The 57671-nt window shown below is 40.1% G+C and carries 55 protein-coding genes, 1 pseudogene and 1 riboswitch (2 of these 57 only partly in view); of the genes and pseudogenes, 32 read left to right on the forward strand and 24 right to left on the reverse strand.

Translation table 11 applies throughout. The annotated features are described in order from the left end of the window. From EGS71_RS14250 to EGS71_RS14270, 5 genes and pseudogenes are all read right to left on the reverse strand, one after another. Positions 1-606, reverse strand: the 5' portion of a protein-coding gene (locus EGS71_RS14250) for a universal stress protein (protein ID WP_000034564.1). 246 nt of this gene lie to the left of the window's left edge; the window shows 606 of its 852 coding nt (coding positions 1-606); it begins with the start codon at positions 604-606; the stop codon falls past the left edge of the window. Between the two features lie 12 nt (positions 607-618). Further along, on the reverse strand, positions 619-2106 hold the full coding sequence (locus tag EGS71_RS14255; protein ID WP_000953322.1) for a SulP family inorganic anion transporter: 1488 nt from the start codon (positions 2104-2106) through the stop codon (positions 619-621). A 294-nt stretch (positions 2107-2400) separates the two neighbouring features. Continuing rightward, entirely contained in the window at positions 2401-4197 is a 1797-nt protein-coding gene (locus EGS71_RS14260) for a hypothetical protein (RefSeq protein ID WP_001144964.1), read from the reverse strand. A 100-nt stretch (positions 4198-4297) separates the two neighbouring features. Next, positions 4298-5137: pseudogene (locus EGS71_RS14265) on the reverse strand (YifB family Mg chelatase-like AAA ATPase); the annotation flags it as partial. Positions 5138-5202: 65 nt separating this feature from the next. Continuing rightward, positions 5203-5430 (reverse strand): accessory factor UbiK family protein, encoded by a 228-nt coding sequence (locus tag EGS71_RS14270; RefSeq protein ID WP_000894500.1) that lies wholly within the window; start codon positions 5428-5430, stop codon positions 5203-5205. A 279-nt stretch (positions 5431-5709) separates the two neighbouring features. Here EGS71_RS14270 and glnK point away from each other — a divergent pair, with 279 nt between their 5' ends. The 6 genes from glnK (at position 5710) to EGS71_RS14300 (ending at position 11212) form a co-directional block, all read left to right on the forward strand. Then, positions 5710-6048, forward strand: a complete 339-nt coding sequence (gene glnK, locus EGS71_RS14275; RefSeq protein ID WP_000780327.1) for a P-II family nitrogen regulator — start codon at positions 5710-5712, stop codon at positions 6046-6048. A gap of 57 nt (positions 6049-6105) precedes the next feature. Beyond that, positions 6106-7503 (forward strand): ammonium transporter, encoded by a 1398-nt coding sequence (locus tag EGS71_RS14280; protein WP_000738520.1) that lies wholly within the window; start codon positions 6106-6108, stop codon positions 7501-7503. A 158-nt stretch (positions 7504-7661) separates the two neighbouring features. Continuing rightward, positions 7662-8120: a transcriptional regulator NrdR gene (gene nrdR, locus EGS71_RS14285; protein WP_000543541.1), complete on the forward strand. Its 459-nt coding sequence runs from the start codon at positions 7662-7664 to the stop codon at positions 8118-8120. Positions 8121-8135: 15 nt separating this feature from the next. Continuing rightward, positions 8136-9221 (forward strand): bifunctional diaminohydroxyphosphoribosylaminopyrimidine deaminase/5-amino-6-(5-phosphoribosylamino)uracil reductase RibD, encoded by a 1086-nt coding sequence (ribD, locus tag EGS71_RS14290; protein WP_001292499.1) that lies wholly within the window; start codon positions 8136-8138, stop codon positions 9219-9221. Beyond that, on the forward strand, positions 9218-10510 hold the full coding sequence (locus EGS71_RS14295) for a DNA adenine methylase (RefSeq protein WP_001083669.1): 1293 nt from the start codon (positions 9218-9220) through the stop codon (positions 10508-10510). The genes ribD and EGS71_RS14295 overlap by 4 nt, the downstream gene beginning before the upstream one ends. A 42-nt stretch (positions 10511-10552) precedes the next feature. Then, a complete protein-coding gene (locus EGS71_RS14300; RefSeq protein WP_000493866.1) occupies positions 10553-11212 on the forward strand; it encodes a riboflavin synthase in 660 nt (219 codons plus the stop codon). Between the two features lie 58 nt (positions 11213-11270). On the opposite strand, the gene EGS71_RS14305 is transcribed toward EGS71_RS14300, so the two are convergent. The 4 genes from EGS71_RS14305 to EGS71_RS14320 all read right to left on the reverse strand — a co-directional run bounded on the left by EGS71_RS14305 (position 11271) and on the right by EGS71_RS14320 (position 14145). Next, entirely contained in the window at positions 11271-11489 is a 219-nt protein-coding gene (locus EGS71_RS14305; RefSeq protein ID WP_000354154.1) for a hypothetical protein, read from the reverse strand. Between the two features lie 130 nt (positions 11490-11619). After that, complete coding sequence (locus tag EGS71_RS14310; RefSeq protein WP_001988710.1) at positions 11620-12258, reverse strand: hypothetical protein; 639 nt, start codon at positions 12256-12258, stop codon at positions 11620-11622. Between the two features lie 38 nt (positions 12259-12296). After that, positions 12297-12704 carry a DNA polymerase III subunit chi gene (locus EGS71_RS14315; protein ID WP_001151591.1) on the reverse strand — a complete coding sequence of 136 codons (408 nt, stop codon included), beginning with the start codon at positions 12702-12704 and terminating at the stop codon, positions 12297-12299. After that, entirely contained in the window at positions 12697-14145 is a 1449-nt protein-coding gene (locus EGS71_RS14320; protein ID WP_000673449.1) for a leucyl aminopeptidase, read from the reverse strand. The genes EGS71_RS14315 and EGS71_RS14320 overlap by 8 nt, the downstream gene beginning before the upstream one ends. 143 nt (positions 14146-14288) lie before the next feature. Between EGS71_RS14320 and lptF the strand changes: the two genes are divergently transcribed. From lptF to EGS71_RS14340, 4 genes are all read left to right on the forward strand, one after another. Then, a complete protein-coding gene (gene lptF / locus EGS71_RS14325) occupies positions 14289-15389 on the forward strand; it encodes an LPS export ABC transporter permease LptF (RefSeq protein WP_000586912.1) in 1101 nt (366 codons plus the stop codon). Continuing rightward, the gene (gene lptG, locus EGS71_RS14330) at positions 15389-16459 is read left to right on the forward strand and encodes an LPS export ABC transporter permease LptG (protein ID WP_000881091.1); all 1071 of its coding nucleotides are present in this window, start codon (positions 15389-15391) and stop codon (positions 16457-16459) included. The genes lptF and lptG overlap by 1 nt, the downstream gene beginning before the upstream one ends. A gap of 125 nt (positions 16460-16584) precedes the next feature. After that, positions 16585-18132 (forward strand): 2,3-bisphosphoglycerate-independent phosphoglycerate mutase, encoded by a 1548-nt coding sequence (gene gpmI, locus EGS71_RS14335; RefSeq protein ID WP_000128745.1) that lies wholly within the window; start codon positions 16585-16587, stop codon positions 18130-18132. 15 nt (positions 18133-18147) lie between these two features. Next, positions 18148-19332: a S41 family peptidase gene (locus tag EGS71_RS14340; RefSeq protein ID WP_000939107.1), complete on the forward strand. Its 1185-nt coding sequence runs from the start codon at positions 18148-18150 to the stop codon at positions 19330-19332. A gap of 3 nt (positions 19333-19335) precedes the next feature. Here EGS71_RS14340 and EGS71_RS14345 read toward each other — a convergent pair whose 3' ends face one another. Genes EGS71_RS14345 through EGS71_RS14355 form a run of 3 tightly spaced genes read right to left on the reverse strand, consistent with a single transcriptional unit; the run spans position 19336 to position 22996 of the window. Further along, positions 19336-20757 carry a sigma-54-dependent transcriptional regulator gene (locus EGS71_RS14345; protein WP_000840547.1) on the reverse strand — a complete coding sequence of 474 codons (1422 nt, stop codon included), beginning with the start codon at positions 20755-20757 and terminating at the stop codon, positions 19336-19338. 24 nt (positions 20758-20781) lie between these two features. After that, a complete protein-coding gene (locus tag EGS71_RS14350; RefSeq protein WP_001160341.1) occupies positions 20782-22350 on the reverse strand; it encodes a sensor histidine kinase in 1569 nt (522 codons plus the stop codon). Between the two features lie 10 nt (positions 22351-22360). Continuing rightward, the gene (locus EGS71_RS14355) at positions 22361-22996 is read right to left on the reverse strand and encodes a response regulator (RefSeq protein WP_000633799.1); all 636 of its coding nucleotides are present in this window, start codon (positions 22994-22996) and stop codon (positions 22361-22363) included. Between the two features lie 212 nt (positions 22997-23208). Here EGS71_RS14355 and pbpG point away from each other — a divergent pair, with 212 nt between their 5' ends. Next, complete coding sequence (pbpG, locus tag EGS71_RS14360; RefSeq protein WP_001984577.1) at positions 23209-24255, forward strand: D-alanyl-D-alanine endopeptidase PBP7/8; 1047 nt, start codon at positions 23209-23211, stop codon at positions 24253-24255. Positions 24256-24362: 107 nt separating this feature from the next. On the opposite strand, the gene thrC is transcribed toward pbpG, so the two are convergent. The 4 genes from thrC to xerD form a co-directional block, all read right to left on the reverse strand. Further along, a complete protein-coding gene (thrC, locus tag EGS71_RS14365; protein ID WP_000063593.1) occupies positions 24363-25502 on the reverse strand; it encodes a threonine synthase in 1140 nt (379 codons plus the stop codon). Positions 25503-25557: 55 nt separating this feature from the next. After that, on the reverse strand, positions 25558-26859 hold the full coding sequence (locus EGS71_RS14370) for a homoserine dehydrogenase (protein WP_000805827.1): 1302 nt from the start codon (positions 26857-26859) through the stop codon (positions 25558-25560). 244 nt (positions 26860-27103) lie between these two features. Further along, complete coding sequence (locus EGS71_RS14375) at positions 27104-27919, reverse strand: DsbC family protein (protein ID WP_000011157.1); 816 nt, start codon at positions 27917-27919, stop codon at positions 27104-27106. Between the two features lie 146 nt (positions 27920-28065). Next, a complete protein-coding gene (gene xerD / locus EGS71_RS14380; protein ID WP_000608735.1) occupies positions 28066-28986 on the reverse strand; it encodes a site-specific tyrosine recombinase XerD in 921 nt (306 codons plus the stop codon). Positions 28987-29129: 143 nt separating this feature from the next. On the opposite strand from xerD, the gene EGS71_RS14385 reads away from it, so the two are divergent. The 5 genes from EGS71_RS14385 (at position 29130) to ftsW (ending at position 34243) form a co-directional block, all read left to right on the forward strand. Continuing rightward, positions 29130-29393 (forward strand): FeoA family protein, encoded by a 264-nt coding sequence (locus EGS71_RS14385; RefSeq protein ID WP_001991212.1) that lies wholly within the window; start codon positions 29130-29132, stop codon positions 29391-29393. Next, positions 29390-31243 carry a ferrous iron transporter B gene (gene feoB, locus EGS71_RS14390; protein WP_001278229.1) on the forward strand — a complete coding sequence of 618 codons (1854 nt, stop codon included), beginning with the start codon at positions 29390-29392 and terminating at the stop codon, positions 31241-31243. The genes EGS71_RS14385 and feoB overlap by 4 nt, the downstream gene beginning before the upstream one ends. 20 nt (positions 31244-31263) lie before the next feature. Next, entirely contained in the window at positions 31264-31515 is a 252-nt protein-coding gene (locus EGS71_RS14395) for a DUF6587 family protein (RefSeq protein ID WP_000942500.1), read from the forward strand. A 160-nt stretch (positions 31516-31675) separates the two neighbouring features. Further along, on the forward strand, positions 31676-33022 hold the full coding sequence (murD, locus tag EGS71_RS14400) for a UDP-N-acetylmuramoyl-L-alanine--D-glutamate ligase (RefSeq protein WP_000908235.1): 1347 nt from the start codon (positions 31676-31678) through the stop codon (positions 33020-33022). 24 nt (positions 33023-33046) lie between these two features. Beyond that, complete coding sequence (gene ftsW, locus EGS71_RS14405) at positions 33047-34243, forward strand: putative lipid II flippase FtsW (RefSeq protein ID WP_000907680.1); 1197 nt, start codon at positions 33047-33049, stop codon at positions 34241-34243. Between the two features lie 49 nt (positions 34244-34292). Here the strand turns inward: ftsW and gluQRS are convergent, their stop codons facing one another. The 6 genes from gluQRS to EGS71_RS14435 form a co-directional block, all read right to left on the reverse strand. Continuing rightward, positions 34293-35225, reverse strand: a complete 933-nt coding sequence (gene gluQRS, locus EGS71_RS14410) for a tRNA glutamyl-Q(34) synthetase GluQRS (protein WP_000216744.1) — start codon at positions 35223-35225, stop codon at positions 34293-34295. A 2-nt stretch (positions 35226-35227) separates the two neighbouring features. Then, entirely contained in the window at positions 35228-35764 is a 537-nt protein-coding gene (dksA, locus tag EGS71_RS14415) for an RNA polymerase-binding protein DksA (RefSeq protein WP_001262524.1), read from the reverse strand. A gap of 210 nt (positions 35765-35974) precedes the next feature. Further along, the gene (gene cpdA, locus EGS71_RS14420) at positions 35975-36787 is read right to left on the reverse strand and encodes a 3',5'-cyclic-AMP phosphodiesterase (protein ID WP_000143915.1); all 813 of its coding nucleotides are present in this window, start codon (positions 36785-36787) and stop codon (positions 35975-35977) included. 4 nt (positions 36788-36791) lie between these two features. Then, a complete protein-coding gene (locus tag EGS71_RS14425) occupies positions 36792-37418 on the reverse strand; it encodes an NUDIX domain-containing protein (RefSeq protein WP_000029221.1) in 627 nt (208 codons plus the stop codon). A 75-nt stretch (positions 37419-37493) separates the two neighbouring features. After that, entirely contained in the window at positions 37494-39401 is a 1908-nt protein-coding gene (thiC, locus tag EGS71_RS14430; protein ID WP_001072853.1) for a phosphomethylpyrimidine synthase ThiC, read from the reverse strand. Between the two features lie 89 nt (positions 39402-39490). Next, positions 39491-39625, reverse strand: a riboswitch (TPP riboswitch). 34 nt (positions 39626-39659) lie between these two features. Continuing rightward, entirely contained in the window at positions 39660-40739 is a 1080-nt protein-coding gene (locus EGS71_RS14435; protein ID WP_000722632.1) for a hypothetical protein, read from the reverse strand. A gap of 110 nt (positions 40740-40849) precedes the next feature. Here EGS71_RS14435 and EGS71_RS14440 point away from each other — a divergent pair, with 110 nt between their 5' ends. The 4 genes from EGS71_RS14440 to phoU all read left to right on the forward strand — a co-directional run bounded on the left by EGS71_RS14440 (position 40850) and on the right by phoU (position 44587). After that, positions 40850-41431 (forward strand): TetR/AcrR family transcriptional regulator, encoded by a 582-nt coding sequence (locus EGS71_RS14440; protein ID WP_000998523.1) that lies wholly within the window; start codon positions 40850-40852, stop codon positions 41429-41431. Continuing rightward, on the forward strand, positions 41424-42329 hold the full coding sequence (locus EGS71_RS14445; RefSeq protein WP_000624461.1) for a DMT family transporter: 906 nt from the start codon (positions 41424-41426) through the stop codon (positions 42327-42329). The genes EGS71_RS14440 and EGS71_RS14445 overlap by 8 nt, the downstream gene beginning before the upstream one ends. Positions 42330-42424: 95 nt before the next feature. Further along, entirely contained in the window at positions 42425-43756 is a 1332-nt protein-coding gene (locus tag EGS71_RS14450) for a TolC family outer membrane protein (protein ID WP_000959183.1), read from the forward strand. A gap of 108 nt (positions 43757-43864) precedes the next feature. Beyond that, a complete protein-coding gene (phoU, locus tag EGS71_RS14455; protein ID WP_000075183.1) occupies positions 43865-44587 on the forward strand; it encodes a phosphate signaling complex protein PhoU in 723 nt (240 codons plus the stop codon). A gap of 315 nt (positions 44588-44902) precedes the next feature. Here phoU and EGS71_RS14460 read toward each other — a convergent pair whose 3' ends face one another. Beyond that, complete coding sequence (locus EGS71_RS14460; protein ID WP_000089996.1) at positions 44903-45172, reverse strand: oxidative damage protection protein; 270 nt, start codon at positions 45170-45172, stop codon at positions 44903-44905. A 9-nt stretch (positions 45173-45181) separates the two neighbouring features. Beyond that, a complete protein-coding gene (gene argH / locus EGS71_RS14465; protein ID WP_000213740.1) occupies positions 45182-46615 on the reverse strand; it encodes an argininosuccinate lyase in 1434 nt (477 codons plus the stop codon). Here argH and EGS71_RS14470 point away from each other — a divergent pair. The 12 genes from EGS71_RS14470 to EGS71_RS14525 form a co-directional block, all read left to right on the forward strand. After that, positions 46606-47745, forward strand: coding sequence for a sensor histidine kinase (locus EGS71_RS14470; protein WP_000269799.1), 1140 nt, complete (start codon positions 46606-46608; stop codon positions 47743-47745). The genes argH and EGS71_RS14470 overlap by 10 nt on opposite strands. A 60-nt stretch (positions 47746-47805) precedes the next feature. Further along, complete coding sequence (locus EGS71_RS14475; protein WP_000865993.1) at positions 47806-48546, forward strand: LytR/AlgR family response regulator transcription factor; 741 nt, start codon at positions 47806-47808, stop codon at positions 48544-48546. A gap of 100 nt (positions 48547-48646) precedes the next feature. Next, positions 48647-49564, forward strand: a complete 918-nt coding sequence (gene hemC / locus EGS71_RS14480) for a hydroxymethylbilane synthase (protein ID WP_031946090.1) — start codon at positions 48647-48649, stop codon at positions 49562-49564. A gap of 4 nt (positions 49565-49568) precedes the next feature. Continuing rightward, the gene (locus EGS71_RS14485) at positions 49569-50336 is read left to right on the forward strand and encodes a uroporphyrinogen-III synthase (RefSeq protein ID WP_000897425.1); all 768 of its coding nucleotides are present in this window, start codon (positions 49569-49571) and stop codon (positions 50334-50336) included. A gap of 8 nt (positions 50337-50344) precedes the next feature. Next, the gene (locus tag EGS71_RS14490; RefSeq protein ID WP_001230196.1) at positions 50345-51184 is read left to right on the forward strand and encodes a hypothetical protein; all 840 of its coding nucleotides are present in this window, start codon (positions 50345-50347) and stop codon (positions 51182-51184) included. A 9-nt stretch (positions 51185-51193) separates the two neighbouring features. Beyond that, positions 51194-52387, forward strand: a complete 1194-nt coding sequence (locus tag EGS71_RS14495) for a hypothetical protein (protein ID WP_000681773.1) — start codon at positions 51194-51196, stop codon at positions 52385-52387. Positions 52388-52394: 7 nt separating this feature from the next. Beyond that, positions 52395-52835: an acyl-CoA thioesterase gene (locus EGS71_RS14500; RefSeq protein WP_000661569.1), complete on the forward strand. Its 441-nt coding sequence runs from the start codon at positions 52395-52397 to the stop codon at positions 52833-52835. A gap of 194 nt (positions 52836-53029) precedes the next feature. Next, positions 53030-53356 (forward strand): H-NS family nucleoid-associated regulatory protein, encoded by a 327-nt coding sequence (locus EGS71_RS14505; RefSeq protein WP_000801427.1) that lies wholly within the window; start codon positions 53030-53032, stop codon positions 53354-53356. Between the two features lie 331 nt (positions 53357-53687). Beyond that, positions 53688-54431 (forward strand): type II secretion system protein N, encoded by a 744-nt coding sequence (gspN, locus tag EGS71_RS14510; protein ID WP_000730343.1) that lies wholly within the window; start codon positions 53688-53690, stop codon positions 54429-54431. Next, a complete protein-coding gene (locus tag EGS71_RS14515) occupies positions 54431-55267 on the forward strand; it encodes a type II secretion system protein N (protein WP_000870031.1) in 837 nt (278 codons plus the stop codon). Before gspN ends, EGS71_RS14515 begins: the two co-directional genes overlap by 1 nt. A gap of 41 nt (positions 55268-55308) precedes the next feature. Further along, entirely contained in the window at positions 55309-57585 is a 2277-nt protein-coding gene (gene gspD / locus EGS71_RS14520; RefSeq protein WP_001196426.1) for a type II secretion system secretin GspD, read from the forward strand. A gap of 40 nt (positions 57586-57625) precedes the next feature. Beyond that, positions 57626-57671, forward strand: the 5' portion of a protein-coding gene (locus EGS71_RS14525; protein WP_000219964.1) for an FHA domain-containing protein. 584 nt of this gene lie beyond the right edge of the window; the window shows 46 of its 630 coding nt (coding positions 1-46); it begins with the start codon at positions 57626-57628; the stop codon falls past the right edge of the window.

Genomic DNA, 57671 nt, shown 5'->3' on the forward strand with positions numbered 1-57671 from the left:
CGGATTTCCGACATAAACCAAATGTACTGCAAGACCTTTAAGTAATGGACTTGACGCAATGCGTTCAACACATTTTCTTGCAGTCTGACTTCCATCAAAAGCAATTAAAAAAGACTTAGGTGGACTAAATGGTGCAGACGTTATTAATACGGGTTTATGAAGGGCACGAACAACATTTTCAATATGGGTTCCAATTTTACTGGAATCATGCTCGGTTTCATTCCCATGCTTACCCATAACAAGAACTCTAATGTCGTCTTCCATTCCCATGATTGTTTCTAAAACACTGCCATGGCGTTGAAAACTTTGAGCATCAATAGAGAACTTCTCCAATAAATAGTTCTTTGCTTCCCGAAGAAGAATCTGGCCATGCTCTAGCTCGATTTTTCCCTTACGTTCTTCGAGTTCAACCAATTCTTTGAGCAAGGTTTCTCGACTTCCTAGACCAATTGCACCACTTAAATCTTGTGGTGCTTTTGCTTTTGGCTTATCAATGACATGCAATAGTTTAATAGGTGAATTAAGTTTATCGCTAAACCAAGCTGCATAATCACACACAGTATTTGTTACTAATGATCCATCAATACATGCAATAATTTTTGACATAACTAATCCCTCTTAGTGGCTATTTAAGCGATCTAAAGCATCTGGCTTATCATGGATACCAAACTTATCGACTAATGTTTTACTAGCTTCATTCATTCCAATAAGTTCGACTTCTGTTCCTTCACGTCTAAACTTAATGACCACTTTATCTACGGCAGCAACCGCAGAAACATCCCAGAAGTGTGCCTGACTGACATCAATCACCACTTTTGAAAGTGCCTCTTTGAAATCAAATGCAGAAGTAAATTTATCTGCTGAACTGAAGAACACTTGACCTGTTACCGTATAAGTACGTGTGCTTTCTGATTCATCAAATACAGATTGAATCGCCATATAGCGTTCAATTTTATTGGCAAAAAATAATGCAGAAAGAAGAACACCGACTAATACACCATAAGCCAGGTTATGTGTGGCAACAACTACGACGACTGTAACGATCATCACGATATTGCTAGAGAGAGGATATTGGCGGATATTGCGTAGAGAATCCCAGTTAAATGTTCCAATTGATACCATAATCATGACAGCAACCAGTGCAGCCATTGGAATGGCTTTAAGCCAGTCACTGATAAACACCACCATAATTAACAGAAAGACCCCTGCACTAAATGATGATAAACGGGTACGTCCACCAGATTTCACATTAATAATGGATTGACCAATCATGGCACAGCCTGCCATTCCGCCTAAGAAGCCTGAAGCGACATTGGCAACACCTTGCCCTTTACATTCTCGGTTTTTATCACTGGTGGTATCTGTTAAATCGTCGACAATTGTTGCGGTCATCATGGACTCAAGTAAACCCACGGCTGCCAAACCTAGTGAATAGGGTAAAATAATAGCTAAAGTTTCAAGATTTAAAGGAATATCAGGAAGCAAGAAAATTGGAAGCGTATCCGGCAATTGCCCCATATCACCGACAGTTCTTACATCTAAACCAATGAATAAGGCAAAGAGCGTAAGTAGGACAATACAGATGAGGGGAGAGGGTAAAAGTTTCCCTATCACTGGGATATAGGGAAATAGATAAATAACCGCTAAACCACCGATTGTCATCGCATAAACATGCCAAGTGACGTTGGTAAGTTCAGGCAATTGAGCCATAAAAATTAGAATAGCCAAGGCATTTACAAAGCCAATAACGACTGACTTTGATACAAAACGCATCAAGGCTCCTAATTTTAGATAGCCTGCTAGGATTTGAATAAATCCTGTCAAAATTGTGGCTGCTAATAAATATTGCAGACCATGCTCTTTAACCAGTGTGACCATTAATAAAGCCATAGCACCAGTTGCAGCAGAAATCATACCAGGACGACCGCCCACAAAAGCAATCACAACAGCAATACAGAATGAAGCATATAGCCCCACTTTAGGATCAACGCCTGCAATAATGGAGAAAGCAATTGCTTCAGGAATTAGAGCCAAAGCAACAACAATACCCGCAAGAACATCCCCGCGAATATTGGAGAACCATTGTTCTCGAATAGTGGATAACATGAAAATAGCCTATTTTTTTAAATTTTAGGAAAGGCTAGTGATGTGATATATACAACACACAAGCGACTACACCACATCACTAGACAGTGATGAGTTATTTACAAAAAGATGGGTAAATAAACTAGGGTGGAGTCAAAAGCATAAGTGTGTGAATACGAATAGAAATTTAAATTGAACTGTTAGTATAGGCGAACTGAACGAAAATTTCACTCTTTTTTATTTCGCAAATTTATAGAAAACATGAAATACCAAGTAATTTCATGAACATATGATTGTATAAAAAATATTCTTTAATTAGGATTTGTCCTTCTGTAAGCTTATGAATAAATTTTTAAAGCGATTTTTCCATTCATCTGGTGTTGCGTATAAATGTTTTATTGCAATCATTTTATGAATGAAACTATCACAGTAGAGTGCCCATTTTTTTATTCCCTTGGCATTTTCTAGTTCAATACAGATTTTTTTAATTTGTTCGCTTGTTAACTTATTCTGAGTAAAAATAAGAAAGGCACAAAATGCTTCATGATTTTTATTTTTATGTATATCGATGAGATAGGAAAATCCATTTTGATCTTTTAAGTCTAATTTTAAGAACAATAATTTTCGCCCTTTATCATAATCAATCCATGAGGGATGCTTGGGTTCAGGCACAAGTTTTTTGATTTGAAGCAAATTAATACTCGCTATCATTTCACCATGTTCATTAATTGCAGACAGATGTTCCAGAGGAGAACCCATTTCAGAAGCAAGTTCTTGGAGAGATTGGATAATGTATTGAATGTCAAAACGTTCATCTCTGCTAGGTGGTGTATCTGTCGTTTCAGATTTTTTGATCTTAGTATTTTGATTACCATAGGGTTCATCAGAAGATGTTTCAACCTCTTCTGATTTATCTGAATAAGGTTGATTAGATGCTCCGACTTCAATTGGATCATCGGTTGGTTCATTAAAAGAATACTTCAGAATACCTTGTGTATTTCCAGTTTCCACCTCAGAACGCTTACGATATTCACCGCTTGTTCTTGATGGTGGTTTTTGAGTATTGATGTGCTCATTCTTATTTTGACTTTTTTCACGAGGTCTAGGATTTTTCTCATCAGGCTTTGAAATTGTATTGGTCAGGTCTTTGTTGACATCAATCATGTGATCGTTAATAGGATCAAATTTTTTCACTCTAGTGATAAAAAAACGAGTCTTATTGTCATCTAGCCAAATTCCTTCTGCTTCAAGGAAAAGCTTTGTGGGATGTGGTGGAAACACAATGGGATACCTTTTGCCTGTACCCTGCTGAAGATGATTAAACTCGGTAATTTCCATACTTCGTTGAATTTTATCAACTATCGTTTGCACATATGGGTTTAAGGCAAGATTAGCAAGAAAAATAATTGCAGTCTCGCCTATATCTTCATATGGCTTTCTGATTTTAATTTTATATTCAACATTATCGTCCACAATTTCTGTTGTATAAGATTCTAAAAAACGATTAATGATGGATTGACTCGAAGTTCCTAATAAAAGTCCCCTAATATCCTTCCGATTGACGAATAAGCTATGCAATACATGAATTGATGATGTGATGACTTGAGTTCCATCATTGGAATGCATTAGGCAATGATTCACTTTGCGATATGAATCATTGGTATATTTGGTAAATGGATAGCCTTGAAGAACATAATCAACTTTATTTGGGAGGAAATAGTTTTTTAAAGGAATGTAGTAGTCAGAAGTATTGGGGATTCTGTCCGTAAGTTTTATATTCTTAGGTTTATTATTGGTGAAGTCGAAAGAAAATCGTTTTGTAATGAGTTTTCCTGAAAACCGATAGGATTGATCGGTTAAAACATTTCCATCCCAAATACTGCCATGTTGAACAGCATCAAGATCAAGTACGGGAACAAGGAATGTTGAGCACTTATCTAAAAATAACCATTGATCACTTTTTCTAATCTCAATTAATAACACTTCAACAAAAGGATTAGTTGAATCGTTATCTTCGTTTCTAACAAGTCCACCATATCTATAAACCACTCGACTAATATTATCGTTTGGGAAGCAATCAATAGTCGTTATTTTGTCATTATTAACAGGCATATATTTTTACAAAATGAAAAATTAAAGCATATAGATAATATACTTTTTATTCTTGCTCTAGTTTATTTGTGTAAACTCTGATTTATTTGTGGAACTGACAACCGCCCCCAACCAGTGCAATTGCTGATGCTGTATGGTGGGGCGCGCGAAATGGACGCTGCCCAAAAGTATGTGGTGTATTTGAAATAGAATAAATACTTGCAACTTCAAGAGTTTCTTGAGTAGAAAGTGGCGGTAAAATGGAAGGCAGGCGTGAGGCCAATAAAGTTTTACCTGTGCCTGGTGGTCCTTTAAAGAGCAGGGAATGTCCCCCAGCGGCAGCAATTTCTAGTGCACGCCGTGGGCGTAGCTGACCTTTAACATCTGCAAGATCAAATTTATAGGGCATTTCATTTGAATAGGCACTTTGCTGCGCATGAGCTAGCTTTTGTGTGCCTAAAAAGTGCTCGCACACCTCTTTTAAATGGTTAACCGGATAACACTCAAGATTAGGTAAATGGCTAATATCTTGGCTATTATCGACTGGTAAAACGATTTTATGCTGAGCTTGCTGGCATGCCATTGCTAAAGTTAAGGCGCCTGACACAGGTCTTACATGACCGTCTAGAGCTAACTCTCCAATAAATTCAAAGTCTTCTGTGCAGTTTTCCGGAAGTTGACCAGAGGCAATTAAGATGCCTAAAGCAATTGGTAAATCTAGCCGTGAACCATCTTTGGGCAAATCTGCAGGAGCAAGGTTAATGGTCAGCCGCTTAGTTGGAAATTGAAATCCACTGTTAATAATAGCTGAGCGAACCCTATCCTTACTTTCCCTAACGGCTGCTTCAGCTAAGCCTACAATAGTCAGAGAGGGTAAGCCTTGACTCACATGCACCTCAACCTCAATGAGAGGCGCATGTAATCCTAAAAGTCCCCGAGTATAAATTTTAGAAAAAGACATCTTATTGTTCCATTATGGTGCTTCATTTTTAATCGTTGTAAAGTATAAGTGCGCTACGTTGGTGCTTATTTTTTATTCTTTAAAGCTTCTTCTAATAGACTGACTTGTTTTTGTAGCGCTTCTAAACGTTGATTGGCTAAATGAAGGGCTGTTTTTTGTCTTTCGATTTCTTGTTTAGAGACAAGATCTAATTTCTCGACAGTTTCATTTAATAATGCACGTAAGTTTTTTTCTAAATCTTTTTTAGGCTCGTCAATTTGTTCCAAAATGGCCTGTAATAGAGTTTCTAGCATGAGATATCCAAACTGTTGTATTACCTTATGCTCGCCAGTTTAACACTGCTTGAATCTAGGATATAGGCTTCTTGGCTTTTAGCCATGTCATAACGATAAATTGAAATAAAAACAGCACTGAAAATTCATTTTATTTTTAGTTGCTCATCTACATCTTGATAACTAAATAGGTTATAAAGAAAGCTCATGCAAAAGATTCATATCCTCCAACCTTTGAAATATTGGCATGAAAATTGAACATAAAACCTTACTGGTGAAAAGAAGCCGAAGGAAACAAACATGAAGCTTGTAACTGCAATTGTAAAACCGTTTAAATTGGATGATGTGCGTGAAGCACTCTCTGACATTGGTGTACAAGGGATTACCGTAACTGAAGTTAAAGGTTTTGGTCGTCAAAAAGGACATACAGAACTTTACCGCGGCGCTGAGTATGTGGTTGATTTCTTACCTAAAGTAAAAATCGAAATTGCGATTAGTGATGAAATGGTCGAAGCGGTAATTGAGTCAATTACACGTGTGGCAAGCACTGGAAAAATCGGCGACGGTAAGATTTTTGTGACTAATCTGGAACAAGTCATCCGTATCCGTACAGGTGAAACAGGACCAGATGCTGTCTAAATTGGCACAAAGCTTGCTGAGCAATAAATAGCTCGCAAATGAGGTTGGGGGACACGAATGAAAAAAATGCTTATGGCGCTGAGTTTAACCGGCGCACTTTTGGGTGGTACTGCCGCTTGGGCAGAAGAGACTGTAACAACACCAACATCTGAGGTTACAGCAACATCAACGTCTGAAGCTCCTGCAACAATTGCAGCGGCACCAGCAGCTGAGGAAACTCCGGCTGCTCCGACACCGACTGCAAAACTCGATACCGGTGATACATCTTGGATTTTAATTTCAACAGCTTTGGTTCTGTTGATGACAATTCCAGGCTTGGCGTTATTTTACGGTGGTATGGTCCGTAAGAAAAATGTCTTAAGCACTATGATGTTTAGCCTTTCTGCTGCAATTTTAGTAAGTTTGCTCTGGGTGATTGCAGGTTATTCAATCGCGTTCTCTGGCACAGGTGCATACTTTGGTGATTTGTCTAAAGCAATGCTCAATGGTGTCGCTTTTGATGCATTAAGTGGAACAATTCCTGAAAGCCTCTTTGTTATTTTCCAAATGACTTTCGCCATCATTACTGTCGCAATTTTGAGTGGCTCGATTGCTGACCGTATGAAATATTCAGCTTTCATGGCATTCATTGCAATTTGGGTACTTGTGGTTTATGCGCCAATTACTCACTGGGTATGGGCGGCAGATGGCTGGTTATTTAAAGCAGGTGCATTAGATTTCGCTGGCGGTACGGTTGTACACATTAACTCCGGTGTTGCAGGCCTAGTTGCTGCTTATATGCTTGGTAAACGTATTGGTCTTGGCCGTGAATCTATGGCGCCACATAACTTAACTTTAACTGTAATCGGTGCAAGTTTACTTTGGGTGGGTTGGTTTGGTTTTAACGGTGGTAGTGCTTTAGGTGCTGGTGCTCGTGCAAGTATGGCAATTTTAGTGACTCAAGTTGCTGCCGCTGCTGCTGCGTTCTCTTGGTTGGTAGTAGAACGTATGATCCGTGGTAAAGCTTCTGTATTGGGCGGTGCATCTGGAGCTGTTGCTGGTTTAGTTGTGATTACGCCTGCAGCTGGTTTTGTTGGTGTAGGCGGAGCTTTAGTAATGGGCCTTATTGGTGGTGTAGTCTGCTTCTGGGGTATTACGGCACTTAAACGCTTACTTAAAGCCGATGATGCTTTGGATGCGTTTGGTTTACACGCTGTAGGTGGTATTGTCGGTGCGATTTTAACTGGCGTATTTTATAGTGATGAAATCATTAAGGCAGCCAACGTAGCATTAGCACCAACATTCGCTGGTCAGTTGTGGGTACAAGTCGAAGGTGTGCTTGCAACAATGGTTTACAGTGGTATCGCAACTTTCATTATCCTTAAAGTGATTGACCTTATTATTGGACTTCGTGTTAATTCGGATGATGAACGTATGGGTCTGGACTTAAGCCAACATGGCGAACGTATTGAATAATCACTAATAATTCTTATATCAAAAACAGTCTTGTGCTGTGATCAAAGCGATGCTTTGATCTCGGACAGGGCTGTTTTTTTGTCTCATAGAATGCTGGTTCTGTAAGTGTAGAAATTTTGCTACACTAGGTCAAAGTAATTGACCCTATTAAGTCCGCTATGCATTGTCCATTTTGCAACGCCGCAGATAGTAAAGTCATCGATTCGCGTCTAGCCGCAGAAGGCTGTCAGATTCGTCGACGTCGTGAGTGTGTAAGTTGCGGTGAACGTTTTACCACTTTTGAAAGCTATGAAGTGGTGATGCCCCGTGTGATCAAATCGAATGGAAAAAATGAACCGTTTGATGAGGCGAAGCTACGTCGTTCGCTTATGCATGCCTTACAAAAACGTCCAGTGACACAAGAGCAGATCGAGACGGTTCTAAGCGATATTCAGTTGCAAATTCGCCGTTTGGGTGAGCGTGATGTGAAATCCAGAACGATTGGTGAGATTGTCATGCAATCTTTATTTGCACTTGATCACGTTGCCTATGTTCGTTTTGCTTCGGTTTATCAAGATTTTCAGGATGTTGAAGCGTTTCGCCGCCAAATTGAGCAAATGCAACAACGTGAGCACTAATCATTTGAGATTTTTATGTCTGAGTTAAAACAAGATCAATACTGGATGCAGCAAGCCATTGAACTTGCCAAACGAGGACTCTATTCGACAAAACCAAATCCAAATGTCGGTTGTGTCATTGTCAAAGATGATCAGTTAATTGGTGAAGGCTTTCATCCTAAAGCAGGTCAGCCACACGCTGAAGTTTTTGCCTTACGTGAGGCGGGTGAACATGCACAAGGTGCAACGGCTTATGTGACGCTTGAACCATGTGCACATTATGGACGAACCCCTCCTTGTGCCGAAGCATTGGTGAAAGCCCAAGTTAAAAAAGTGGTAGTGGCATGTCCCGATCCAAACCCGCTTGTTGCAGGTAAAGGTGTTCAGATATTAAAAAATGCCGGTATTGAAGTAGAAATCGGTATTTGTGAGGATTTGGCAGCTCAACTTAATCAAGGCTTTTTAAAAGCGATGTCTACCGGCATGCCATATGTACGACTAAAAGTTGCTTCTAGTCTTGATGGGCGTACTGCAATGGCATCAGGTGAGTCGAAGTGGATTACAGGTTCTGCGGCCCGTCAAGATGTACAACATTGGCGTGCGATTTCAGGCGCCGTGATTACAGGTATTGAAACTGTAATTGCCGATGACTGCCAACTTAATGTACGTTCACTTCATAATGTTGATATCGAGACAGTTGCTCAGCCAAAACGTGTAATTCTAGATCGGAGAGGGCGTTTACCGCTCACCGCTAAAATTTTAGAAAATCCTGAAACTGTCATGGTGATGGGGCCATATCGTCAGGAACTCGCTGACTTAGGCGTGATACAATTAGAAATTCAACCTTTAAAAACACTATTACAGACCTTATCTAAGCAATACCAAATTTATGATGTGTTGGTTGAAGCTGGCGCAACTTTGTCTACCGCCTTTTTACAAGAAGGTTTAGTGGATGAAATGATCAGTTATGTGGCTCCAACTTTATTGGGGCAAAGTGCAAGAGCCATGTTCAATGCAGATTTTGAATATATGGCACAGCAACTTCGTTTTAAACTTCTTGATGTAACACAACTTGATCAAGATATACGCTTAAGGTTAATCCCTACGCAAGAGAAAGTATGAATTCAGAGCCTTCGGTATACCACAAACGTCGTCATGCAGCCCGCACGACAGACGAATATCTTTTCCATCAGCTTGTCCCGTATTTGGGCAACAAGCGCCGATTGCTCCACTTGATTTTAGAAGCTCTGGAAATCACAGGGACGCTGAATAGCAAGAAAAAGAACCCCCCGATTTTTGCTGACTTTTTTGCAGGCAGTGGAGTGGTTTCTCGTTTAGCACGTCAAAATGGATACCGTGTCATTGCAAATGACTGGGAACCTTATAGTCATGCTTTAAATCATGCAATTTTAGCGTGTGTCGATGCACCTGCTTTTAAAGAGTTGGGTGGCTATCAGAAAGCGATTGATTATTTAAACCGCTTACCCGAGGTTAAAGGCTGGGTAACGCATAACCTTTGCCCTCGTAATGATGATGTCTATGATCCATCTCGTGATCGTTTATTCTTTAAACGTCGCAATGGTATGCGCATCGATGCGATTCGCCAGCAAATTGCCACATGGCAAGCGCAGGGTGCAATTAATGATGTAGAAATGAGTGCTTTGCTTGCGCCATTACTCTATTCAGCAAGTTTTGTGAGTAATACCAGTGGTGTATTTAAAAGCTTCCACCAAGGGTGGGGCGGACGTACACAAACAGCGTTAGAGCGGATTGAATCACTACTTTGGTTAACACCGAGCCGTTTCTGTGAGATTGGTGACCGTAAACGCCCCGCTGCTGAAATGTGGTGTGTAGATGCTCAGCATCTAGCAAATCAGATGAGCGGTTTTGAAGTAGATGTAGCCTATCTTGACCCACCTTATAATCAGCATGCTTACAGTAGTAACTATCACGTTTTAAATGCATTGACGTTATGGGATCAAGTCGACCTACCTCCACCAGACACTAAAGGTTATAAGAGTGGTATTGACCGTGCATGGCGTAAAGAGCGTCCAAGCCCATACAACTCTTCTAAACATGCAAAAGATGCGTATGAAAAATTACTTTCAACCATCAATGCACGTTATATTCTGACCAGTTATTCGACCGATGGTAACATTGAGCCGAAAGATTTACTGATGGCCAATCTGGAACGTGGAAAAGTGACTTTACTTACTCAAGATGTTCCACGTTATCGCGTAAGTAAACAACGTCAGTCAGAGCGTGCACGTGTGCTTGAGTTTATTGTGATTACAGATACTCATGCCAAACCAGGGCCACCGTTACGTCAATTGTTAGGCCAGCTTTACCACTTCGCCGAGCTAGGTGGTGTAGATACATCAGGTAATAGTACACAGCTCGCACTTTGGTAAGCGCTGCAATTTAAGCAGTGTAAAAGATTTGGAGATTGAGCCATGTTTACAGGCATTATTGAAAGTTTAGGTAAAGTAGAAAGCCTGCAAAGTGTAGGTGGCGATGTACGTTTACGTATTCAAACCGATTTGGATATGTCTGACGTACATTTGGGTGACTCAATTGCAACTAACGGGATCTGTCTCACAGTGATTGAGTGGGGTGATAACTGGTATGCGGCTGATGTGTCCCGTGAAAGTTTAAACCGCACGACTTTGGGTAATTGGAAAGTTGGTCAACGTGTCAATGTGGAAAAAGCCATGTTACCGACTACCCGCTTTGGTGGACACATTGTAAGTGGTCACGTTGATGGTGTAGGTGAAATTACCCTAGTACGTGAAGATGCTCGCTCAATTTATTTTGAAGTGACTGCGCCTGTAGAACTTGCTAAATATCTGGCAGAGAAGGGTTCAGTAACTGTAGATGGTATTAGCTTAACGATTAATCATTTACGCGGTAATATTTTAAGTTTAAACCTAATCCCACACACAGCAGAGCGTACTAATATTGGAACGTGGCAAGTGGGTAGCAAGGTCAACCTTGAAGTTGATGTGTTAGCACGTTATATCGAACGCTTATTACTAGGTGATAAAGCTGCTGAACAGAAAACCGAATCAAATATTAGTATGGCTTTCTTAGCTGAAAATGGTTTTTTAAAATAAACTTTTAAATTACCAAAATGAAAAACCGGACATACGTTCCGGTTTTTTATTTTAAAAATTAATGCTTGGTGAGAGTAACTGAGTGTGTGCCGACCCAAGGTTTATTATGCTGAGTGCGAGTAATTGAAAATTCGCCTTTTTCCGATGCTCGTGTGAGTAAGATTGAAAGCGAATTAAAGTCGTTATGACTCATATAAAGTTCTTGTGCTGAGAAGGTCCATTGCTCGCCTTGATTAAGTTGCTCAATTTGCGTTGAAATCTGATGCGGAATGTCCATTTCTTACCCTCATTAATTTTCATAAATAATTATGACTTATTCTTATAATTGCTTGAACCATAAGAATATTATGCATGACCATTTTGTGACAATTAAATGTCATTTTTATGACAGGAAGAATATTAAAACTTTACTTTTCTATTTTTTCATCAGAAAAGTTAGAATTCTTTAAAATATATTCAATTTCTTCTTGAGCCGCAGCGTGCAGTTTGGCACGGAAAACTGTTACCGCCTGTTCAATTAAGCTTTCAGCTTCAAGTTCTAGGCGAACACGCACACTTTCAAGCTCAGATAAGATTTGATCGTCAGTAATGCTAAGTTTTGCACCAGAAGAATAGTCAATTGCTGGCGTTTCAGGGTTTTTCTGATAACGTGCAGTATGTTCAGCAACTTCTTGTTCTAAATGACTGCGTAAAGCCTGCAAAGCTTCCGTTTGTTCACTAAATTTACGAACTTCGTCAGCTTGTAATTCAGCAGCATAAGCTGCTTCCTTTGCGCGCTTATCTGCAAGAGCTTTTTCTAAAGCAAGTTGGCGACGAATTCGCGCTTGCTCGATTAACTCTGCCTTTAAGTCAGCATATGCCTTTTCAATATTTTGTTGTGATTCTAATTGTGCTTTTTCGTCATTTAAAACCCACAGTTGAATAGGGGTCTGAGGCTCTAATAAATCACAAATACGAGCCAAATCCTGTTGATAAGCATGACGGACAGCTTCAGGCGCATTTAACCATCTTTTTTTAAAATCTTGCCCGACATTTAATGCCACCACAGTTCTCCTTTGCTCAACAGTATTTACATTTTAGCGCGTTATAATTTAAAGGTTCGAGGTTCTATACCTAAACGACGATACATTTTAAATTTTTCTCGGCCAATTTGTTTGGCTGCTTCATTATTTTCAACAATTTCTATAATGTGGCTAAAATGATCCACTTGTTCAAGTGCATGATTGTTAAAATTAAATACCAGCCAACCTTGTTCAGAAGGTTGTTTAGCCGAAATACATACTGCTGCATCTACCTGATCAACGCCATGGGCAATAAAGCTGGTCGGATCAAAGCTCCACAATTTTTCATCAAGTGTTTGTTGTAACTGCACATCTGGGCAATACCACCAGATTTGTGAATGCTTCAGTAAAATTTTTCGACATAAACGGCAAGCACTATCGACTTGCCGTTCTTCACTGGTTTCAAACAGATAAAAGCTAACTTTAGCCATTCGTACTTACACGGTTAGCCAAGAATTGCATAAGTAGCGGTACTGGACGACCAGTTGCGCCTTTTGCTGAGCCTGATAACCATGCTGTTCCGGCAACATCCAAATGAGCCCAGCGATAGTCACGAGTAAAACGCTCAAGGAAGCAGGCTGCTGTAATTGCGCCGCCATGTGGTCCACCAATGTTAGCGATGTCTGCAAAAGGAGAGTCCAATAGTTCTTGATAATCATCAATCACTGGCATGCGCCATACACGGTCAAATGACTGCTCACCAGCTTGTTGGAGTTCAGCTGCCAAAGTATCGTCCGGAGAGAATAAACCACTCAGTACTTTACCTAACGCAACTACGCAGGCACCAGTTAATGTTGCGATATCAATCACAACTGCTGGATTGAAACGTTTGATATACGTTAAGGTGTCGCAAAGGACCAAACGGCCTTCAGCGTCAGTATTTAAAATTTCAACGGTCTGACCACTCATAGTTGTTACAATATCGCCTGGGCGAGTTGCTTTACCTGAAGGCATATTTTCTGCTGCTGCAATCGCACCCACAACATGGATTGGAAGACGTGCCTCACATAAAGCACGGATTGTGCCGAGTACAGAAGCTGCACCACACATATCAAACTTCATTTCATCCATGCCAAGTCCTGGTTTTAAAGAAATACCGCCTGTATCAAAGGTTACGCCTTTACCGACAAGTACGACAGGAGCTTGTTCAAGCTGCGCTTGGTATTCAAGAGTCACTATACGGCCCGGACGCTCAGACCCTTTGCTGACTGCAAGAAATGCATACATGCCTAAATCAGCCATTTGTTGCTCATTTAAGACAGTGACTTTAAGTAAGTCTGGAAATTCTGCCGCTAAAGCTAACGCCTGTTCTGCCAGATATTCAGGGAAACAGATGTTACCTGGTCGGTTTCCTAAGTCACGAGCATAAGACTGACCAGATTGTACAGCATGTACTAAAGCGAGTTGATTTTCATCAAGGCTGGTTTGTGAGCTAATTAAATCAACTTGTTGTAACACAAATTCATTTTTTTTCGATTTAAACTCATCATAACCATAAGCTGCTTGAGTTAAGCTTAATGCAAATAAATAATGGTATTCGACAGGTAACGCAGCAATATCAATTGCGATATGCTTAAATTTATTTTGCGCCGACTTGATAATGGTTTGCGCCAATTTTGCTAACTTAGCTGCTTGAAGTTCAGCTGCTTTTCCTAAACCAAGTAATTGGCTATGGGGCTGAGTGCTAAGTTGACCAAATAATGGCAACGTTTCATTGAAGTTGGCTTTAAATTGAGTTGCTGTAAGAATACTTTCTAGATTATTGATTTGATATGTATTGAGATTGCTTTGTAGCTGTTCTGAATCAACTAAAATCCACAAAGATTCATTAGAAGTTTGTTCAGGAAAAGTTGTATAAGTTGTAAATTTCATGGCTGCCGTGATTGCCTATAGAAAGTTATGTTGGATTAAAACATTGAAACACTTTCAAGCATAGCGTTGCAATGTGCGGTTTTATATTTTTAACATTCGGGTAAACTAGCGTTCGTCCCGATTAGCCTTTTGGAAGTATTAATTTGATTATTCGGCGTTATCTCGTCAAGCAAGTTGTCTCTACCTCATTGGTGGTCATTGCATTATTGACCTTAATCATGATGGGTGGTCGTCTGATCAAATACTTTGGTGTGGCGGCACAGGGGCGACTAGATGCCAGTATCTTGTTTAGCATCATTGGATATCGTTTACCTGAATTTCTAACCCTCATTTTACCACTTGGGTTTTTTATTGGTTTAATGTTGGTGTTTGGTCGTTTATATGTTGATCATGAAATGGCCGTATTGAATGGTAGTGGGGTAAGTCGTCATCAGTTAGCGCGCTTACTTATTCCAATGACACTGGTTTACATGGTGTGTCAGTCCGTACTTATGCTTTGGATGACGCCGTGGGGACTTCGTGAATTCGAAAAATTAACTACAACTCAAGCAGTGCGTACAGGGTTTGACTTGGTGCGACCAAGAGAGTTTATTTCTTCTGGACCTTATACGATTTATGCGGGTTCATTGTCGGAAGATCGAAAAAACCTTAAAGATATTTTCTTTTATCAGCGTGCAGCCAAAGAAGGCAAGCCAGATGTCATGATTTTGGCAAAAGAGGCGACTCGTGTAGAAGTTGCAAATGACACCGCCAATGTGGTTGATCTCGTTCAAGGTCGTCGCTATGAAATATTCCCGGGACAACCAAAATATACACAAGCAGAGTTCCAGTCTTATCGTCTACGTTTAGAAAATGACAAAGATGTTAAGTTTGAGAGTGGCGATGTAGAAGCACTTTCCACATCAAAACTATTTTCTAAAGCAAATGATCCGGTCGTAAGAAGTGAGTTGGGCTGGCGCTTATTTGGTCCGTTTACCATTATTATTGCCTTGATGCTATCTGTGGCATTGTCGGAAGTAAGCCCGCGACAAGGTCGTTATTATCGCCTTATTCCATCTATCTTTATTTTCGCGAGTTTGATCGTACTCATGATTGCAATTAAAACTCGTATAAGTAAAGGAGAACTGGATATTTGGGCTTATCCAGTGGCTTTATTGGTTTATGCAATCGCAGCTGCCTTATTTTCACGTAAGCAGAAATTAGGGCCGAAAATCAAGAAACAGATTAAGCGAGTGAAATTATAATGTTAGCACGTCGAATAGTCGCCAAATATGTGACGAAAACCACTGCGCTCGCAATGTTTGGTACCACCATTGTTTTGTCTGTTTTGCAAATCCTGTTTACTTATCTGGGTGAATTAGGTGAGCTAAAACCTGACTATAATGCATGGCAAGCTTTTATCTATGTGTTATGGGGTGCCCCTCGCTATCTATATGAAATTTTACCTATCTCGGCCTTAATTGGCGCTGTGATTGGGTTAGGCGCTTTAGCATCCAATAGTGAGCTGATCGTGATGCGTTCGGTCGGGATTAGCTTATGGCGTATTGTAGGTTGGGTTATGCGCTCAGCTTTGCTACTTATTGTTTTATCTTTTGCTCTAAGTGAGTGGGTTGTTCCCTATACAAATGAGAAAGCACAAAGTGTCAAAAGCCATCGATCAGTTGCTGCTTTAGGTGAAGTGAAAGGCTATTGGTCACGAGAAGGGCAACGTTTTATTTATATTGATTATGCGAACTCACAAGGAAATTTAAGAGATATTCAGGTCGTAGACTTTAACAAAGACTACCATTTACAGTCTTTAATTAATGCAGAGCAAGGAAAGTTTATCCAAGATGGTCAATGGATTTTACAAAAAGCCAGCCAGATGGACATTCTTACAGATGGTAATTCGATACTAAATAATCATGATCAGCAGTCTTTAGGTTTGGCTCTACAGCCTAAATATGTACACATGGTGACTTTAGACCCTGAGGACTTGTCTCCAAGTCAGCTGATTAGTTTTATGCGCTATATGGACGAATATAGCCAAGTACCGAAAACTTACCAATTAGCTTTTTGGCAAAAAGTCGCTTCTCCATTTTCACTCATTACTCTTGTATTAGTGGCTTGTTCTTTTATTTTTGGTCCACTACGTCAACAGTCGATGGGTTTCCGTTTGGTGATCGCACTCTTCATTGGTTTAGGCTTTTATTATTTACAAGACTTCTTGGGCTACGCAAGTTTGGTATACGCGCCTTCACCAGCTTGGTTTGTACTCATGCCTATTATTTTAATGTTTGGTGCCGGAAGTTATTTGCTTTATCGGGCCCGTTAAATTGAAAGTATATGAATGGCTTTCTCAATGAGGAGCATTGGGGAAAGCCATAGGAAAAAATAGAGTCTTCACCGAAAATTCGGTAAGATATTGCGATGAAATTGTAGACAAAAGAGAAATTGATTATGACGGATGCAACTGCTGGCAAGATCCCTCACGTTCTGGTCATTATGGATGGTGTTGGACACCGTGAAGCGATTGAAGATAATGCTTTTCTTGCAGCAAAAACCCCGAATTTAACTGCAATGAAAGCAAAGCATCCAAATAGTCTCATTTCTGGTTCTGGTGAAGATGTTGGTTTACCTGATGGACAAATGGGTAACTCTGAAGTTGGTCACATGAACCTTGGCGCTGGCCGAGTGTTATACCAAGACTTCACACGTATTACTAAAGATATTCGTACTGGTGCTTTTTTTGAGCACGAAGTATTGGTTGATGCCGTAGAAAAAGCAAAAGCAGCGGGTGGCGCAGTTCATATTATGGGCCTACTCTCTGAAGGCGGTGTTCACTCACATGAAGATCATATTGTGGCGATGTGTGAACTTGCCTTAAAACGCGGTGCGAAAGTTTACTTACATGCATTCCTTGATGGTCGTGATACTCCTCCACGTAGTGCTCAACCGTCATTAGAAAAATTAGATGCTTTATTCGCTCAATATGAAGGCAAGGGCCGTATTGCAACCATGATTGGTCGCTATTTTGCAATGGATCGTGATAACCGTTGGGATCGTGTTGAGCAGGCTTACCGTTTATTAACGGAAGGTGAAGCTGTTCGTACTGCAAATACTGCGGTTGAAGGCTTAGAGCTTGCATATGCTGCAAATGAAAATGATGAGTTTGTAAAAGCAACCCGTATTGGTGAGATCGCTAAAGTTCAAGATGGCGATAGCGTTGTATTTATGAATTTCCGTGCTGACCGTGCCCGTGAAATTACGCGTGCGTTTGTTGAAAAAGATTTCGCAGGTTTTGAGCGTAAAGTTGTACCGAACCTTTCTAAATTTGTCATGTTGACGCGTTATCAGGCAAGTATTGATGCACCTGTGGCATATATGCCTGAAGAGTTAAAGAACTCGCTTGGTGAATATTTATCTTCTTTAGGTAAAACACAATTACGTATTGCTGAAACTGAGAAATATGCCCATGTGACTTTCTTCTTTAGTGGTGGTCGTGAAGACGAATATCCAGGTGAGAAGCGAATTCTAATTCCATCGCCAAACGTTGCGACATATGACTTAAAGCCTGAAATGAGTGCTTATGAAGTAACTGATGAGTTAGTCAAAGCAATTAACTCGGGTGAGTACGACTTACTTGTTGTGAACTATGCCAATGGTGATATGGTCGGTCATACAGGCGTATTTGATGCTGCAGTTAAGGCTGTTGAAGCAGTTGATACATGTTTAGGTCGTGTATACGAAGCTGTAATGGCGAAAAAAGGCCATATGCTTATTACGGCTGACCACGGTAATGTTGAACAAATGCAAGATTATGAAAGTGGTCAGGTTCATACTCAGCATACAACAGAGCTTGTTCCTTTTATTTATGTGGGTCCAACCCAAGCAACGATTGCAGAAGGTGGCGTGCTTGCTGATGTTGCACCGACCATTCTGAACTTAATGCAGATTCCTGTGCCTGCTGAAATGCAAGGTCGTAATCTCATTACATTGTCTGCTTAAGCGATAGGTGACTAAATGCTGCAACACAATATATATAAAGCTTTTTTTGTTAGCGTATTGATGTGTTGCAGCCAGCTTGCTCTTGCAGCCCCTGTTGTAAAAGAAAAATTATCGCCTCTGCATGCTGATGCCCCAGAGTCAGAAGAAAGTTATGCAGAAGTACCTATTGAGTCTATTCAACAGTTTGTACAAATATATGGAATCGTCCGTGATAATTATGTCGATGAAAAATCGGACGATGCTTTATTTTTACAGGCAATTAAAGGTTTAGTCAGTGGTCTAGACCGTTACTCCCGCTATTTGTCAGCTGAAGAATACCGTCAACTCATTCAATATACTGAAGGGGATCTTGCTTCAGTTGATTTTGTACTAAGCCCCGAATCACATGTTCATAAATGGATGATTCGTGACCTTAAGACGGGTTCTGACTCATATAAACTAGGCTTAAGAAATGGCCAAACTATTTTAAAGATTGATAATCAGGAACTTAAAAATCTGACACATGATCAGGTGCTAGGTTTGCTTTATGGATCGATAGGCTCGACGCTTCAAGTACAAACAGAAGAGTCAAATAGTCCAATTAGTTTAGTCCGTAATAAAAAGATTGAAACTGATATTGAGCCTGTGATGTTGCACAATCAGGTGTTGGTATTAAAAATTAGAGTATTTCAACAAGATACCGCCAATGAGATTAAGCGTTTAATTGAAGAAAATAGTTCTTCGCGTTTAAAAGCGGTGTTAATTGATTTAAGAAATAACCCAGGCGGCTTGTTATCTGCTGCTGTTGAGTCAGCTGATTTATTTTTAAATCATGGCATTATTGTCTCTACAAAAAGTCGTTCAGAAGGCAACCAGCAATTTCAGGCTTTACCGGGTAACGATTTCCAAAATATAAAAGTTGGTATTTTAATTAATCACCGATCTGCCTCGGCAGCAGAAGTTTTTACTGCTGCAATGAAAGAGCATCAGCGTGCTTGGGTCATGGGTGAAAAAAGTTATGGAAAGGGTGTTGTACAGAAGCTTTTCCCTTTACCGAGTGGGGCAGCGCTACAAATGACAGTCTCACATTACTACACACCAAATGGTAATATGATTGAGGGGCAAGGTATTCAGCCTAACCAGACTTATCCCTTACCCCCAGAAATGAAAGAAGAAGTTTATCTAGATCGTGTTGCCGATCTCCTTCTAAAAAGAAAGTAAATTTTATACTTCCTGTTCTGTCTCCGTATCTAAGCCAAATTTTTTCAGACGATAGCGTAAAGAGCGGAAAGTCATTCCTAATTTTTTAGCTGCTAAGGTACGATTCCAATGAGTCATATTGAGTGCATTGAGTAAAATATCTTTTTCAATATTTTCTAAATAACGTTCTAGACCTTCACTTGGTAATTTTTTTACGACTTGAGGAGCCGCCACAGTGGTTTGTATGCTTTGAGCAGCCGAAGCAAAAGGATTAGAAATATTCGCTCTTAGTGGAGCAGGATGTAAATGAGATATATCTATGGTGGCATCTTCACTTAAGGTAATTGCGCGCTCAATCATATTTCTTAATTCACGAACATTACCCGGAAAGTGTTGCTGTAGCAGATAAGTTTCGGCTGCTTCTGTTAATTGTTTAGGTGGCGTTTCCCACTCCATACAAATTTTCTGAATAAAGTGATTGGCCAGTAAAAGGACATCTTCGCCACGTTCACGTAGAGGTGGCAATATGAGGTCCATAACATGAATACGGAAGAATAAATCTTGACGGAATTTACCTTGTCTAACCAATAAATCTAAGTCTTGATGACTTGCACTAATCACACGGAAATCAACATCGATTTCCTGATCTGAACCGACGGGTCGGATCTTTTTTTCCTGTACTGCACGGAGCAGTTTGACCTGCATACTTAAAGGTAATTCGGCAATTTCATCTAAAAATAAACTGCCACCGTGTGCCGATAAAATGAGGCCTTGTTTATCTTGAGTTGCTCCGGTAAAGCTCCCTTTTTTATGCCCAAAAAGCTCACTTTCCATGAGTTCGGTTGGAATGGCACCGCAGTTAATTGCAATAAAAGGGCCTTCACTACGGTTACTCAGCCGATGAACTAAGTTAGCAACTACTTCTTTACCTGTTCCAGACTCACCGGTAACAAATACCGGTGCTTGAGAGCGAGCAATTTTTTTAATTGCAATACGTAGCTGCTGGATGGGTAGAGAACGGCCAATTAATAATTTATTTTCTAACGCATTCTCGGCAGCATCATGCTCTACTTTTTGCCGATTCAAGGCTTTTTGTAATAATTGATCTAGATGTACTTGGTTGACCGGTTTGCTTACAAAATCAAAAGCGCCTGCTTTTAATGCTGCAATTGCAATATCCATATTGCCGTAGGCAGTTAAAACGGCAATGGGAGTATTAGTATAATTTTGAGAGACATGTTTAACTAAATCTATCCCGCTCCCATCGGGTAGGTTTAAGTCGGTTAAACATGCGTCGTAATGAAACTGAGTGAAGAGTTGTTTGGCCTGTTCAACCCGATAAGCAAGATGTGTTTTAATCCCCATTCGTGCAAGTGTCATTTGCATTAAAAGGCACAAATCTTCTTCATCGTCTACAAGCAAAACCAGTGGTTGCTGTTCTGCCATTTCCCCAAAAACCTAATAAAAAAATCAATATATTATTGGGCATTCTATTCTGAAGCATGCCCCTTGTTTTTGCTCTACATAGGTGAGCTTTGCATGGTTCGCCTCACAAAAACTATGAGACAAATATAATCCTAAACCAGTTCCATTAATTTCGGTACTAAAAAATGGTTTAAATAATTGAGATATATCACGTTTTGAAACACCTTCACCGTAATCGATCACATCAATATAAATTTTATTTGTCTGTGAATGAATGTTGATCGTAATGTACGGCGAGTCGGTGGCATTATGCCGTAAAGCATTTCTCACCAGATTGATCATGACTTGTCTTAATTGTTTTTCATCAAATAAAAATTTTAAAGAACTATCCGAAATTTTAAGTTGAATTGAATGTTTAACATCAAATAAATCTTCTTCGAGCAATGTATCTATGAAGTGTCTTACATCGATCTGGATAGGATGTGTTCTTTCGCTACGAGCAAGCCCTAAAGTATCTTGAACAATACTATCAATGCGTTTGGTTTGTTTGCCAATCATATGACGCAAAGTATTTTGTTGTTCTGGATCGCTATCTTTCAGTAACTCATTTGCTTGTACGATTGCAGCGAGAGGATTGCGGATCTCATGTGCAATACTTGCTGAGAGTTGCCCTAGCGCAGCAAGCTTAAGCTGTTGTGCTTGCTGATTAATTTGTTGGGCATCTTGTAAAATGAGCAGGGTTAGCGTTTGTTGTGGGACCAAAAGGTGTTGCACTTTAATGTTGATGGAGTACGCTGATAGCCGAGACTCAAAAATGAATCGGTCACCTTCTTTTAAGTCGCCAAACTTTAAAATTTCAAATAAATCGGTATGCCACTTTGCTAAAGGATATTTTTCATTGGCAAATTGAGGGGGAATACCCAAGAGTGAACAGGCCGCAGGATTACTGACAACGATGTCGTAATTCTCATCTAGAACTAAATAGCCTTCTTCAATTTGTTCTAAGATATAACGGTTAATATTTTGGAGTTGATAGAGTTCAATTGACTGGTGAAAGGTGAGTGCTTCAAGTAATTTAAAGCGCTGCACAGCAATTTGGCCAATACCGTGAACCACAAAAAATAAAAAAGCTAAGAGAGCGCTATTACCAATAGTATTTAGATTGTTATAGTCAAATAGACTACCTACAAATCGTTGGTAAATAACAGCGATAACCGCAAGCAATGTAATCAGCAAAGACATTCTTGCGCTGAGTAAAATCGCCGAGGTAAAGATGGCAATTACATAGAGTAAGCTGAGTTGTAAATTTGGTTCACCCACAGAAAAAGTTAGTAAACTCAGACAAATAATATCAACAATAAAAAATAAAATAAGCTGTCGCGTGGCTTGAGTGGCAATAAATTTAAAGCATAACAGCTGAACAAGACTTAAGAGCGAATAGCCGAGTAGTGTGTAGGAATATAAGGCAGGTTGCTGCAAACTGTTATCAGTTTGCGCATCGGTTAAAACCAAAATAATATTCAGGCTAACCGCAATAATAAGACGGTATAAGCCATACCAAGTGCCCAAACGAAAAATCGTATGGGACAAGGATGAATTTAAGGGAAATTGCATGTAAATTTGGTTATGGCTTGATCAAACCGTAACGAATCGCAAGATGTGTTAGTTTTACATCACTATCAATTCCTAACTTTTCAAAAATACGATAACGGTAAGTATTTACAGTTTTCACACTTACAAAAAGTTTATCGGCAATTTCTTGGGCACTAATACAGTTGACGACCATCATTGCAACTTGCATTTCCCGTTCCGATAACGAATCAAAAGGGGATTGTTGAGTGTCGGATAAATATGAGCTCGCGAGTTGTTCGGCAATATCTGCACTAAAATATTTACCGCCTTGCATGACCTTATTAATTGCACGAACCATTTCGGCAATTGGCGCGCCTTTAGTGATATAGCCTTTTGCACCGGCTTTTAATAATAAAGATGGGTAAGGCTCTTCGGCAAGGCCGCTTACAGCAATGACTTTCGTCTCTGGAGCCGTCTGTAATAAACGACGGGTTGTTTCTACGCCACCGATGCCCGGCATGTTGACATCCAGCAGTACGACTTGCGGATGTTGTTGGCGAACGATAGCAATTGCTTCTTCGCCCGATTCGGCTTGTCCAATTACCTCAACATCGGCATGATCTTCTAACATACGGCAAATACCCGTACGTACCAGTTCATGGTCATCGACAACTAAAACTGTAATCAAGAAGACCTCCTTTCTTTCAAAAAACAAGTTTTTTGTTACATAAAGCAAAATAAGCTTGCAATGGAATGACAAAATTAGCAATCCTATTCTTCTATAGTGAGCGAATAGTTGTGCACAATTGTGTCGGTAAAAGCTTTATACCTTATATCTCAAATGTAAGGCATAATGATAGTAAGCGCAAATGTGTGTCACCCTGAGTCGAGTATTGTGCCGTGAAAAATTCTAAAAAGTCTTTAATGCATGTGCTAAGCATGTCTATTTTGCTTAGTTTGAGTTCAACAAGCTTTGCAGAACTCGTCAATAACCCGTCTTCAGGGAGTACTGGTACTGCAAGTTTAAATTGGTCTGCAGCGGATGCTAGTCAACTTTTAAATGATGAAGATGATGAACCGACTCCGCAAGGTTCAACTTCTGTAACCACAACATTGCGTGGCAGTAATGCGCCAAGAGTTATTACTTCTGCCCCTAAAGTTGCTCCAATCCGTGATACTGTGGGTTATAACGCCCAGCCGAGTGTTAGTGCACGTGCTGCACTTGTAATGGATGCACAAACAGGTGAGGTACTTTATAGTAAAAATACCAACGCATCAGTGCCGATCGCTTCTATTACCAAATTGATGACGGCAGTTGTAACGGCAGATGCCCGTTTAAACATGTCTGAAGAAATTACACTTGAGCAAATTGATTTTGCTGGGGCTGGCGGGAAAAACTCAAGCTCAACACTTCGTGTTGGCGATAAAATGAACCGCGCAGAAGTTCTTCTGTTTGCTCTTATGAAGTCAGAAAATCCGGCAGCAGCAGCTCTAGCGCGTACTTATCCGGGTGGCCGTGCTGCATTCGTGGCGGCAATGAATGCTAAAGCGCGTGCTTTAGGTATGAATGCAACTCATTATTATGAGTCAACTGGTTTAGATCCGCGTAATGTATCTTCTGCACGTGACTTGGGAATTTTGGCGAGTACAGCATCTCAATATGGTTTGATTCGTCAGTTCTCAACCACACCGACCTATGACTTTAATTTAGGTTATCGTGTTCTTAAATCAAATAATACAAATGCTTTAGTCCGTAATGGTGGTTGGAATATCAACTTATCTAAGACAGGTTATATTAATGAAGCAGGCCGTTGTGTGGTTATGCATACTACTGTGAACTCACGTCCAGCAGTGATTGTATTATTGGGTGAGCCAAGTACTCAGGCACGTAATAACGATGCAACTAACTTGCTCGGTTGGTTAAGTAATTTGCCAAAACGTATTTAATTTAATTATTTTTAAAAACGCTTCTTTTAAGAAGCGTTTTTTTATGCCATTTAAAAAGCATAAAAAACGGCTGTATTAAACAGCCGCTTTTTATAAAAACTCAGATCTTACATATTAGATAAAATCGAATCTTTTACTTGGTCCATTGTTGCATCAATTGACAACATCACTGCATCAGCACATTGTTTGATTGCTGTATCAGGGTCTTTCAAGCCATTACCCGTTACTGTACATACAATGACAGAACCTTCAGCAATTTTACCCGCTTTAATATCACGGATTGCACCGCCAATAGAAGCAGCAGATGCTGGCTCAACAAATACACCTTCATACATAGAAAGTAAGCGTTGAGCTTCTAAAATTTCGCTGTCTTGAAGTTCATCGAACCAACCTTTAGAGTCACGTACTACAGCTTTTGCATGGTTCCAGCTTTGTGGGTTACCAATACGAATCGCAGTTGCAACTGTTTCCGGTTTTTCTACTGGAGCACCACGTAAGAAAGGAGCTGCGCCAGAAGCTTGATAACCTACCATTGTTGGTAAGCCTTCTGGTTTTGGACCAGTGAATTGATCAGTCGCAGCGTCATAAACAACTTGTTCAAATTGGTCAGCAGGCTGGTTAGCTACTGCTTCGGTATAACCCATCCAGTGAGCTGTAATGTTACCTGCGTTACCAACTGGTAAGCAGTGGTAATCAGGTGCACGGCCTAAAGCTTCAACGATTTCATAAGCAATCGTTTTTTGACCTTGCAAACGGTAAGGGTTGATTGAGTTTACAATCGTTACAGGTGCTTGATCAGCCACTTCTTTTACAAGACGCATACCATCATCGAAGTTACCACGGATTTGCATAGTGATCGCACCATACATCATGGCTTGCGCCATTTTACCCATCGCAATTTTGCCTTCCGGAATCAAAACAAATGCTTTGATACCTGCGCGTGCAGCATAGGCAGCAGCAGCAGCAGAAGTGTTACCTGTAGATGCACAGATAATTGCTTTAGAGCCTTCTTCAACCGCTTTGGTTACAGCCATGGTCATACCACGGTCTTTAAATGAACCAGTCGGGTTTAAACCCTCGTATTTCACATAAATTTCAACGTCTTTGCCAATAATACGTGGAATATTCTCAAGTTTAATGAGAGGGGTGTTGCCTTCACCCAAAGAGATAGCACGAGTAGTTGCCGAAACTGGCAAACGGTCACGATAACGATCTACAAGACCAGTATAACGATTGGCATTAGACATGATGGTGTTCCAATTATGAGGTGAAGCGGGAGAGGGAATCTTTCCCTCAACCTGATTAACTATCGAGCGATTCTAAACGAATTCTTACGATTTCGCCACGAATTGCAGGTAATGCTTGAATTTGCGCAAGAGCGTCATCCATTTTGGATTCAACGATTGGATCGGTCAAAATCACAATTGGAATGAGGTCTTTTAAGCGAGATTGTTGCATGATGGCATCAATACTGATTCCGGCACGGCTTAAGATGGTCGTCACATCTGCAAGTACACCAGTCTGATCTTCAGCATTTAAGCGGATGTAATAACCTGTGGTCATTTCTTCACGGCTTAAAATTGGCATATTTGTTAATGCTTCAAAAGCCAGTTGAGGAATTGTGCCTGCGCCATCTTCTGTATAAGAAATATCACGAACGATATCAATTACATCGGCAACAACCGCAGAAGCTGTTGGGCCAGCACCAGCACCAGCACCGTAATAAAGTGTTGGACCTACTGCATTGGCTTGAACTAAAACAGCATTTTTAACGCCGTTTACGTTCGCAATAAGCTGCTCATCTGGAATAAGTGTCGGGTGAACACGTAGCTCAATACCCTTTTCAGCACGGCGGGCAATGCCTAGATGTTTAATACGGAAACCAAGCTCCTCAGCATACTTCACATCTTGTGCAGTAATTTTGCTGATACCTTCGGTATAGACTTTATCGAATTGCAAAGGAATACCAAACGCACAAGAAGCTAAAATTGTAAGCTTGTGTGCAGCGTCAATACCTTCAACGTCAAAAGTTGGGTCAGCTTCTGCATAACCGAGTTCTTGAGCTTCTTTTAATACATCATCAAATGCGCGGCCTTTTTCACGCATTTCAGTCAAAATAAAGTTACCTGTGCCATTAATAATGCCTGCAAGCCATTCGATATGGTTTGCCGCAAGGCCTTCACGGATTACTTTAATAATCGGGATGCCACCAGCAACAGCTGCTTCATAAGCAATTTGTACAGCATTATCTTCTGCTGCTTTAAATAGTTCATTACCATGTTCAGCGAGTAATGCTTTGTTTGCAGTCACGACTTGCTTGCCGTGCTTGATCGCTTCCATAATGATTTCGTAAGCAGGATGAATACCACCCATAACTTCTACAACCACATCCACATCGGGTTGACGAACGATATCAAGTAAGTCTGCGCTTTGTTTAATCCCTTCCAATTCGAGATCTGGACGAGGACGACGTGTTCCAACGTGGGTAATTTGAATTTCTCGACCGGTGCGACGTTTAATTTCAGCGGCATTTTCTTGTAGTAGTTTAAGGGCTCCTCCACCTACGGTACCTAGACCGAGTATTGCCAGGCGAACTGGTTTCACGTCACACTCCATATCATCATTGAATCATTTAATTGAAGCTAGATCATAGCTAAAAAAAACGCCAGACTCTAGCGCTTTTAGCGCCTGTTCAGTGATTTAGAGTGCAATGTTTGGAAAAGAAGAGTAGATCACTCTTTAAACACTGGTATGAGAAGAAGTATTTATTGAAAAAACAAAGCGCTGCAATAAGATCAGCGCTTTATTTGTAAGATGGACGATGAATTGTTCATCAACTTGGAGAGGGTTATTTATCCAATCGTTTAATCAATTCATCTGGGGTTAAGTAGCCACCCAAGTACTCACCATCAACATTATAAATAGCTGGTGTACCATTTACGCCCATGTTTAGACCAAGTTGGTATTGTTCGCGAACCGGATTTTTACATTGAGCAGGTGGAATACTAATGCCCTGTACAGCTTGGTCAAATGCAGCTTTACGGTCTGCACTACACCAAACCGCTTCCATAGTTGGCATAAATTGTTCGCCGCGTGGCCATGCAATGTAACGAACTTCAATACCTTTCTCATTAATCTCAGCTAAATGCTCATGTAATTTATGGCAGTAAGGACAGCTTGCATCGGTAAACACATAAATCACATGTTTAGCTTTACCGCCTTTAGCTGGATAAACAATTAAGTCTTCATTTTTTAAAGCAGCAAGATGCTTTTTGTTTTCTGAGGCTTGAAGGCTATCGCCGATATTATGAAGTTCTTTACCGCCTAAACGGATGACATCGCCTTGAATCAGGTATTTACCATCACTTGTTGTATAAACCGACGTCATTCCTTCAAGGTTAACCCAATATAAATTAGGAACTTCGGTAGGCTTAATATCTAAAATCTTGACGTTGATATTTGCATTCTTAAATTGTTTTTGCAAAGTTTCAATTAAACGCTGTTTAGCATTGCGTTCAATAATGGTTGAAGCTTCCCCTGTAGCAGGTGCGGTCGCTGTGAGCGCATCTTCTTTTTGTGGTTTGTTTTCTTTAGAACAAGCACTGAAAAACAGGCTAGAAGCCAAAGCACAGGCAAGAAAAATTTGAGATCGGGTAAAGGACATAGATAACCCTTATTTCATCAGTATTTATAGTCAGAAGCTGCTAAGCATAACAAAAAATCTAGTGTCTATTGTTAAAACTTTCTTAACCTTTGTGAACGAAATCAAGTGATTGTTTGGTGTATTTCAAAATATTCTTTTAAAAAAATTTAACCCCTAGGGTGATGTTTTTCATGCAATTGTTGCATTCTGACTTGTGCTACATGCGTATAGATTTGCGTGGTTGATAAATCACTATGACCCAGTAACATTTGTACTACGCGTAAGTCCGCCCCGTGATTAAGTAGATGCGTGGCAAAAGCATGACGTAAGGTATGAGGTGAAAGTTCAGCCTGAATATTGGCCTGTAGCGCATAACGTTTAATGGCATACCAAAAGTTCTGACGGCTCATAATTCCACCGTGCTGGGTTAAAAATAAATAGTCAGTTGAACTTTTATAAAGTTGTGGACGTGCCTCGTTTAAATAGCGTTCCACCCAATCGCAGGCATATTGGCCTAAAGGCACTAAACGTTCTTTGTTACCTTTACCCGTAATACGCAGGTAACCTTGTTTTAAATTAATAAGTTCGAGGCGTAAATTCAGTAATTCAGAGACACGTAAACCACAAGCGTAAAGGACTTCAAACATTGCTCGGTCACGTAAGCCCAACGCCGTTGTAATGTCTGGCGCCTGAATGAGCGCTTCTACATCTTCTTCAGACAAGTCTTTAGGTAAAGCTCGGCCAATTTTTGGTGAATGGTGAGTAGCTACAGGATTATCACTTCGTAATTTCTGTTCACGTAGAAATTTATAAAACTGACGTAGGGCAGATAAGCAACGAGCAATTGAGCGTGGGCTTTTCCCTACTTTGGTAAGTTCAATGAGGACGTCAGAAATGTCATCGCTCGTCCAATCTGGCAATCTATTTTTTTTATGAAGTTCACTACATTGAATCAGGTCGGATAAATAGGCATTGCGCGTATGCGGACTGACTGTCTGTGCAACCAGATAGTCGCGAAAACCTTGTAAAAAGCTTAAATGTTCAGGAATTTGAACAGGGCTAGGAATACGCGGTTTTTTATTTATCATAAACAACTTCCTCTAAACCACTGTACTGTAAAAGAAACTTTAAGGTTTGTCGATTAAACTCCATAAGAATTGAAATCTAACCTTATTTGGTAATTATTCTCATTTATATGTATACTAGTAAAAAAGGTTTAGGATCGGATGCGGTGCGTTTATCAGCGTTGAAAGTGAAGCAAGCGGCGACCATCACCAAAGTGAATCGGATAGAAGTAGAGTCCGAGCAGCAAGATTTGGTCGCAATTCGTTTGGAAAGTCTGGGTTTTGTACCAGGCACGCGAGTGGAAGTGATTACCAAGGGTGTTTTTGGTGGTGATCCGATCTTAATCCAAATTGGCTTTACTCGTTTCGCTTTACGTAAAGCAGAAGCGGAAAAAATCGAAATTCAGGTAGAAGAAGGAGTACCCGCATGAGTGATGCGTTACGTATTGCCCTTGTGGGAAACCCTAACTGTGGTAAAACCTCTCTTTTTAACCATTTAACTGGAACCCGACAAAAAGTCGCCAACTATGCCGGTGTAACGGTCGAGCGTAAAGTTGGTCATTTTCAGTTACCTTCAGGCCGTTCAGTTCGAGTGCTCGATTTGCCGGGTACATACAGTCTTAATGCGACCAGTCCAGATGAAGCAATTACTCGTGATGTCTGTTTAGGAAAAATAGCGGAAGAGGGGCAACAAGATGCTTTTTTATGTGTGGTTGATGCCACTAACTTAAAATTGCATTTAGGCCTTGTACTCGAAATGATCGAGTTGGGTCGCCCAATTTTACTTGTACTGAATATGATGGATGAAGCACGTCGTCGTGGCATCCAGATTAATACTCAAAAGTTATCTCAACGTTTGGGCGTACCAGTCGTTGAAACAGTAGCTGTCCGTAATGCGGGTATTGAAAATTTATTACATGCCCTTGATCAAGAAAAATACAGTGTGCCACAAACTGAACTGAGTGGCTTAACTGGGACTCATCATCAAAAAATCGATATGATTTTTAAAGATGTTGTTCATTATGTTAATCAGGAAGACAAGCGTACTGATTTTCTCGATCGAATTTTCTTACATCCAGTCTTAGGTCTGCTTAGTCTTGCCATCATGATGTTTATTGTGTTCCAAGCAGTTTTTGCATGGGCAGCGCCTTTTATGGATGGTATTGAAGGCTTCTTCGGCTGGCTGGGTGAAGTAGTAGGTTCTGTGATTACACAGCCACTACTGCATAGTCTGGTGGTTGACGGCATTATCGCGGGTGCAGGTGGCGTAGTTGTTTTCTTGCCACAAATTCTAATTTTGTTCTTCTTCATTTTAGTACTAGAAGAATCGGGCTATTTACCGCGTGCAGCATTTTTACTTGATAAATTAATGTTTCAAGCTGGTTTAAGTGGACGTGCTTTCATTCCGTTACTTTCAAGCTTTGCTTGTGCAGTACCGGGAATTATGGCAACGCGTAGTATTAGTGACCCTCGTGACCGTTTTACAACGATTATGGTTGCGCCACTAATGACTTGTTCGGCACGTTTACCCGTATATGCCTTGCTGATTGCTGCATTTATTCCAGAGAAAATGGTCTGGGGTATTTTCAACCTACAAGGACTGGTACTTTTCGGTCTGTATATGGCTGGGATTGTGAGTGCACTGTGTGTTTCATTCTTAATGAAATTTTTCCAAAAAGATAAGTCTCAACACGCTTTACTGCTAGAGCTGCCGAGTTATCGTTTCCCTGATTTAAAAAGTGTGGGAATCGGTTTGTTAGATCGTGCGAAGATCTTCTTGAAGCGTGTCGGCGGCATTATTTTTGCGCTTTCTATTTTGCTCTGGTTCTTGTGTACTTTTCCACAGCCACCAGAAGGGGCAACATTGCCTGCTATAGATTACAGCTTCGCAGGTATGCTTGGACATCTTATCCAGCCTTTATTCGCTCCAGTTGGTTTTAACTGGCAAATCTGTATTGCCTTAATCCCGGCTATGGCAGCTCGTGAAGTTGTGGTCGCTGCATTAGGTACCGTATATGCCTTGTCGGCAACCGATGAAGATGCGGTAGCACAAGGTTTGTCTCATTTAATTAGTGCAGATGGTACAGGTTGGTCATTGGCAACAGGTTTATCGCTTTTAGTGTGGTTCATTTATGCGCCGCATTGTTTGGCAACATTGGCAACAGTACGTCGTGAAACAGGTTCATGGAAACATGTTGCAGCTATGACTGCATATCTGTTTGGTTTAGCTTATTTTGCATCGTTTGTTACCTATCAAATTGCTTCCCACTATTGGGGTTAAAGCAATAAAGGAGGTTGTATATGCTTCAATATCTGATTATTGCGGTTTTGGTGATTTGGAGTGCTGTTGTTGTTTTTAAGAAAGTATTTCCAAAAACAGCAAACTCGGCCTTTTCAGCACTATCCGTTTTTTGTGAAAAGCAGGGTTGGGCAACTTTAGCAAAATGGCTGAAACCAAAAATGACTTTTGGTTGTGCAGGTGGCTGTGACTGCTCAAGTGAAGATAAACCAACTAATACAGTTCAAGAAATTAAACCAGTTAAATGGCAATAAATTCAGCCATTCCTGTTTCGTATAAAAAGCCATCATATTGATGGCTTTTTTACGCACTGACACAAAAAAAGATGAATAAAGTTCAAACTGAAAAAGCATTCAAAACAGCAAAGTGCTAACATTTTTGCCATTCTGTCGATTGATAAATTGTGGGGCAAAAATGTTAATACAACGTGGTGGATTAAAAGTTGTCGCAGGCTTGGGAATATCAGGCGTTTCTGCTGTAAATTTCCTGCATGAACAAGGCTACCAAGTTGCTGTAACGGATTCCCGCCCCACACCTCCCGGACACGATCAGATTCCGGCTGGCGTTAAAACCAGTTTTGGTAAACTTGATCAAGAATTATTATTACAAGCAGAAGAGATTATTTTAAGCCCAGGCCTTGCACCGCAATTACCGGAAATTCAGGCAGCTATTGCTAAGGGTATTTCTGTGGTGGGCGATATCCAGTTATTGCGCCGTGCCACTGATGTGCCGATTGTAGCGATTACAGGTTCCAATGCAAAAAGTACTGTAACGACTTTAATTGGCTTAATGGCTAAGGATGCAGGTAAGAAAGTTGCAGTAGGCGGCAACCTTGGTCGACCAGCGTTAGATTTACTTAAAGATCAACCAGAGTTGCTGGTGCTTGAGTTATCAAGCTTTCAATTAGAAACCACCTCTCACTTAAACGCTGAGGTAGCCGTGGTTCTCAATATGAGTGAAGACCATTTAGACCGTCATGGAAATATGCTGGGGTATCATCAAGCAAAACATCGTATTTTCCAAGGCGCTAAAAAAGTTGTATTTAACCGAGACGATGCTTTAAGCCGCCCACTTGTTCCAGATACGACACCATTGCAAAGCTTTGGTTTAAACGCACCGGATTTAAATCAATATGGCGTTTTAAGAGATGCCGACGGTACGCTTTGGCTTGCTCGTGGTTTACAGCGTTTAATTAAAAGCTCAGATTTATATATTCAAGGTATGCACAACGTAGCCAATGCTTTAGCGTGTTTAGCATTGGGGGAGGCAATTGGTTTACCTTTGGAGTCAATGCTTGAAACTTTAAAACAATTTAAAGGATTAGAGCACCGCTGTGAGTACGTTAAAACCGTGCATGATGTCCGTTATTATAATGACTCTAAAGGTACCAATGTTGGTGCTACACTTGCAGCAATTGATGGCTTAGGTGCTGCCATTGAAGTGAAAAAAGGTAAGGTTGCACTTATTTTAGGTGGACAGGGCAAAGGACAAGATTTTTCTCCTTTACGTTCTTCTATCGAAAAATATGCCAAAGTTGTGGTATTGATTGGTGAAGATGCGCCTGTCATCGAACAGGCCATTCAAGGCGCAACTAAAATTTTACATGCAGCAACGCTTAAAGAAGCTGTTGAGCTGTGTCAACGTGAAACACAAGCTGAAGATGTGGTATTGCTATCACCCGCATGTGCAAGTTTTGATATGTTTAAAAGTTATAATGACCGTGGTCAGCAGTTTGTTGCCTGCGTCAATTCGTTGGTTTAAAGAAAATATGATTAGGAATGTAGTATGGCAGGCTTAGCTCAGACCACAATCCAGAAAATCAATCATTGGTATGAACGGATATTGCCGAAATGGCCAGCGGAAGTGACGCCACGTAATGTCTTGATTTTCTGTGTGGTTGCATTGTTATGTATCGGTTCGGTGATGGTCGCATCTGCTTCCATGCCTTATGCTGAATATATGCATGAAAACCCATTTCACTATGTGATTCGTCATGGGATCTCAATCGTTGCTGCTGGCGTGGTGGCTTATTTAACCTATCGAATATCACTCAATACATGGTTTAAAAATACGTTTCCATTGTGGTTATTAACCATGGTTCTGTTACTTGCGGCTTTGGCTGTAGGTTCGGAAGTCAATGGTTCTACACGTTGGATTAAAATTGGTGGTTTTACCTTGCAGCCAACAGAGGTTGCCAAGGTTATGATGGCCATCTTTACCGCAGATTACGTAGTACGCCGTGCTAAAGAAGTCCGTACCCACTGGAAAGGCTTACTTCGTTTAAGTGGCGTTATGGCAATTACGGTAGGTTTAATTATTGCCGAGCCTGACTTGGGTGCGACGGTGGTTATTGTCATGATGATGGTCGGGGTGTTCTTTTTAGCGGGTGCGCCTCCAACACAATTCTTAATCATGCTTGGTGCAATTGTCACGGGTATTGTGTTTTTAATTTTATTTGAACCTTACCGTTTCCAACGTTTGATTTCGTTTACTGACCCTTGGGCGGACCCATTAGGGGTAGGTTATCAGTTATCAAATGCGTTAATGGCTTTTGGTCGTGGTGAGTGGTTTGGTACAGGCTTGGGGCATAGTGTTCAAAAGCTTTCCTATTTACCAGAAGCGCATACTGACTTTATGTTGGCTGTGTTAGGTGAAGAATTTGGTTTCTTTGGTATTTCGATTGTCATTGGCTTATCTTTCTTGATGCTGGCATGTTGTATCAAAATCGGCCACCGTGCCTTGAAACATCATTATCTTCGCGCAGGCTATTTGGCTTACGGTATTAGTATTATTTTCTTACTCCAGATTTTGGTAAATGCGGGTATGAACATGGGCTTAATGCCAACCAAAGGTTTAACTCTGCCATTTATTAGTTATGGTGGTACGTCTTTAATGATGTGTGCAGCTATGATTAGCTTGATCTTAAAGATTGATGCTTCAACTCAAGAAGTGAACCCTGAGAGGGAAGAATCAAACTTCTAAACCATGAAGCGTTATAAAAAGCCCGATATCAAATCGGGCTTTTTATTATTTATAGATATGTTCCGCAAAGTTGTTGCCCATGAGGAATCAAATCTACATTCCACTGGGTTACCGCCTGCTTGAGCATCACTTCGGGACGATCTAAATCAACCTGTGGTTGACCTAAGGCTTGTATGGCTTGTTGTAGTAACTCAGGAGCTTTAGTTAAATCAAGTGCATGGGCAAGGTTTTGCTTTGAAAGTTTTTGCCCTTGGTCGTTCATGGCGAGCGGAAGATGCATGTAACTCAGCTTAGGGTAGCCGAGGAGCTGACCAAGCCAGATTTGACGCTCAGTGTTATCTAAGAGGTCTGCGCCTCGCACAACGTGAGTAATGCCTTGTAGGTAATCATCTACGACGACAGCAAGCTGGTAGTTAATAATTCCATCACGGCGTTTGAGGACAAAATCACCAAGGTCATGCTCTAGATTAGAACAATGAAGCCCTTGTAGGCGGTCATTGAAACAGATTGGCTGATCTTGAACTTTTACCCGAATGGCTTGATGTTGGAAGTCGAGCTGCAAATCTCGGCATGTGCCTGCATAGATAGCGTTTGAACCGAGCATTTTACGGGTACATTGACAGGCGTAAACCAGACCCTCTTTTTTAAGTTGGTCTAATACACTTTCGTAAATATCTAGGCGATCTTTTTGAAAAATGATCTCGGCATCCGGATCGAACTGAAAAGCTTCAATTGATGCGAGTATATGGTCTTCACTACCGGGGTAGATGCGGGGAATATCGGTGTCTTCAACACGAACTAACCATCGACCTTGATGGGCTCTGGCATCGCAGTAACTGGCAACAGCAGTAATGAGTGATCCGAAATGTAAAGGGCCGGTTGGCGAGGGCGCAAACCGACCTGAGTAGCGAATCAGTGGAACATCGTTTCGCTGATTCACAAGAGCCGAACTAAGCTCGGCTGGAGAATTCTTAACCGTCACAATTAACCGTTATTTTGCTTCTCTTTAATTTCTGCCAAAGTTTTGCAGTCAATACATAACGTTGCAGTTGGACGTGCTTCTAAACGACGTAAGCCGATTTCGATACCACAAGTTTCACAGAAACCGTAGTCTTCGTTTTTAATCGCTTCAAGAGATTGTTCGATTTTACGAATTAATTTACGTTCACGGTCACGTGTACGTAATTCAATTGCAAATTCTTCTTCTTGGGTAGCACGGTCATTTACGTCTGGCAATGCAGTTGATTCATCTTGCATCGTATTTAAAGTACGATCAACTTCAGACATTAATTCAGCTTTCCATGCTTGCAGAATTTGTCGGAAATGCTCGAGCTGTCCTTCCGACATGTACTCTTCATTTTTCTTAGGTTGATAAGGTGCAATACCAAATAAACTTGCAGTTGAGCCTACGTCAGAAGTTTTAGGTTTCACTTTACGTGCACGTTTTGCAGAAGCTTTATCACCTTCTACTACAACTTCTGTATGTTCATCCAAAACTTGGTTGTGGTTGTCATTCGCCATAATAGGGCATTCCTCATCATACACGTATTATCTATACGCAAAAAATATGGTGATATGCAAGTGTTTTTATAGAAAACCATCGATGGATTTTTCCATCGGGTCGTCATCATATAGATTTTTCCTGCAAGATGATAGTCATTCTGTCCCGTAAATATTTTCAAAACGTGTTTACCCTAGTCATAATTCTTTTGGGTTATATAAACTTTAGAGCTAATAACCTGAAATATCAGTATTTATACGGGTTTTGAAATTTTCAAGGCGAAACACTTTTGTTTCAAAACTACCATCGTTGTTCAGACGAATGTAACGATAACCCGGTGCATTTTGGTCGAGTGCAAAATCATTACTAAACGGCTTAAACTGTACACTTGTGGAAGGCGTAGAAAAAAACTCGATACCTTGCCAGATATTAAGGGAATCTTGATGAACATGTCCGCAGACTAGGGCCTTCACATTTTGAAATGGACTTAAGGTATCTAAAAGTGCATTTGAGTTTTGAAGCTTATGGTGGTCAATCCATTTTGATTTCATGGCAAATGGATGGTGATGACAAGCCAGCAAAACAGGATGATCTGCAAATTGTTCAAGTAAATTCGCTAAATTTTCTAATTGTTCCGAAGACAGATGACCATCTACTTTTCCCTTTACCGCGCTATTTAGCATAATCACACGCCAGTTTCCTAAACCGACAACTACAGGTTGTTGATGGTTTTCGTTATGTAGAGGAAAGTGGTCGACATTGTCATGATTGCCGAGGGTCTGGAAAAAAGGCAGGCCCAAGGTTTGCATAAAATTGATATAACGTTTGTAGGTAATAGGTGTTGGCGCTTGTGCGAGGTCACCGGTATGAATAATCGCATCAGCTTCGGGATGTTGTTTTAGTATCTGTTGAATAATGGCGTGGAAACTTTCTTCAGGATTCATCCCCACAAATTCTAGCTGTGGATACTCCAATAAATGTGTATCGGTAATTTGTATGATGACATGATTTTTTTGTGAAAGTGTTGAGACTTGAAAAGTCACCGTCCTACCTCTTCGGATTTATTATCGTTTTGCTGTGTTGAGCCAGCCATTGTAATGCCATAATAACAGGGGCATTTCTTAAACGTCCGCTGTCGAGTAGTGTTTGAATTTCACTATAACTAAACAAATGCAGCTGAATATTTTCACCCTCATTATCTACCCCAAAAACACCGCCTACAGCAGGTAAATTGGTTTCGGCAACATACAGATGAAATAACTCTGAACAGGCGCCAGCTGATGGGTAAAAACTAAATAGATGCTCTAAATCCTGAACTTCGCAACCTGATTCTTCAAGGCTCTCGCGTCGAATGCAACTTTCTGGTGATTCATTGCCATCTAATACACCTGCGATAATTTCGAGTTGCCATGGCGAATGGGAGTCATCTAAAGCACCAACACGAAACTGTTCAATCAGGGCAAACTGTTGTTTTTGATCATTGTAGAGTAGAACGCCAGCCGCTTCAGGCCGATGCACAAGTTCGCGCTGCAATACAGGAGTATATTCAGATTGATTAAATAGACGATGTCGAAGGCTGACTTTTTCAACTTGAATAAAACCACTGAACAGAGGTTCACGTGATGTTACTTCGACATCTTTAGATGTATAACTTGGACGCTCGACAATACTCATGATTCGATCAGGACGAAATCTATTTATTTCATCCTAACCGAGAATCATGGCTAGGCAAGTGTTTTTTTTGAATATTTACACTTTATGATACAGTTTTTGTCCTTGCTCTTGATAAACCTCTTTCATCGCTTTGAGGCCTTCTTCAACCTCTTTCATCGCTTTGAGGCCTTCTTCAACCTCTGAATCGCTATTGGTGAGATTGTTGGCATAGTCACGTACATTCTGGGTGATTTTCATCGAACAGAATTTTGGACCACACATTGAGCAAAAGTGAGCAGATTTATGCGCTTCTTTTGGTAAAGTCTCGTCATGCATGCTGCGTGCTGTATCGGGGTCTAGGCTTAGGTTGAACTGGTCATCCCAACGGAATTCGAAACGTGCTTTAGACAAGGCATTATCACGAACCTGTGCACCCGGATGACCTTTGGCAAGATCGGCTGCGTGTGCTGCAATCTTGTAGGTAATAATTCCGTCTTTCACATCTTTCTTGTTTGGCAAACCTAAATGTTCTTTAGGTGTCACATAGCAAAGCATTGCTGTGCCATACCACCCAATCATGGCTGCACCAATAGCAGAAGTAATGTGGTCATAACCCGGAGCGATATCTGTGGTTAAAGGTCCAAGCGTATAGAATGGAGCTTCTTTACACACTTCTAACTGCAAGTCCATGTTCTCTTTAATCATGTGCATTGGTACATGACCCGGACCTTCGATCATGACCTGAACATCATGTTCCCATGCACGGTGAGTCAGCTCACCCAGTGTTTTAAGTTCACTGAACTGCGCTTCGTCATTTGCATCTTGAATACAACCCGGACGTAAGCCATCGCCTAAGCTAAATGACACGTCATAGGCTTTCATGATTTCACAGATTTCATCGAAGTGTGTGTATAAGAAGTTCTCTTCATGATGAGCGAGACACCACTGCGCCATGATTGAACCACCACGAGACACAATACCTGTTAAGCGGTTTGCTGTAAGTGGCACATAGCGAAGCAATACACCTGCGTGAATCGTGAAGTAGTCAACGCCTTGTTCAGCTTGTTCAATCAGCGTGTCTTTAAAGATTTCCCAAGTCAGGTTCTCAGCAACACCATCAACTTTTTCAAGTGCTTGATAAATTGGTACGGTACCGATTGGAACTGGTGAGTTACGAATAATCCATTCACGTGTTTCATGAATGTTCTTACCTGTAGACAAGTCCATAATGGTGTCAGCGCCCCAACGGGTTGCCCATGTCATTTTCGCAACTTCTTCATCAATTGAAGAACCAAGCGCCGAGTTACCAATATTGGCATTAATCTTAACCAAGAAGTTACGGCCAATAATCATTGGTTCAAGTTCTGGGTGGTTAATGTTGGCAGGAATAATAGCGCGGCCTTCGGCAACTTCTTGGCGAACAAACTCAGGTGTAATTTCTTTTAAGTTTTTCGCACCAAAGTTTTGACCTGGGTGCTGGCGCATATCTACAGCTTCACGTTGACGCTGATTTTCACGAATTGCAATATATTCCATTTCAGGCGTGATAATACCTTGCTTGGCATAGTGCATTTGAGTGACATTTTTGCCTGCTTTAGCGCGGCGTGGGTTTTGAATATGTGCAAAGCGAATATCAGCAGTACGAATATCTTTTAAACGCTCTTGTCCAAACTTTGAAGTTAGGCCAGAAAGAACGTCAGTATCGTTACGCTCTTCAATCCATTTTTGACGAACTGAAGGTAAACCTTTGTTTAAATCAATTTGAACATTCGGGTCAGTATAAACACCTGAAGTGTCATATATCATAATAGGTGGGTTGTGCTCACCACCAAGGCCAGTTGGGGTATCGGTTAAAGAAATTTCTCGCATTGGAACCTGAATATCAGGGCGAGAGCCTTCAATATAAACTTTTTTAGAAGCGGGTAAGATGCGGGTTAAGTCTTTTGCATCTTGTTCATGTTGTGCTGAAATTTCAGCAGAAGAGAGATTCGTTAATTGGTTCATCACATGATCCTTATGAATAACATCAACGAATCAAGCACGACCAAAAACGATGGCGGATTTATCTTGAACTAGATAAATTGAGGGCTTAGGTTTTCAGATGGCTTGATTCCTACGCAGGTCTTAACCTGATCAGGTTCAACGGTACTTGTGATCAAACTGGTGTTGCGATAACACGAAATTTACACAATCTCAGCGAGCTATTACTCGCGCTCCGTCAAGCGATTTAAAGACTAACATGTTTTAGGTTGGCTGGCATTGTCAATTTGTATCTATACAAACCGCATCTATATGGCAGTCACGATAGACTTCCGTGTTCCATGGCGAATCAAATTTTAATAACTGTTCAAGTTGTTCATGCACAATCTGATAGGTAGATTTCTTTTGCCCATTTTCATCAGTTAAATCTATTTTAAATTGCTTATTGCGCTCATCGACAGGGGTGGCAATAAATTTAAGAAATTGTTGGGCAGGTTTCGCTAAACTTGATTGGCTCTGAGTTGATAAAAAGCGGATTTGCTGAAGTGCATCAGGGTCAAACCATGTGTTCGGGGCATATTCATTTGACACAGGTGTGTTATCTAGACCAAAGAAAATGAAGTATCGATATTCATTAAAGAGTAATTTGGCATCATTAATAAAATAACTCTTTGGATATTTTTGAATAAACTTTTCCCAAAATAAAGCACGTTCAGTGAGCTCTTTCCATGAAACAGCCAAAGCACCATCGTTATAGAAAATGTCTTGATTGTCTTTCGCCATACGAGATAAAAATTCTTTCTGGTCAGCAGGTAAAGCCTTAGAAAAAACATCAACTAAGTAGTTTGGCTGGCGACGATAAGTAAACATACCTTCACCTTGATAGAGCAGCTCAATATAGGCTTGGCCTTCATGTTGAAGTAAATATTGATCACGCGGGCTCAGTTGGGCGAAGAGCTTTTTCTGACTTTGAATCACCTTTTTAAGGTCTTGTTTCTGTTCTAAAACAGCATAGCCAAATGCTTCAAAAGCTCTAGCTGTTTTATCAGTGTAGTCTTGTTTTAGAAAACGCTGATACATGGCTGTTGAAGCTTCAATTAGCTTAAGCTGTTCCTCATTTTTTAACGAAGGAACACAGGTTTTAAGCTTTTCATTAATTTGATTTAAGTCTTCTATTTTACTGTTCTGATTAATCGTGTGCATGGCTACCATAATTTGTAAGCAGCTACTGTCTCGCTGTTCGGTGGCCTTTTGCGCAGTTGATTTTTGCTCTTTAGATACAGTTTGATCTTGCTGTGAGGTTTTATTGCAGCCAGCTAAAAGTAGTGCACTGCACATACTCATCATTAGAATTTTTTTCATCTTTATATTTTTATCGAAATTGATATTGCTCAAATTATAACGCTTAAAAAGATTGCATCACTGTTAGAAATCTTTATTATTAGGTAGGTCGGTCTACTTAGGTAAAAGCTATGAATGATAAAACAGCAAGACAGAAAATTCTCGATGCAGCGGCAACACTGTTTTATAACGATGGCATTACCGCAACAGGAATTAATACGGTTACGGCTAAAGCAGATGTAGCCAAAATGTCGCTTTACAATAATTTTTCTTCAAAAGGTGAACTTGTTGATGCCTATATTGCTGCACGACATCAAGAGTGGTTAGACCTTTATCAAAAGCGTTTAGAAAAAACAAAAACAGCTAAAGAAGCTATTTTGGCCGTATTTGATGCCTATCAAGATCATGCCGAGTTTGCTTATGAAAAGGGTTTTCGAGGATGTGGGCTATTAAATGCTGCCGCAGAGTTCCCAGCGAACAGTTCAGGACGAAATGCTGTAAGACAACATAAAGAACAAGTTGAGGCGATTGTTGCCGAGCATTTAAATCGCTTATTAAAAGATTCACAGCGTGTTAGCTATATCGCCGCACAACTTTCTTTTTTATTAGAAGGGTCGATGGCAAGAGCTGGTTTAGAGGGTAGTAGCCGTCAACTTCAATTAGCGAGACAAATGGCAGAAGATATTTTAGATCGAGAATGCCAACATGATTAGCCTTATTAAAAATAGTAGTTATGGTGGCACTATTGCAATTTTAGTAGCCTCTTTCTTATGGGGAACCACGGGGACAGCCGCAGCATTTGCCCCAACACTCGGACCACTTGCAATTGGCGCGGTTGCTATGGGGGGAGGTGGGCTTTTACAGGCATTGATTGCATCTCAGGCCATTCGGGAACACCGACAATTTATTGGGCGAAATATTTCTATTATTCTTTTAGGTGTTATGGCAGTTGGGATATATCCCCTAGCTTTTTATTCTTCCATGCATTATGCCGGAATTACGATTGGTACGGTGGTTTCAATTGGTTCGGCTCCACTCATTGCAGCAGTTTTAGAGCGATTCTTTGACCGTAAAGTTTTATCTAAAACATGGTTCCTAAGTTTTGTGTTGGGCGTTGTAGGGGTAAGTTTGTTATCTATGGGCGAAAGCCACGCAGCACAAGAGAGTACAAATGAATGGAATAAAATTTTTGGTATTTTTCTTGGGCTGGTAGCGGGTGCAACCTATTCACTTTATTCATGGGCTGCAAAAAGATTAATAGACCGAGGTATTGCAGCTAAAGCTGCAATGGGCATGATTATGGGAGGTGGGGCAGTCATCTTGCTTCCAACTTTATTAATTACAGGTGGTGGGTTACTGCAAAGTTCAACAAATTTACTTGTTGCTGGCTATATGATGCTTATCCCTATGTTTTTAGGTTATTTACTTTTTGGTTTCGGGTTAAAAACTGTAAATGCGAGTAAAGCCACCACTTTAACTTTATTTGAACCTCTTGTTGCAGCAATTTTTGCCATTGTTTTGGTTGGCGAGAGTGTCTCATGGATTGGGTGGGTAGGCATGTTTTTGATTTTCATTTGTATTTTGATGTTATCAAAGCCTGAAAATACATAAAAAATGAAAACTTTTACTGGCTTGAGTTTAAATTAAATTTTTCTTAGTCTTAAAGCCAAGTTTTATCGTTGATTTAAACAATGAAAATAAAATTAATGCTTGTTGCGGGTTTATGGAGTTTTACATCGTCGAGTTTTGCTCTAGATTTAGTTGAAACTTATGAGCGCGCAAAACTAAATGATCCGACGTGGCAAGCGAATCAACAACAGTTTGAAGCAGATCAGCTTAATTTAGGCTTAGCAACAGGCGCTTTATTACCAACAGTTACATTGTCTGGAAATATTACCCGTAATCGACAAACGGTAAAGCGTTCAAATTTTCCCGGTGTTGATCAGGAAGGACTTTCCGATGCTTTGGTAAGTAATACATCGACTACCAAACAGGCTACTTTATCTGCCCGTCAGCCTCTTTTTCGTATGGATGCATGGGAAGGTTATAAACAGGTTAAAACTTCTGTTGCTCTTAGTGAAGTTACTTTAAGACTGCAAAAACAAGATCATGTTTTAAATGTAGCTGAAGCCTATTTTAATGTACTGCGTCAGCAGGCACTTACCGCTGCATATTTACAAGAAGAAAAAGCCTTGCTTGAACAGCTCAATATGATGAACGCCAAGCTTAAAGAAGGGTTGGTAGCACGTAGTGATGTGAGTGAAGCAAATGCCCAATATCAAAATGCCCGAGCCAACCGTATTGCTACCAATGTGCAGCTTCTATTGGCTCAAGAGCAACTATCTGAATATATTGGTCCTTATCAAGATAGGCTTGCTGTATTGAGAAGTGATTTTATCTTTCAAAAACCTTATCCGGCACAGCTCGATGAGTGGTTAGGATTAGCCCAACAGCAAAATTTAAAGATTCAACAAGCACGTTTACAAAAGCGATATGCTGAAGATCAACGTCGTGTGGAAAAAGCTGCACTTTATCCACAGATAGATGCAGTGGCGAGTTATGGTTATACCAAACAAACGCCAGAAACGCTGATTTCGACTGATGGGAAGTTTGATCAGGTCGGGGTAGAAATGAACTGGAACTTATTTAATGGAGGCCGGACCCGAACTTCTATTAAAAAAGCCAGTGTGGAGTTAAATAAAGCGCAAGCGCAACTTGATGCGGCCATTCGCCGTGCCAATGTCGATGTGAAAAGTGCTTTTATGCAGGTAGATACCGACCGAGCAAAGCTTGAAGCAAGAAAGGCGGCAATGGACTCTTCAGCACTTGTTTCTCAAGCTTCAAAAGCAAGTTATAACGAAGGCTTAAAAAGTATGGTCGATGTTTTATTGGCGCAGCGTAATGCTTTTTCAGCAAAACAGGATTATCTTAATGCTCAGTATGACTATTTATTAAATGTATTACGTTTAAAAGCGGCTGTAGGTCAGCTAGGAGAAAAAGATCTAGTTGAATTAAATAGCTGGTTAACGTATCAGTAATAAAAAAATGCTTTTATCTGAAATTTAATTTTGTCATAAAAATTTAATGATTGATGTGTTTTAATGCTCAATCATTTTATCCCTGCGCCATCATGTTGGAGGCTTCCCTTGAGTCCGAGTAATCCGGTGTTAAGCCATCATATTTCTTCTCAATTTAATGAAGATTTGCAAGATGTGAACACAAAGTTTATGACCATGGGTGGCTTGGTCGAACAACAGGTTGCCAATGCAATTCATTCTTTGCTTGATACAGATGCGAACTTAGCAATTGATGTTCAATTTAAAGATAATGCGGTCAATCAATACGAACGTGATATTGATGAAGGGCTGACGCTGATTTTGGCACGTCGTCATCCGGCAGCAATTGACTTGCGTATGGTAATTGCCATGAGTAAAGCCAATACTGACCTAGAGCGTATTGGGGATGAAGCTGCAAAAATTGCCCGTATTGCGCAAAATCTATGTGAAGAGGGCGGTTCTCCTCGTGGCTACATGGAAACACGTCATATTGGTAACCAAGTACGGGTCATGATTCATGACGCACTTGATGCTTTTGCACGTTTAGATGCAGATCAGGCATTACGTGTACTTTTAGCCGATGCTGACATTGACCGTGAATATCAGTCGGCAACGCGTACTTTAATGACTTATATGATTGAAGACCCGCGTCATATTGCTCGTGTGATTAATGTCATGTGGGTTTTACGTTCTTTAGAGCGTATTGGTGACCATGCTCGTAATATTGCTGAACAAGTCATTTACATGGCAAAAGGCTTTGATGCACGCCATACCAAAATTGAAGAAATTGAAGCAAAAGTACACGAAAAGTAATATGTGAGCTGAAATATTTAAGGGCCTTGTTTTAGACAAGGCTTTTTCATTTTTTTTAAAATAATAGATAAAAAAATGTCCTGAACTTTGGGGGGAAGTTCAGGACAGAAAATCAAGTGCATTAAGAGAAAACACGACAGGGATCGTGTCTTACTTGCTATGAATTGATATTAAAGTTTCAGCTATTTCATGTCATGTAGAGTCCTGTGCGCTCTATGTAAGGCTTTATATGTTTGTGTAAGTTTCACGTAAAAAAAGGCAGGACTATGTATATAAACCTGCCTTTTTTAAAATGATGGGCTTGGAATAAACCTGTTATTCTGGTTTCCAGCCTTCCGCTTTTTCAACGCTCTCATCATTATTGAAGAACTTCTCACGTTGCTCTTCGAGGAATTTTTTCGCTTCTGGTTCAAACACGTTTAAACGCTTTTCATTAATTAGCGTAGTTTGGTGCTGTAACCATTCTTGCCATGCTTGCTTAGAAACATTTTCAAAAAATTCCTGACCTTTAGCACCCGGAAATGGAGCAAAGTCCAATCCTTCCATTTCCTTTTGGTATTTACGGCAAAATACTTGTCGACTCATTTTGTATCCTTAAGCGTATAACTGTTCTAGACGTTTATGGGCACGTGCAATCGCAGCTTCAACCTGTTTTGGTGAAGTTCCGCCAATATGATCACGTGCATTTACCGAAGCTTCTAGTGTCAAAGCTTTATCAAATACATCTGCTGTAATTAGGTCAGAGAATTGTTGTAATTGCTCAAGTGTTAACTCAGATAAATCTTTTTCTTCAGCAACACCTAATGCAACAGCTTTACCTACAATTTCATGCGCATCACGGAACGCAACGCCTTTTTTCACTAGATAGTCAGCAAGGTCAGTTGCTGTAGAGAATCCGCGAAGAGCAGCTTCACGCATGATTTCAACATTTGGAACCAATGCAGGGATCATGTCAGCAAACGCCATGAGTGAACCACGGACGGTATCAATGGCATCAAATAAAGGTTCTTTATCTTCTTGGTTGTCTTTGTTGTACGCCAGTGGTTGACCTTTCATAAGCGTAAGTAAGCTAATTAAGTCACCAAATACGCGGCCAGATTTACCACGGATGAGTTCTGGAACATCAGGGTTTTTCTTCTGCGGCATGATTGAAGAACCAGTACAGAAGCGATCAGGAATATTTACGAATTTAAACTGTGCAGAAGTCCAAAGAATAAGTTCTTCAGACATACGCGATAAATGCATCATGATTAAAGATGCTGCTGCATTAAATTCGATAGCAAAATCACGGTCAGATACAGCATCAAGAGAGTTTTCAGATACAGCTTCGAAGCCTAGTAACTCTGCTGTATAAGCACGATCAATCGGGTAAGTTGTACCAGCGAGAGCCGCAGAGCCAAGTGGCATACGGTTAACACGCTTACGGCAGTCTTGAAGACGTTCAGTATCACGAACTAACATTTCAAACCATGCCAACAAGTGATGGCCGAAAGTTACCGGTTGAGCTGTTTGTAAGTGTGTAAAGCCAGGCATAATAGTATTTACATTTTTGGCAGCCAAGCCCAACAAACCTTTTTGTAAACGCTCTAATAAGCCTAAAATGTCGTCAATTTCGTCGCGGAGATAAAGACGGATATCAGTTGCAACTTGGTCGTTACGGCTACGGCCAGTGTGAAGTTTTTTACCTGTAATACCGATACGTTGAGTCAAACGTGATTCAATGTTCATGTGAACATCTTCAAGATCGATACGCCATTCAAAAGTTCCAGCTTCAATTTCTGCACGAATGGTGCTTAAACCTTCAATAATGTCGTCTCGTTCTGCTTCTGTCAGTACGCCAACTTTCGCAAGCATGGTAGCATGCGCAATAGAACCAGCGATGTCTTGCTTATAAAAACGCTGGTCAAATTGAACAGAGGCGGTAAATTCGGCTACAAAAGCATCCGTCGCTTCAGAAAAACGACCACCCCACATACCTGAGGTTTGGTTTGGGGCTGCTGAATTAGGGGGATTTGAAGATGTGGTCATGGTGGCTCAGTAAAATAAAAAAGAGTATATCACTTGCCGAAGCTCAACAAACAAAGTTGTTTTCTACAGCATATCGAAATCAAAATTCCTCCTATTTTTTTACGAAAATTGATCGTTGGCAACATTTATTAGAATTAATTATCGCAAGTAATGTTTTAGCTCTGGTTTTAGCTTTGGCTGAAGCACAGTCTTGGCATGCGTTAAATGGCTCACGTCTTTTACAATACATCGTTTTTATTAACTGGGTGATTTTGTCTTTTTTTGCCTTGGTTGAACATTTTCAGGATTTTTTTAGTCAGCTACAGCAAAAATATGCTTTGGTAATTGGCTTTGTTATGCTGCAAGCGATAGTTGTGGTAACCACCATAATAAGCAATTTTTTTCAGTTCGGAGTTTTGAAAAAAACATCTGTTATAGCGCAGGACTGGAGCATTTATTTTACCAATGTCCCTTTATATTTAAGTTATGGAATATTATTAGGGGCCTTTTGTCTGCGTTATTTATATGTTCGAGAACAATGGTTACACCAACAATATGCAGAATTAAATGCCCGTATTCAGGCAATGCAGGCTCGCATTCATCCTCATTTTTTATTTAATAGTTTAAATAATGTGGTGAGTTTAATAACGATAGATCCAGATAAAGCAGAAAGTATGTTAATTAGCCTGTCACGACTGTTTAGGGCGAGTTTTCAAGAATTAAAATTAGTGAGCTTGCATGAAGAAATTGAGCTTAGTAAACAATATTTAATGATTGAGCAAATACGTTTGGGCGAGCGTTTAAAAGTCGAATGGAAAGTGGAAATTGAACCTTTGCAATTAAAGCAGGTCACTATTCCTTTATTGACATTACAACCTTTATTAGAGAATAGTATTTTTCATGGGGTAGAGCCAATGATGGGTAAAGCAACCATTGGGGTATTGGTTGAAATATTGCAAAATCAGGTCAGTATAGTCATTACCAACCCTTATACACACGATACAATAAATTCACGGAAAGGGCATGGAATCGCTCTTGAAAATGTTAAACAGCGCTTAAAAGCGTATTATGGGAATTCAGTGAGATTCCAGGTATATAAGGGTGAGGCTTTATATACCACTATTATGAGCTATCAATACCAATCAAAATAATAAGTCAGTCAGAGTTAACCATAAAAAAATGGACCAAGTTAACGGTGACAAGGAGGATGAATGAAGGTGCTAATTTGTGATGACGAACCACTTGCAGTGGAACGATTGTCACGTTTAGTTTCAAAGATGGGACATGAGGTTGTCGCAACAGCTCATCATGGCCAAGATGCCTTGGAACAGGCACGGCTTCATCACCCAGATGTGATTTTACTTGATATCCAGATGCCGGGTATGAATGGTCTCGTCTGTGCGGAGCAATTAAGCCAACTTAATCCTCGACCTGCCATAGTGTTTTGCACAGCTTATGATCAGCATGCATTGGAGGCATTTAAGTCACAAGCACAAGCTTATCTTCTTAAGCCCATTGATCCTCAAGAGCTGGAGCAGACATTTAAGCAATTAACCCAGCTAACGCAAGCGCAGCTCAGCGCTTTGCCTAAACCTGAGCTTTTACAGGATTTAAAAACACAACGTCATCAAATTGCTGCTAAAACCTATCGTGGGGTTGAGCTAATTCCTGTTGAAAATATCTATTACTTTTTAGCAGATCAGAAATATGTCACGGTACGTCATAAAAATGGCAGCGTATTGATTGACGAAACACTTAAAGAACTTGAAACTGAGTTCGCAGATCAGTTCATCCGTATTCACCGTAATGCATTGGTCTCGATTGCTTATTTAGATGGTTTAGAGCTAGTAAGTTCGGGCCAATATCAGGTTCGCTTACGTGGCTTAGATGAAAGACTTTCCGTAAGCCGCCGTCATTTATCTACCCTTAGAGAACGGATACACCAACTTTAACCTGTATTCATCTTATTTTTGCTTGTGAGATTTTACTTGCAATTTTAAGGGATCAAGTTAAGTTTAGGGTGTATTGTTTGACCAGCCCATGCTTGAATTTATGAAAACCTTGAAAATTGCTACACGACAAAGCCCACTTGCTCTTTGGCAGGCAGAACATATTCGTGCCCGTTTACAGGAGCTTCACCCAGATTTAACGGTGGAGTTGGTTAAGTTTGTCACACAGGGCGATAAAATTTTAGATACACCTTTAGCAAAAATTGGTGGCAAAGGGTTGTTCGTTAAAGAATTGGAAGCAGCACTTTTAGATGGTCGTGCGGACCTTGCTGTACATTCAATGAAAGATGTTCCGATGGCATTACCAGAAGGTTTAACTTTGGCCGTAATTTGCGAACGTGAAGATCCGTTAGATGCTTTTGTTTCGAATCAATTTGAAAAATTTGCTGATTTGCCGCAAGGAGCAAAAGTTGGCACCTCAAGTTTACGTCGTAAATCACAAATTTTAAAACAACGTCCAGATCTACAAATTATTGATTTACGTGGTAATGTCGGTACCCGCTTAGCGAAGCTAGACGATGGTCAATATGATGCCATTATTTTGGCGAGTGCTGGTTTAAAACGTTTAGGATTGGCAGAACGCATTCGCCACTGTATCGAGCCAAGTGTAAGTTTGCCTGCGGTTGGTCAGGGCGCTCTTGGTTTGGAATGCCGTGCAGATGACCAAGAAGTGTTGGCTTTAATTCAGCCACTTCTACACCCAGAGACAGATGTATGTGTACGTGCTGAGCGAGCATTCAATGCTTATCTTGAAGGTGGTTGTCAGGTGCCGATTGCAGGTTATGCAACATTACAAGATGGAAAAATTCATATTGAAGGCCGTGTAGGTAGTGTTGATGGGCAAACATTATTACGGGCTGAGCTTACAGATGAAGCGGATAATGCTCAGCAATTAGGTGAAAATCTTGCTCGGAACTTACTTGATCAAGGCGCTGGTGATTTATTAAAGGCCCTCTACTAACGCTATGTTGTTTATTAATACCCGACCTGACTCGCGTGCGGCTGAATTAACTCATGCTTTGCGGAAGAAGGGGTTTCAGGTCGAGTCTTTACCTCTTTTAGAACTGGTTGCTCAACCTTTTTCAGAATCACTCTCTCAACTCTATCAGCAGTTAACTGGTGCACAAGCGATTGTAGTGGTTAGTCCTACTGCTGTTGATGTGGGGATGCAGTATTTAACACAAAGTGGTTTAAAAATAGATGAGCTAAAACATATTCAATGGATTGCGGTTGGGCAAGCGACGGCTAATCGTCTTCACGACTATGGGATTGAAGCGCATGTTCCTGAGGTTGAAACTTCCGAGGGAATGCTTAACTTGCCTCTTCTTCATCGTATGCAAAAATCAGGTAGTGTGGCTTTTTGGAGAGGTGAAGGCGGCCGTCAATTTATGATGGAAACTTTGCAACAGCAAGGAATTCAGATTTTAAATTTTGTTCTATATCGCCGGCAGTGTCCGCAAGCTTCATATTCGACATTCAAACATCTGACACAGAATTCAAATTATAATTTAGATAAATGGCTCGTCTTAATTACTAGTGAGGCGAGCTGGAAATACTGGTTAGAGCTTTGTTTAAAAAATAAGGCACAACCTGATTGCGTATATTTAGTTTTAGGACCACGCCTTTTTCAACTTGTTAAAGACTATCGCGATCAGCAACAAGCTCATTTTCACATTATTCAACTTGAAAATTTATCGCCTTCGGGGATGATTCATCACATTCAGGCATTATAAGGATTCGTATGAGAAAACTTGTTTCTATCATCATTTTGCTGGGCATTGCTTGGGTGGCTAAGCTCAGCTACGATATGTGGCAAATTTCTCGTACCGTTCCTGAACTTCAGCAAAGCTTGCTGCAATCTGAACAGCAATATGCCAATTTGAATGATCAATTGGTTGCTTTGCAAAGACAAATTCAAAATCAACCGAGTCATAATTCTAAAACAACGCCTTTAGCAACGACTGAAGTTGTTCAAACCGGAATTGCACCGACCATATTAATTAAACAAAAATTAGAGTTAATCCAGTTTGCAATTGACCAACAGCAATTTATTTATGCTGTAGATCATCTAACCCAACTACAGCAAACCCTACCACAATATGGAATTGCTCCTGCATTACAACACAGCTTAAATCAGGCTCTTGAGCAAGATAAGCAGGCTATTCAACAGTTTGTGCTTGCTCAAAATCAGCGACATCAACTCATTGACGATTTACTCCAGAATATTGATAAAAATATTCAGCAAGCCTTAAAACAGCCTAAATTTGAGATGGACCAATCCGAGGCTGTGTCATGGTGGAAAAAATGGTTCCGTATTGAGAAAGTAGAAACGCCGTCTATTAATTTAATGAACCGAAGTGTAGTGCTTAAAGAAGTGCAATTAAGGCTGTTAATTGCTGAGCAAGCTTTAAACCAAGGAAAAATGGCTGAATATCAAAATGAGTTGCAGACAGTAATGCAAAAACTAAATGAATTACCCGATGCAACTAGCCAACAACTCAAAAACCGTATTGCTAAAGTGGCACATTTATCTGTAGTGCCTGTTCCTAAATTATCGACACTTGGTCTAATCGGCTCATAAGGAGGACATATGAAGCATCTCCTGTGGGTTTACTTTTTAATTAGCTTAATCCTGTTTGCAGCCTTGGCCTTATTAAGTTATGGCTATGGTATGGGTTATGTCTATATTTACTGGCGGCAATTGCAATTGCAAACAAATGTATGGGGATTAGTCTTTACGTTTGTTGTGATGAGCTTTATTGCTCAGGTGATATGGCTTTGGATTAAGCGTTATTCTTCTCGGGAACAAAGAAAGAGAGAGAATATTTTTCAGTTTAAAAACCTTCATCCGTATGAACAATTAGGTATTGTCTGGTTATTAGAGGCTGCTGAAGATCAACGGGTATTTATCGAACGTGTTTTTACTCAATCAGGCCTTCTAAAAAATATTATTGATGCCAAGTTTCTAGTTTTAAGTGGAGATTACCAAAAAGCTTTAGAGGCCTTGGATCAATCCCCACCAATGGCTTTTGAGTTAGCAGAATTACAGCGTATTGAAATATTTTTGGCACAAAACGAAGCTGAACGTGCCTTAACCCATCTTGAGTTTTTATATCAGCATCAGTTATCGCCATGGCTTGAAGAGATTGAGACAGCATATCAACAACGTTTAACGGCGCTTTGGGGCCAGCTTGCTTTACAACAACCATGGGTATACTTGCGTTCTATGAAATATGGTTTGTTGGACGCTGAACATCGTGATTTATGGCTACAACAACTTCTTCAACAGTTTGATCAAGCTTCAATAGATGATTTACAAGCACTGCAACAGCGCTATCTGGATTTAGAGTCAGAAATTCAAACCAGACCTTATAGCAGTAAATTGTTATGGTTAAAACTTTTGGCCCGTATGCCAGAAATGAGTATTCAGCATGAAGTATTAACCTTGCATTTACTCAAAGAGCAATTCGATCCGGACGTATTTTACTTATGGTTTCAGCAACAATTGCTTAAGCAGGTTCCTGACTATGCCGATGTTGAAGAAAAGATTAATCAATTTGAATCTCAATATATGAATTTGCCAGTTTTAACATTTGCAAAATGGCATGTTTACATGGCAACAGGTCGTCAAGCTGAAGCAGAAATATTATTAAGTTTATACCCTGATAATATTTTAATGAGCTATTTACGTATTAAATCAACCTTAAAAGAAGATGATGAGTTAATCAAACAGTTAAACCTAATCTTTGAAAATGATGCGAATTTTTTAAAATTTAAAATCTGAGGTAAAAATGAAAGAACTGTCTGTCTACCCTGTAATATACGACCAGAAAGTAGCATGGGGAGATATGGATGCTTTTGGTCATGTCAATAATGTGCAATATTATAGATATATTGAAAGCTCACGTATTTTATATATGGAAAATGTAAATATATTGACTCCAAATATATATACTGTTGTTGCTTCAAGTCAGTGCAAATATTTAAAACCTGTGTTTTATCCAGATGTATTGAAAGTAGGGGTTCGTGTAGAAGAGCTACGTAAGAGCGCGTTCCGTATGGCTTATATATTATGGAGTGAATCTCAGCAGCAAATCGTTGCTACAGGTGAAGCAGTTATGGTTTGTGTGAATAAAATGACAGGATTAAAATGTGAAATACCAAGTGAAGTAAAAAGTAAAATTATTGAATTAGAAAAATCAGTTGGGCATGATTTAATACATTTAGCTTAAATAAATATTAAGAAAATATATTACAATTATAATTACTAATGTAATTAAAAAGTAAATTTATAGCGTTATTCTGATGAACTTGACTTTCAAACTATTGCTTATTGAATAGATTATAAATACTATTGGTTATGATTTAATGTTTTTAAATTTTGTCTGTATTATTTGAATTGTCAGTAAGACTGGAGTATTTATTAATGAAACCGGATATTAGTGAATTATCTGTTGAAGAGTTAAAACGCTTACAAGAAGAAGCAGAAGCTTTAATTGCAAGCAAAAAAGATCAAGCAATCGAAGATGCTTATAATCAAATTATCGAGATTGCTGAAAATGTAGGTTTTAGTGTTGAACAACTTCTAGAATTTGGCGCTCAAAAACGTAAGAAAACAACACGTAAATCTGTAGAACCACGTTACCGTAACAAAAACAATGCTGAAGAGACTTGGACGGGTCGCGGTAAACAACCACGTTGGTTAGTTGCTGAAATTGAAAAAGGTGCAAAACTTGAAGATTTCTTAATCTAATTGTATTGCCTCTTAAAAAGCCAAGCGATTCTGCTTGGCTTTTTTATTTTTAAAAAGAATTAAAAAATTTAATTTTAAATATGAATATTCGATAAGGTGCTTGAATTCCTAATTAAGAGCATTGTTGAGACTAAATTTTCATTTAGCAAGATCAATCGTAAATTTCATGATTTTGTCATACGTTCAACTTATAGTCTTTAGCGAGACGCCAAGCCCGATTGCTTGGTTTTTTTATATGAAGTGAATTGGCGATGTTGAAAAAGTATGCATAATGTCAGACTAGAGAGGAACTCTCATATAAGGATGATAATTTGCATGTTGGTAAGGCTGAATGAAGAAAAAGTCTAAGCAATGGAAGTGGTGGTTTTTTGCCCTCATTGCATTTTTAATTTTTATTATTTTACAGATTCCGGCGACTTGGCTTATCTCTAAATTTTCAAAGAATAATCAAACTGTCCATAATGTAAGTGGCAATATCTGGCAGGGGCAGGCAGACTGGCACCGTGGAGCGTTACGAGGCACTATCCACTGGAAAACGAGACCGCTAGACTTACTTTTATTACGCTTTGCTGCAGATGTTGATATTCATAGTGGTAATACGCAATTAACGGGGATTATGGCGTATGGTTTTGGAAAAAAAGTTATTGTAAGGGATATGAATGGCCAGATTGCTCCAGAAACACTGAAGCAAATTGTAAATTGGCAATGGCCTGTAAATAGTATTCAACTTAAAGATATCCAATTTAATTATAAAAAAGAGCAAGGCTTTGCGGCAGTTGATGGGCAATTGCATTGGGGTGGTGGAGCGCTCATTTATAATATTGGTGATCGTCAAGATCGTATGAATATGCCTTCTTTAAGTGGGCAATTAACTGACCAGAACGGACAGCTACAAGTGGACATCCGTGATCAGCGTAATCAAAAAATGGCCAATCTTTTACTAGATGCCAATATGATGCTGGATGTTCAGCTCACACAGCGTTTATTACTCAATGTTCCATCATATGACGGTAAAGCTGGTTTGGATACTTTTGTCATTAGTTCTCGCCAACCATTATTACAAGGTGGTAACTAATGAAAGTATGGATTGATAAATTACAGCAATTGCAATGGCAAAAATTAGATCGACTGAGTGTAGTGGTCCTTGCCATTTTAATTTTATGGTTATGCTGGAAACTCGCTTCATTTTTTTGGTTGGTGATTGCGCCTCCTCAACTGATGCAATTTGATCGGGTAGAACTCGGTTCTCAACAACCACAAATACCAAATATTAGTACTTTTTCACTTTTTAACGAACCTTCTGCCAATGCGGCTCAAGAAAGCGTGAATTTAGAATTGCAGGGTGTAATGGTCGGCTATCCAAACCGGTTTTCCTCTGCTGTTATTAAAATTGATAATACTGCTGAGCGTTATCGAGTTGGTGAAACCATTGGTTCAACTTCTTACCAATTGGCAGAGGTGTATTGGGATCATGTTGTGTTGAGTCAAGGAAATGGCAGTACCCGTGAACTTCAGTTCAAAGGTTTGCCAAATGGTTTATATCAACCAATGACTCCGGATGCTTCACAACAAAGTGCTACACCATCTCAACCTACAGAGCCTATGAATACGGCCCAACAGGCATTGGGACAAGCGATCCAGCAGATGCAAGGTAACCGAGAGCAATACCTCCGAGATATGGGGGTAAGTGGTAACTCAGGTGAAGGCTATGAAGTTACAGAACGTACACCGACTGCACTTAGAAATAAGTTAGGTTTAAGGCCTGGCGATCGAATTGTCTCTTTGAATGGTCAAACGGTTGGGCAAGGGCAAACGGATGTGCAATTACTTGAGCAGGCTCGTCGAGCAGGGCAAGTAAAAATAGAAATAAAACGTGGTGATCAAGTGATGACCATACAACAAAATTTTTAGTGATAACACGTCACCATAAGAGTTAGGAAATATCGCGAGTTATGGCTTTATTGAATCATCAACGTCCACTTTGGGCATTACTTGCAGCAGCCCCATTGATTGCGACAGTAAGTAGCAGTGCCTATGCCCAAACATGGAAGATCAATTTACGTGATGCTGACTTAACTGCCTTTATTAATGAAGTTGCAGACATTACAGGAAAGAACTTCGCTGTAGATCCGAGAGTACGTGGTAATGTCACGGTTATTTCTAATAAGCCATTAAATAAAGATGAAGTTTATGACCTATTTCTTGGGGTCTTAAATGTAAACGGGGTGGTTGCAATTCCTTCTGGTAATACCATTAAGCTTGTACCGGATAGCAATGTTAAAAACTCGGGAATTCCTTATGATTCTAGAAATAGGGTCCGTGGTGATCAAATCGTTACACGTGTGATTTGGCTGGAAAATACTAATCCAAATGACTTAATTCCAGCACTCCGTCCCTTAATGCCACAATTTGCACATATGGCGGCAATTGCAGGAACCAATGCACTTATTGTTTCTGATAGAGCTGCGAATATTTATCAACTTGAAAATATTATTCGTAACTTGGATGGAACTGGGCAAAATGATATTGAAGCGATCACGCTTCAGTCGAGCCAAGCAGAAGAAATTATTACCCAGCTTGAAGCGATGAGCGCAACAGGCGCATCTAAAGATTTTAGTGGTGCCCGTATTCGTATTATTGCTGATAATCGGACAAACCGTATTTTAATAAAAGGTGATCCGCAAACACGTAAACGTATTCGTCATATGATTGAGATGCTGGATGTACCTTCGGCAGATCGTTTAGGTGGCTTAAAAGTTTTCCGTTTGAAGTATGCCAGTGCTAAAAACTTGTCTGAAATTTTGCAAGGCTTAGTCACAGGACAGGCAGTATCTTCATCGAATAATAGTAATAATTCATCTAACTCATCGAATCCGATTAATAGTTTAATTGGTAATAACCAGAATTCTGGTTCAAATACATCGGGTTCAAATGGTGCCTCAATTTCAACTCCTGCAATTAACCTAAACGGTAATTCGAACAGTAGTAATCAGAATAATATCACCAGCTTTAATCAAAACGGTGTGAGTATTATTGCAGATAATGCTCAGAACTCATTAGTAGTTAAAGCTGATCCCCAATTAATGCGTGAAATTGAATCAGCGATTCAACAACTAGATGTTCGTCGTCAACAAGTGCTTATTGAGGCCGCAATTATTGAAGTCTCTGGAGATGATGCAGATCAACTTGGAATTCAATGGGCACTCGGTGATTTATCTAGTGGGATTGGTTTACTTAGCTTTAGTAATGTAGGGGCGAGTTTATCTTCTATCGCTGCTGGTTATTTATCGGGTGGTTCGGCTGGAGCTGCATCTGCTATCGCTAATGGAGCTAATAAAGGTAATGGTGCAACTTTAGGATTGGGCAATTTTGATAATTCTCGTAAGGCATATGGTGCACTAATTCAGGCTCTCAAAACCAATACTAAATCAAACTTACTTTCGACACCGTCCATTGTGACGATGGATAATGAAGAAGCTTATATTGTTGTAGGTCAGAACGTTCCATTTGTCACAGGGTCGGTTACTACCAATAGTACAGGTATCAATCCCTATACAACTGTTGAGCGTAAAGATGTCGGTGTGACCTTGAAAGTTGTTCCACATATCGGTGAAGGGGGTACTGTTCGTTTAGAAGTAGAGCAAGAAGTTTCTGCTGTTCAAGATAGCCGTGGGCAAGCAGCTGACTTGGTGACAAGTAAACGCGCTATTAAAACAGCTGTTTTAGCCGAGCATGGGCAGACTGTGGTGCTAGGTGGTTTGGTGTCGGATGACACTTCGCTTTCAAGACAAGGTATACCTGGTTTAAGTAGTATTCCTTATGTTGGGCGATTGTTCCGATCAGATAACAGAAGCAATGTAAAACGTAACCTTCTCGTTTTTATTCACCCAACAATTGTGGGCGATGCAAATGATGTACGCCGTTTATCTCAGCAGCGCTATAATCAACTTTATAGCTTGCAATTGGCTATGGATAAAAATGGCAACTTTGCAAAATTACCTGAGCAAGTTGATGATATTTATAACCAAAAAATGACCCCGCCGAGTATTGCCTCCAAGCCAAAAAATTACCAACAGGTTCCATCAGGTGGTAAAAGTTCGACCATAACTACGCCGGTAGCTGTAGAACCTACCGTCCAAAAGCAAACCCTACAGTTGCCTGATCCTGAAATTAATCGTACTAAAAATACAGTAACAACAACGACACTGCGTCCAAGCACAGCGCCGTAGTAGCATGTTATGATTAATAAAAAATGAATAGGACATAGGCATGACTTGGAAATTACAAGCAATTACTGGTGAATTTACTGGCCAAG

The sequence above is a fragment of the Acinetobacter sp. FDAARGOS_559 genome, from assembly GCF_003940475.1.
Classification (GTDB): domain Bacteria; phylum Pseudomonadota; class Gammaproteobacteria; order Pseudomonadales; family Moraxellaceae; genus Acinetobacter; species Acinetobacter baumannii.

Coding starts and splice junctions, on each gene's coding strand:
- EGS71_RS14425 (WP_000029221.1), bottom strand. CDS start 37,418: ATGAGTATTGTCGAGCGTCCAAGTTATACATCTAAAGATGTCGAAGTA.
- glnK (WP_000780327.1), top strand. CDS start 5,710: ATGAAGCTTGTAACTGCAATTGTAAAACCGTTTAAATTGGATGATGTG.
- EGS71_RS14340 (WP_000939107.1), top strand. CDS start 18,148: ATGCTGCAACACAATATATATAAAGCTTTTTTTGTTAGCGTATTGATG.
- thiC (WP_001072853.1), bottom strand. CDS start 39,401: ATGAACCAATTAACGAATCTCTCTTCTGCTGAAATTTCAGCACAACAT.
- EGS71_RS14315 (WP_001151591.1), bottom strand. CDS start 12,704: ATGGCTAAAGTTAGCTTTTATCTGTTTGAAACCAGTGAAGAACGGCAA.
- nrdR (WP_000543541.1), top strand. CDS start 7,662: ATGCATTGTCCATTTTGCAACGCCGCAGATAGTAAAGTCATCGATTCG.
- hemC (WP_031946090.1), top strand. CDS start 48,647: ATGAAAACCTTGAAAATTGCTACACGACAAAGCCCACTTGCTCTTTGG.
- EGS71_RS14320 (WP_000673449.1), bottom strand. CDS start 14,145: ATGAAATTTACAACTTATACAACTTTTCCTGAACAAACTTCTAATGAA.
- argH (WP_000213740.1), bottom strand. CDS start 46,615: ATGACCACATCTTCAAATCCCCCTAATTCAGCAGCCCCAAACCAAACC.
- EGS71_RS14255 (WP_000953322.1), bottom strand. CDS start 2,106: ATGTTATCCACTATTCGAGAACAATGGTTCTCCAATATTCGCGGGGAT.
- EGS71_RS14300 (WP_000493866.1), top strand. CDS start 10,553: ATGTTTACAGGCATTATTGAAAGTTTAGGTAAAGTAGAAAGCCTGCAA.
- EGS71_RS14475 (WP_000865993.1), top strand. CDS start 47,806: ATGAAGGTGCTAATTTGTGATGACGAACCACTTGCAGTGGAACGATTG.
- EGS71_RS14445 (WP_000624461.1), top strand. CDS start 41,424: ATGATTAGCCTTATTAAAAATAGTAGTTATGGTGGCACTATTGCAATT.
- EGS71_RS14375 (WP_000011157.1), bottom strand. CDS start 27,919: ATGTCCTTTACCCGATCTCAAATTTTTCTTGCCTGTGCTTTGGCTTCT.
- EGS71_RS14345 (WP_000840547.1), bottom strand. CDS start 20,757: ATGGCAGAACAGCAACCACTGGTTTTGCTTGTAGACGATGAAGAAGAT.
- EGS71_RS14450 (WP_000959183.1), top strand. CDS start 42,425: ATGCTTGTTGCGGGTTTATGGAGTTTTACATCGTCGAGTTTTGCTCTA.
- lptG (WP_000881091.1), top strand. CDS start 15,389: ATGTTAGCACGTCGAATAGTCGCCAAATATGTGACGAAAACCACTGCG.
- EGS71_RS14270 (WP_000894500.1), bottom strand. CDS start 5,430: ATGCTAGAAACTCTATTACAGGCCATTTTGGAACAAATTGACGAGCCT.
- EGS71_RS14505 (WP_000801427.1), top strand. CDS start 53,030: ATGAAACCGGATATTAGTGAATTATCTGTTGAAGAGTTAAAACGCTTA.
- EGS71_RS14440 (WP_000998523.1), top strand. CDS start 40,850: ATGAATGATAAAACAGCAAGACAGAAAATTCTCGATGCAGCGGCAACA.
- ribD (WP_001292499.1), top strand. CDS start 8,136: ATGTCTGAGTTAAAACAAGATCAATACTGGATGCAGCAAGCCATTGAA.
- dksA (WP_001262524.1), bottom strand. CDS start 35,764: ATGGCGAATGACAACCACAACCAAGTTTTGGATGAACATACAGAAGTT.
- EGS71_RS14515 (WP_000870031.1), top strand. CDS start 54,431: ATGAAAGTATGGATTGATAAATTACAGCAATTGCAATGGCAAAAATTA.
- ftsW (WP_000907680.1), top strand. CDS start 33,047: ATGGCAGGCTTAGCTCAGACCACAATCCAGAAAATCAATCATTGGTAT.
- EGS71_RS14295 (WP_001083669.1), top strand. CDS start 9,218: ATGAATTCAGAGCCTTCGGTATACCACAAACGTCGTCATGCAGCCCGC.
- xerD (WP_000608735.1), bottom strand. CDS start 28,986: ATGATAAATAAAAAACCGCGTATTCCTAGCCCTGTTCAAATTCCTGAA.
- EGS71_RS14490 (WP_001230196.1), top strand. CDS start 50,345: ATGAGAAAACTTGTTTCTATCATCATTTTGCTGGGCATTGCTTGGGTG.
- EGS71_RS14485 (WP_000897425.1), top strand. CDS start 49,569: ATGTTGTTTATTAATACCCGACCTGACTCGCGTGCGGCTGAATTAACT.
- EGS71_RS14470 (WP_000269799.1), top strand. CDS start 46,606: ATGTGGTCATGGTGGCTCAGTAAAATAAAAAAGAGTATATCACTTGCC.
- EGS71_RS14350 (WP_001160341.1), bottom strand. CDS start 22,350: ATGCAATTTCCCTTAAATTCATCCTTGTCCCATACGATTTTTCGTTTG.
- thrC (WP_000063593.1), bottom strand. CDS start 25,502: ATGTCTAATGCCAATCGTTATACTGGTCTTGTAGATCGTTATCGTGAC.
- EGS71_RS14460 (WP_000089996.1), bottom strand. CDS start 45,172: ATGAGTCGACAAGTATTTTGCCGTAAATACCAAAAGGAAATGGAAGGA.
- gspD (WP_001196426.1), top strand. CDS start 55,309: ATGGCTTTATTGAATCATCAACGTCCACTTTGGGCATTACTTGCAGCA.
- EGS71_RS14280 (WP_000738520.1), top strand. CDS start 6,106: ATGAAAAAAATGCTTATGGCGCTGAGTTTAACCGGCGCACTTTTGGGT.
- feoB (WP_001278229.1), top strand. CDS start 29,390: ATGAGTGATGCGTTACGTATTGCCCTTGTGGGAAACCCTAACTGTGGT.
- EGS71_RS14305 (WP_000354154.1), bottom strand. CDS start 11,489: ATGGACATTCCGCATCAGATTTCAACGCAAATTGAGCAACTTAATCAA.
- EGS71_RS14500 (WP_000661569.1), top strand. CDS start 52,395: ATGAAAGAACTGTCTGTCTACCCTGTAATATACGACCAGAAAGTAGCA.
- murD (WP_000908235.1), top strand. CDS start 31,676: ATGTTAATACAACGTGGTGGATTAAAAGTTGTCGCAGGCTTGGGAATA.
- EGS71_RS14495 (WP_000681773.1), top strand. CDS start 51,194: ATGAAGCATCTCCTGTGGGTTTACTTTTTAATTAGCTTAATCCTGTTT.
- gspN (WP_000730343.1), top strand. CDS start 53,688: ATGAAGAAAAAGTCTAAGCAATGGAAGTGGTGGTTTTTTGCCCTCATT.
- gpmI (WP_000128745.1), top strand. CDS start 16,585: ATGACGGATGCAACTGCTGGCAAGATCCCTCACGTTCTGGTCATTATG.
- EGS71_RS14260 (WP_001144964.1), bottom strand. CDS start 4,197: ATGCCTGTTAATAATGACAAAATAACGACTATTGATTGCTTCCCAAAC.
- EGS71_RS14395 (WP_000942500.1), top strand. CDS start 31,264: ATGCTTCAATATCTGATTATTGCGGTTTTGGTGATTTGGAGTGCTGTT.
- EGS71_RS14435 (WP_000722632.1), bottom strand. CDS start 40,739: ATGAAAAAAATTCTAATGATGAGTATGTGCAGTGCACTACTTTTAGCT.